General features: G+C 69.3%; 42 protein-coding genes, 3 tRNA genes and 1 pseudogene (1 of these 46 cut by a window edge). 20 read left to right on the top strand and 26 right to left on the bottom strand.

Annotated features, from left to right (window positions below; translation table 11 throughout):
- Nucleotides 1-55 precede the first annotated feature (55 nt).
- From VB059_RS04905 to VB059_RS04895, 3 genes are read left to right on the top strand one after another with little or no spacing between them, the layout of a single operon-like run.
- Nucleotides 56-898, top strand: coding sequence for a sugar ABC transporter permease (locus VB059_RS04905; RefSeq protein ID WP_323420903.1), 843 nt, complete (start codon nt 56-58; stop codon nt 896-898).
- Nucleotides 895-1,728, top strand: a complete 834-nt coding sequence (locus VB059_RS04900; RefSeq protein WP_323420902.1) for a carbohydrate ABC transporter permease — start codon at nt 895-897, stop codon at nt 1,726-1,728. The genes VB059_RS04905 and VB059_RS04900 overlap by 4 nt, the downstream gene beginning before the upstream one ends.
- Nucleotides 1,729-1,768: 40 nt before the next feature.
- A complete protein-coding gene (locus tag VB059_RS04895) occupies nt 1,769-2,899 on the top strand; it encodes a LacI family DNA-binding transcriptional regulator (protein ID WP_323420901.1) in 1,131 nt (376 codons plus the stop codon).
- Between the two features lie 3 nt (nt 2,900-2,902).
- Here the strand turns inward: VB059_RS04895 and VB059_RS04890 are convergent, their stop codons facing one another.
- From VB059_RS04890 to VB059_RS04875, 4 genes are all read right to left on the bottom strand, one after another.
- Nucleotides 2,903-3,523 (bottom strand): DUF1707 domain-containing protein, encoded by a 621-nt coding sequence (locus tag VB059_RS04890; protein ID WP_323420900.1) that lies wholly within the window; start codon nt 3,521-3,523, stop codon nt 2,903-2,905.
- A gap of 162 nt (nt 3,524-3,685) precedes the next feature.
- Nucleotides 3,686-5,596 (bottom strand): DUF2207 domain-containing protein, encoded by a 1,911-nt coding sequence (locus tag VB059_RS04885; RefSeq protein ID WP_323420899.1) that lies wholly within the window; start codon nt 5,594-5,596, stop codon nt 3,686-3,688.
- Nucleotides 5,593-6,072: an SsrA-binding protein SmpB gene (gene smpB, locus VB059_RS04880; RefSeq protein WP_323420898.1), complete on the bottom strand. Its 480-nt coding sequence runs from the start codon at nt 6,070-6,072 to the stop codon at nt 5,593-5,595. The genes VB059_RS04885 and smpB overlap by 4 nt, the downstream gene beginning before the upstream one ends.
- Before the next feature lie 112 nt (nt 6,073-6,184).
- Nucleotides 6,185-7,129, bottom strand: coding sequence for a M23 family metallopeptidase (locus tag VB059_RS04875; protein ID WP_323420897.1), 945 nt, complete (start codon nt 7,127-7,129; stop codon nt 6,185-6,187).
- Here VB059_RS04875 and VB059_RS04870 point away from each other — a divergent pair.
- Nucleotides 7,122-7,559 (top strand): hypothetical protein, encoded by a 438-nt coding sequence (locus VB059_RS04870; protein WP_323420896.1) that lies wholly within the window; start codon nt 7,122-7,124, stop codon nt 7,557-7,559. The two genes, VB059_RS04875 and VB059_RS04870, sit on opposite strands and share 8 nt — an antisense overlap.
- Before the next feature lie 46 nt (nt 7,560-7,605).
- Here the strand turns inward: VB059_RS04870 and ftsX are convergent, their stop codons facing one another.
- From ftsX to prfB, 3 genes are all read right to left on the bottom strand, one after another.
- A complete protein-coding gene (gene ftsX, locus VB059_RS04865) occupies nt 7,606-8,514 on the bottom strand; it encodes a permease-like cell division protein FtsX (protein ID WP_323420895.1) in 909 nt (302 codons plus the stop codon).
- 11 nt (nt 8,515-8,525) lie between these two features.
- On the bottom strand, nt 8,526-9,215 hold the full coding sequence (gene ftsE, locus VB059_RS04860; RefSeq protein WP_323420894.1) for a cell division ATP-binding protein FtsE: 690 nt from the start codon (nt 9,213-9,215) through the stop codon (nt 8,526-8,528).
- Between the two features lie 254 nt (nt 9,216-9,469).
- The gene (gene prfB, locus VB059_RS04855) at nt 9,470-10,585 is read right to left on the bottom strand and encodes a peptide chain release factor 2 (protein WP_323420893.1); all 1,116 of its coding nucleotides are present in this window, start codon (nt 10,583-10,585) and stop codon (nt 9,470-9,472) included.
- A 69-nt stretch (nt 10,586-10,654) separates the two neighbouring features.
- Between prfB and VB059_RS04850 the strand changes: the two genes are divergently transcribed.
- Nucleotides 10,655-11,371, top strand: coding sequence for a Type 1 glutamine amidotransferase-like domain-containing protein (locus tag VB059_RS04850; protein ID WP_323420892.1), 717 nt, complete (start codon nt 10,655-10,657; stop codon nt 11,369-11,371).
- A 155-nt stretch (nt 11,372-11,526) separates the two neighbouring features.
- Here VB059_RS04850 and VB059_RS04845 read toward each other — a convergent pair whose 3' ends face one another.
- A complete protein-coding gene (locus VB059_RS04845; protein WP_323420891.1) occupies nt 11,527-12,588 on the bottom strand; it encodes an alcohol dehydrogenase catalytic domain-containing protein in 1,062 nt (353 codons plus the stop codon).
- 293 nt (nt 12,589-12,881) lie between these two features.
- On the opposite strand from VB059_RS04845, the gene VB059_RS04840 reads away from it, so the two are divergent.
- The gene (locus VB059_RS04840; protein WP_323420890.1) at nt 12,882-15,221 is read left to right on the top strand and encodes an MEDS domain-containing protein; all 2,340 of its coding nucleotides are present in this window, start codon (nt 12,882-12,884) and stop codon (nt 15,219-15,221) included.
- Between the two features lie 307 nt (nt 15,222-15,528).
- Here VB059_RS04840 and VB059_RS04835 read toward each other — a convergent pair whose 3' ends face one another.
- The 4 genes from VB059_RS04835 to VB059_RS04820 form a co-directional block, all read right to left on the bottom strand.
- Nucleotides 15,529-15,855, bottom strand: a complete 327-nt coding sequence (locus VB059_RS04835) for a hypothetical protein (protein WP_323420889.1) — start codon at nt 15,853-15,855, stop codon at nt 15,529-15,531.
- Nucleotides 15,856-16,137: 282 nt separating this feature from the next.
- A tRNA-Val gene (locus VB059_RS04830) sits at nt 16,138-16,213 on the bottom strand.
- A 16-nt stretch (nt 16,214-16,229) separates the two neighbouring features.
- Nucleotides 16,230-16,703, bottom strand: a complete 474-nt coding sequence (locus VB059_RS04825; RefSeq protein ID WP_323420888.1) for a redoxin domain-containing protein — start codon at nt 16,701-16,703, stop codon at nt 16,230-16,232.
- Nucleotides 16,703-17,164, bottom strand: a complete 462-nt coding sequence (locus VB059_RS04820) for a DUF3052 domain-containing protein (protein WP_416339497.1) — start codon at nt 17,162-17,164, stop codon at nt 16,703-16,705. The genes VB059_RS04825 and VB059_RS04820 overlap by 1 nt, the downstream gene beginning before the upstream one ends.
- Before the next feature lie 172 nt (nt 17,165-17,336).
- On the opposite strand from VB059_RS04820, the gene aceE reads away from it, so the two are divergent.
- The 6 genes from aceE (at nt 17,337) to VB059_RS04790 (ending at nt 25,027) form a co-directional block, all read left to right on the top strand.
- Entirely contained in the window at nt 17,337-20,096 is a 2,760-nt protein-coding gene (aceE, locus tag VB059_RS04815) for a pyruvate dehydrogenase (acetyl-transferring), homodimeric type (RefSeq protein WP_323420886.1), read from the top strand.
- A 2-nt stretch (nt 20,097-20,098) separates the two neighbouring features.
- Nucleotides 20,099-21,295 (top strand): PucR family transcriptional regulator, encoded by a 1,197-nt coding sequence (locus tag VB059_RS04810; protein WP_323420885.1) that lies wholly within the window; start codon nt 20,099-20,101, stop codon nt 21,293-21,295.
- 126 nt (nt 21,296-21,421) lie between these two features.
- Nucleotides 21,422-22,384 (top strand): ACP S-malonyltransferase, encoded by a 963-nt coding sequence (locus tag VB059_RS04805; RefSeq protein WP_323420884.1) that lies wholly within the window; start codon nt 21,422-21,424, stop codon nt 22,382-22,384.
- Nucleotides 22,381-23,388, top strand: a complete 1,008-nt coding sequence (locus VB059_RS04800) for a beta-ketoacyl-ACP synthase III (RefSeq protein ID WP_323420883.1) — start codon at nt 22,381-22,383, stop codon at nt 23,386-23,388. The genes VB059_RS04805 and VB059_RS04800 overlap by 4 nt, the downstream gene beginning before the upstream one ends.
- Before the next feature lie 44 nt (nt 23,389-23,432).
- Nucleotides 23,433-23,678, top strand: coding sequence for an acyl carrier protein (locus VB059_RS04795; RefSeq protein ID WP_153572913.1), 246 nt, complete (start codon nt 23,433-23,435; stop codon nt 23,676-23,678).
- An 89-nt stretch (nt 23,679-23,767) separates the two neighbouring features.
- Nucleotides 23,768-25,027, top strand: coding sequence for a beta-ketoacyl-[acyl-carrier-protein] synthase family protein (locus VB059_RS04790; protein WP_323420882.1), 1,260 nt, complete (start codon nt 23,768-23,770; stop codon nt 25,025-25,027).
- 118 nt (nt 25,028-25,145) lie between these two features.
- Here the strand turns inward: VB059_RS04790 and VB059_RS04785 are convergent, their stop codons facing one another.
- The 6 genes from VB059_RS04785 to VB059_RS04760 form a co-directional block, all read right to left on the bottom strand.
- Nucleotides 25,146-25,628 carry a DUF3145 domain-containing protein gene (locus tag VB059_RS04785; protein ID WP_323420881.1) on the bottom strand — a complete coding sequence of 161 codons (483 nt, stop codon included), beginning with the start codon at nt 25,626-25,628 and terminating at the stop codon, nt 25,146-25,148.
- 110 nt (nt 25,629-25,738) lie between these two features.
- A complete protein-coding gene (locus VB059_RS04780; protein WP_323420880.1) occupies nt 25,739-26,440 on the bottom strand; it encodes a YggS family pyridoxal phosphate-dependent enzyme in 702 nt (233 codons plus the stop codon).
- 14 nt (nt 26,441-26,454) lie between these two features.
- Nucleotides 26,455-27,411, bottom strand: coding sequence for a VWA domain-containing protein (locus VB059_RS04775; RefSeq protein WP_323420879.1), 957 nt, complete (start codon nt 27,409-27,411; stop codon nt 26,455-26,457).
- Nucleotides 27,408-28,391, bottom strand: coding sequence for a VWA domain-containing protein (locus tag VB059_RS04770; protein ID WP_323420878.1), 984 nt, complete (start codon nt 28,389-28,391; stop codon nt 27,408-27,410). Before VB059_RS04770 ends, VB059_RS04775 begins: the two co-directional genes overlap by 4 nt.
- Nucleotides 28,388-29,404 (bottom strand): DUF58 domain-containing protein, encoded by a 1,017-nt coding sequence (locus VB059_RS04765; RefSeq protein WP_323420877.1) that lies wholly within the window; start codon nt 29,402-29,404, stop codon nt 28,388-28,390. The genes VB059_RS04770 and VB059_RS04765 overlap by 4 nt, the downstream gene beginning before the upstream one ends.
- Nucleotides 29,397-30,422 carry a MoxR family ATPase gene (locus VB059_RS04760; protein ID WP_323420909.1) on the bottom strand — a complete coding sequence of 342 codons (1,026 nt, stop codon included), beginning with the start codon at nt 30,420-30,422 and terminating at the stop codon, nt 29,397-29,399. The genes VB059_RS04765 and VB059_RS04760 overlap by 8 nt, the downstream gene beginning before the upstream one ends.
- A 248-nt stretch (nt 30,423-30,670) precedes the next feature.
- Between VB059_RS04760 and VB059_RS04755 the strand changes: the two genes are divergently transcribed.
- From VB059_RS04755 to VB059_RS04740, 4 genes are all read left to right on the top strand, one after another.
- A complete protein-coding gene (locus VB059_RS04755) occupies nt 30,671-31,558 on the top strand; it encodes a hypothetical protein (RefSeq protein ID WP_323420876.1) in 888 nt (295 codons plus the stop codon).
- Complete coding sequence (locus VB059_RS04750) at nt 31,555-32,385, top strand: HAD family hydrolase (RefSeq protein WP_323420875.1); 831 nt, start codon at nt 31,555-31,557, stop codon at nt 32,383-32,385. Before VB059_RS04755 ends, VB059_RS04750 begins: the two co-directional genes overlap by 4 nt.
- 105 nt (nt 32,386-32,490) lie before the next feature.
- On the top strand, nt 32,491-32,979 hold the full coding sequence (locus tag VB059_RS04745) for an acyl-CoA thioesterase (protein ID WP_323420874.1): 489 nt from the start codon (nt 32,491-32,493) through the stop codon (nt 32,977-32,979).
- Nucleotides 32,980-33,039: 60 nt separating this feature from the next.
- Nucleotides 33,040-34,239, top strand: coding sequence for a TIGR04053 family radical SAM/SPASM domain-containing protein (locus VB059_RS04740; RefSeq protein WP_323420873.1), 1,200 nt, complete (start codon nt 33,040-33,042; stop codon nt 34,237-34,239).
- A 132-nt stretch (nt 34,240-34,371) separates the two neighbouring features.
- Here VB059_RS04740 and VB059_RS04735 read toward each other — a convergent pair whose 3' ends face one another.
- Both VB059_RS04735 and VB059_RS04730 read right to left on the bottom strand, forming a co-directional pair.
- A complete protein-coding gene (locus VB059_RS04735) occupies nt 34,372-35,004 on the bottom strand; it encodes a hypothetical protein (RefSeq protein WP_323420872.1) in 633 nt (210 codons plus the stop codon).
- A 262-nt stretch (nt 35,005-35,266) separates the two neighbouring features.
- Entirely contained in the window at nt 35,267-35,644 is a 378-nt protein-coding gene (locus tag VB059_RS04730) for a hypothetical protein (RefSeq protein ID WP_323420871.1), read from the bottom strand.
- 269 nt (nt 35,645-35,913) lie between these two features.
- On the opposite strand from VB059_RS04730, the gene VB059_RS04725 reads away from it, so the two are divergent.
- The gene (locus VB059_RS04725; RefSeq protein ID WP_323420870.1) at nt 35,914-37,302 is read left to right on the top strand and encodes an IS1380 family transposase; all 1,389 of its coding nucleotides are present in this window, start codon (nt 35,914-35,916) and stop codon (nt 37,300-37,302) included.
- A 243-nt stretch (nt 37,303-37,545) separates the two neighbouring features.
- On the opposite strand, the pseudogene VB059_RS04720 reads toward VB059_RS04725, so the two are convergent.
- From VB059_RS04720 to otsB, 4 genes and pseudogenes are all read right to left on the bottom strand, one after another.
- Nucleotides 37,546-38,107, bottom strand: a pseudogene (locus VB059_RS04720) (transposase); the annotation flags it as partial.
- Between the two features lie 248 nt (nt 38,108-38,355).
- Entirely contained in the window at nt 38,356-38,637 is a 282-nt protein-coding gene (locus tag VB059_RS04715) for a hypothetical protein (RefSeq protein WP_323420869.1), read from the bottom strand.
- 776 nt (nt 38,638-39,413) lie between these two features.
- Nucleotides 39,414-39,490 (bottom strand) — tRNA-Ile (locus VB059_RS04710).
- Between the two features lie 12 nt (nt 39,491-39,502).
- Nucleotides 39,503-40,327 (bottom strand): trehalose-phosphatase, encoded by an 825-nt coding sequence (gene otsB, locus VB059_RS04705; RefSeq protein ID WP_323420868.1) that lies wholly within the window; start codon nt 40,325-40,327, stop codon nt 39,503-39,505.
- Nucleotides 40,328-40,382: 55 nt separating this feature from the next.
- Here otsB and VB059_RS04700 point away from each other — a divergent pair, with 55 nt between their 5' ends.
- From VB059_RS04700 to VB059_RS04690, 3 genes are all read left to right on the top strand, one after another.
- Nucleotides 40,383-41,828, top strand: a complete 1,446-nt coding sequence (locus tag VB059_RS04700; protein ID WP_323420867.1) for a trehalose-6-phosphate synthase — start codon at nt 40,383-40,385, stop codon at nt 41,826-41,828.
- Nucleotides 41,825-42,409 carry a hypothetical protein gene (locus tag VB059_RS04695; protein WP_323420866.1) on the top strand — a complete coding sequence of 195 codons (585 nt, stop codon included), beginning with the start codon at nt 41,825-41,827 and terminating at the stop codon, nt 42,407-42,409. Before VB059_RS04700 ends, VB059_RS04695 begins: the two co-directional genes overlap by 4 nt.
- Nucleotides 42,410-42,570: 161 nt before the next feature.
- Nucleotides 42,571-42,646: transfer RNA gene (locus VB059_RS04690), tRNA-Asn, on the top strand.
- Between the two features lie 150 nt (nt 42,647-42,796).
- Here the strand turns inward: VB059_RS04690 and VB059_RS04685 are convergent.
- Entirely contained in the window at nt 42,797-43,534 is a 738-nt protein-coding gene (locus VB059_RS04685) for a sigma-70 family RNA polymerase sigma factor (RefSeq protein WP_323420865.1), read from the bottom strand.
- Nucleotides 43,535-43,644: 110 nt separating this feature from the next.
- Nucleotides 43,645-44,088, bottom strand: partial view of a DNA primase gene (gene dnaG, locus VB059_RS04680; protein WP_323420864.1) — the final stretch only. It continues 1,557 nt past the right edge of the window; 444 of the gene's 2,001 nt are visible here — the last part of the coding sequence; the start codon falls outside the window, past its right edge; the stop codon is at nt 43,645-43,647.

The raw sequence follows: 44,088 nt of genomic DNA, 5'->3' as shown, positions 1-44,088 counted from the left end.
CCCCCCCCCCCCCCCCCCCCCCCCCCCCACCGCCGGCTAGCGGAGGAAAATCTCCATGAAAAAGTCTCTGCGCCGTTGGGGGTGGCTGTTCACCGGACCGACGCTCGCCGCCTTCATGATCGGCTTCGTCATCCCCTTCGTCATGGGCGTCTACCTGTCCTTCACGAGGTTCACCACGGTCACCCGGGCCACCTGGGTCGGCCTCGACAACTTCCGTCGGGTCTTCGACGACAGCACCTTCCTGCATTCGCTGTGGTACACGTCCGCCTTCACGGTGGTCACCACGGTGATCGTCAACGTGGCCGCCTTCGCGGTCGCGTACATGCTGGTGAAGGGCTTCCGCGGCACCAACTTCTTCCGATCCGTCTTCTTCATGCCCAACCTCATCGGCGGCATCGTGCTCGGCTACATCTGGCTGCTGCTGCTCAACGGTGTGCTGGGCATGTGGGCCCGGTCGATCACCTTCTCCGAGGTGTACGGCTTCTGGGGCATGGTCGTCCTGCTGTGCTGGCAGCAGATCGGCTACATGATGGTGATCTACATCGCCGGCCTGCAGTCCATCCCCACCGATGTCCTCGAGGCGGCGCAGGTGGACGGCGCCAAGAACCGTACGATCCTGTGGCAGATCACCATCCCGCTGGTGATGCCCTCCATCACGGTGTGCACCTTCCTCACCCTCACCAACGGGTTCAAGATGTTCGACCAGAACCTGGCGCTCACCAACGGCGCACCCTCGCGGCTGTCGGAGTTGCTCGCCCTCAACATCTACAACACGTTCTACGGGCGGCCCGGATTCGAGGGCGTCGGCCAGGCCAAGGCCGTCATCTTCCTGCTCATCGTCGCCACCATCACCCTGCTGCAGAACTGGTACACACGCCGACGGGAGGCCAAGGCATGAACGACACACGTCGTCCGTGGATCTGGACCGGGTTCTTCGCCCTGCTGTCGCTGGCCTGGGTCTACCCCATCGTGCTGGTGCTGATCAACTCCTTCAAGGGGAAGGTCTTCATCTCCAGCAATCCGTTCGTCCTGCCGACCAAGGAGACGTTCGTCGGCTGGGAGAATTACGTACGCGGCGTCGAGGCGACCAACTTCTTCGCCTCGTTCGGCTGGTCGCTGGTCATCACCATCGGATCGGCGTCGCTGATCCTGCTGTGCACCTCGATGTGCGCCTGGTGGATCGTCCGGATGGACAACACCTTCGCCCGGGCGCTCTACTCCTCGTTCCTGTTCAACCTCGTCGTCCCCTTCCAGATGGTGATGTTCACGCTCTCGTGGTTCACCGACCTGCTGCACCTCGGTAACCCGTTCGGCCTGTGGCTGGTCTATCTGGGGTTCGGCGCCGGCCTGGCGGTCTTCATCTTCACCGGGTTCGTGAAGGCGATCCCGACCGAACTGGAAGAAGCCGCGGTGGTCGACGGATGCGGGCCGGTGCAGACCTTCTTCCGGGTGATCCTGCCGGTGATGAAGCCTGCGGTGATCACCGTCGGGATCCTCGAGGTGATGTGGCTGTGGAACGACTACCTGCTGCCCTACCTCACCCTCGACCTGAAGCGGTACAAGACCATCCCGATCGCCGTCCAGTATCTGAGGGGCGGATACGGTTCCGTGGACATGGGAGCCATGATGGGTGTGCTGGTACTGGCGATGATTCCGATCGTCGTGTTCTACCTGGCCGCGCAGCGCCACATCATCCGTGGCGTGGTCGCCGGAGCGGTCAAGGGCTGACCGACGGCCACACCGGGCGGAGGAGCGAGGAGGAGCGACGATGGCAGGCATCACCATCAAGGAGCTGGCTGAGCTCTGCGGCGTCGCCGTGAGCACCGTGTCGCGGGCGATGAACGACCGTTCGGATGTCAACCCGGACACCCGGACACGGATCCTCGCCGCGGCCGAGGAGTACGGCTACGTGCCGAACACCAGCGCTCGCAGCCTCAAGGTCTCCTCCACCCGGGCGATCGCGGTGATCATCCAGGGCGAGACCAGCCCGTTGCTGGTCCAGGTGCTCGGCCTGCTGGAGAGCACCCTCGGTGTGCAGGGCTATGACGTGATGCTCTCCCACGTCTCGGACCGGGCCGCCCATGCCGGCACGGTGGAGCGGATCGTCACCGAGCGCAAGTTCGGTGGGGTGATCCTGCTGGGCCGCTACGGCGACCAGGCCGACGGGAACGCCGCCGAGTTGAGCCGTGACCTGGCTCATATCGAGGTGCCCCTGGTCTTCTGCACCACGGCCGACTTCTCCGGCTCCCCGTCCCTGCACTCCTCGGTGTCGGTGGACGACTACTCCGGCAGCTACGAGCTCACTCGCCGCCTGCTCGCCCTGGGCCACCGCAGGATCGCCTTCGTCGGCGGCGGCAGCGTGGACAACCGCCAGCACCCGTGGGCGTTGCGCTACTCGGGCTACCGCAGCGCGTTGGAGGAGGCCGGGCTGGAGGTCGATCCGGCGCTGCAGATCGATTCGGTGGCGCCGCAGGCGCTGTACACCATGGCCAACGGCTACCGCTCGACCCAGGAGTGGCTCGCGGCCGGCGCGTTCGACGCCACCGCGATCATGGGCATGTGCGACGCGGTGGCGATCGGTGCCGGCCGGGCCCTGCACGAGGCGGGCATCCGGGTGCCCACCGACTGCTCGCTGACCGGCTTCGACGGCCTCGACATCGCCCAGTACGCCATCCCCAGCCTGACGACCGTACGCCAGCCGCTGGAGGAGATCGCCCGGGCCACGGCCCGGGTCCTGCTCAGTGCCATCGCCCAGCCCGGCCACGCCACCGAACAGCTGTGGATCCGCGGTGAACTCGTCGACGCGGAATCAACTGCTTCCCCCGGGATGTCGACCACGACCCCGGAGTCGACATCGACCACTCCCCCGGGGCCGTCATCCGCTCGCTCGCGGTCCTGAGCATCAGCGTCCGAGCGCCCGCGGCTGGGGCTTGGACAGGATGCGCACCGGGATGAGCTTGAGCACCGGGTTCTCCCAGGCCTCCCCTGCCGCGGCCTTGGCGCCGCCGACGATGGTGAGCAGGAACCAGGCGAGCGCCGAGATGCCTGCGATGATCCCCAGCGGGTTCCAGATCTCGGAGAGGATGCCGCCGGCGATCATCCCGCCGGTGCTGATCAGGGTGAAGTCGAAAGCGGCAGCGGCCTGCCGCTTGGCCTCCGAGCCGACCGGCGCCACCATGTAGCCGATCAGCGGGCCGAAGATCCAGGTGACCAGCGCCGAGAAATGGCTGAAGGCGGCGATCCCCCGTCCGGCGCCGTCGCGCACCTGCGGGCTCACCAACGGTGCGTACGCCGGATGCGTCCCCAATGCCTGTGAGGTGGACGTGGGCTGGACCAGCCCGTAGAAGGCGAGGTTGAGGTCCTTGCGGGTACGGGCCGCGAAGACCTGATCGAGCCGTTGGTCGAGCTCGACCTCGGTCAGTCGGCCGTCGGCGTAGGCACGTTGCAGCCAGTCGACCGCGCGGTCCCGCTGCTCGTCGGAGACGAGGAGGTTGAGGCTGGGGTGTTCGTACGCCGGGGTCATGTCTCCACGATGCCACCTCGGCCCAACGGCCCCCAATGGGGTGCAGCCCTGAAAAACTCCCTGACGAGGGGCTCAGGGACGCTGCCCGGGCCGCTCACCAAACGCCGTCCGGGCTGCTCACCGGCTGCCGCCCGGCCTGTTCACCGGACGCCAACGGACCGCTCACCAGGAGCCGCCACCACCGCCACCGCCGCCACCACCGACGAATCCGCCACCGCCACCGAAGGCGGATCCGCCGCTGCCGAAGCCGGTGTCCCCGCTGGAGACCGGGGGCAGCGGGGCGACGGTCGAGGCGACCGCGTCGGAGAATCCGATCCAGGAGAAGTTCGGCAGATAGAACTGGCCCACGTACCAGACCGGATGGACCTCGGGCAGCCGGCCGGCGGCCACCATGTCCTGACAGATCCGGGCCCAGCGGTAGGCGAGGTCGAAGCTGATCGCCCACGGCAAGTAGCGCGAGAAGATGTCCTCGCCCTCCTCGAACCGGATCTGGTCGGCCTCGGCCGTCGCCAGGTACTCCCGGAACCCCTCGACCTGGTCGGTGACCGCCCGGCCCTGCGGGGTCCGTTGCCCGCGGCGCAGCCGGTTGCGGACCACCATCGCCGCGATCACCACCGGCAGCACCGGCAGCAGGAAGAGCAGCCGGCCCACACCGCCGGCCGAGCCGACGAACGCACCGACCACGGCGAGGATCAGCCAGCCCCGGCCGAAGCCGCTGACGTGTACCCCGCCACCGCGGACCCCCGGCAGGTGGGCGAACCAGCCCCGACCGGCCACCTCGCGGCGGACGTCGGCGACCATCCGGTCGTGGGCGGCGGTCATCCCGCCGGGTGCTCCGAGGTCCACTGTGGCCCCCGGGCCCTGGCCGCCGAACAGCGACTGCAGCAGCACCGTCTCGTGCGGTGCGCCGGCCCGACGCGGGTCCACCAGGGTGATCCGGTAGCCGAGACGGTCGTCGCCGGACACTGTCAGGGCCCCACGGACGGCGAGGTCGATCAGGGTGGCGGCGGTCTCCCGGGTCTCGAGCCTGCCGTCGAGCAGGTAGCCCGCCTCGGCCACGGTGATGGCCGGCGGGGCGAACGCCACCGGCACCTTCAGATCCCGCGGGGAGGCCCCGATCCGGCCCTCCACGCCGGACGGGGGCAGCACCCCCGGGGGCAGGTCGAGGAAGCGCAGGTCGCGGCGGGAACGTACGACCCGGGCGCCGACCAGGGCGGAAAGAGCCGTCACGAGCACCGTGGCCCCGCCGACCGTCGCCGCCACGCGCCGCTGCTGGACGGTGGCGCTGGGCACCAGGTGCGGCTTGTTGTCGCTGACCAGTCCGGAACGGATCTGTGCCGAGACGGTCATCCCCTGGCCGGGGGCGAGGGTGTGCTGACCGGCGTGCACCACCCCGGAGTCGAGGCTCAGGCTGTCGCAGGGGGTGTTGCTCTGCGAGCCGCCGGCGTAGCAGGCCCTGTCGGTGGCGCCGCCGGGCACGGTGATGCTCACCGTGACGTCGTTGAGCGTGGTGTTCGTCCAGCCGGTGCCCACGGCGTCCCAGTAGAACTCGTCGTAGCCCTGCTGGCTGCGCATCCCACCGGTGATGGTGTAGCTCAGCTGGTACGTCGCGGTGGCGGAGGTGACCGCCTGGTTCGGGTCACCGACCCGGATCAGCAGATCCTCGCGGCGAGGGTCCGACGGCGAGCTCACGGTGGAGGTGCTGAACTGCGCCGGCGCGTCCGGACTGCTGACCCGGATGTCGCTGTAGGTGTAGGCGATGTCGTGGGCGGTGTCGTTCTTCTCGGGCTCACGGGTGACGAGCTGGCGCTGGATGCCGTGGCGCCCCGAGGAGCTGCCGAAGCGGTAGACCAGGCGCTCGGTGACCGCCACCGTCCCGTTGTCGTGGACCACGTAGTCGAGGGCGTACGAATCGATGCTGTCGCCGGCGGCTGCGCGGGCGGGCGTGCCGAGGAGGAATGGGGCGACGACGACCAGGACGGCGATCACGGCCGCCAGAGCGGACAGCAGACGGCCACGGCGTGGGACCGACAGCCGGCGGCCGCAGCGTCGGTCGATCGTGGGGGCGATCATCGCCGACGCCCCTTCTGGCGGGCCGCGAGGGCGCGGTCGGTCTCGCGGCGGGCGTCGCGCTCGGCCAGCGCCTGGCGCTTGTCGTACTCCCGCTTGCCGGTGGCGACGCCGATCTCCACCTTGGCGTAGCCGTCCTTGAAGTAGATCTTCAGCGGGACCAGGGTGGTGCCCGCCGCGCCGAGGTCACGCTCCAGACGGCCGATCTCCTTGCGGTTGAGCAACAGCTTGCGGGTGCGCCGGGCGGAGTGGTTGGTCCACGTCCCATGGCTGTACTCGGGGATCATCGCCTGACGCAGCCAGACCTCGCCGTCGTCGACGGTCGCGAAGGAGTCGACCAACGAGGCGTGCCCCTCGCGCAGCGACTTGACCTCGGTGCCCTGCAGGACGATCCCGGCCTCGTACGTCTCGTGGATCGTGTAGTCGTGGCGCGCCTTCTTGTTCTGCGCCACAAGTTTCGTCCCCGTCTCCTTCACCATGGGCCCATCATCCCAGAAGCGACAAGCGGTGCCCCGCATGGACGGGGCACCGCCGGTCGTGCCGTGCTGTATCTGGGAGGTCCCGGAGGACCCTCGTCAGGGGAGGAGGGGGTCAGAGGGCCGTCGCCGGGTTCACCATCGTGCCGTTGCGCCACACCATGAAGTGCAGGTGGCAGCCGGTGGCGTACCCGGTGCTGCCGACATAGCCGATCACCTGGCCCTGGTTGACCCACTGACCGACCGAGACGGCGTAGCTGGACAGGTGGTTGTACGACGTGACGGTGCGGGTCCCGTTGAGCGAGCCGTGGTCCAGGAAGAGCCGGTTGCCGTAGCCGGCGTTGTAGTACCGCTGGGTCACCCGACCGGAAGCGGCGGCGCGGATCGGGGTGCCGCAGCCGGCGCCGAAGTCGGTGCCGTCGTGCAGCTTGTAGACCCCGGTGATGGGGTGCACCCGCATGCCGTACGACGAGGTGATCGGGGCACCGGGGATCGGCGAGGCGAGGCCGGCGGACGACACCTTGTTGCTCGAGGTGGCGCCCGACGAGCCGGTCTTGCTGCCGGCGCTCGCGTTGCTGCCCGAGCCACCGCTGCCGGTGGAGGCGGCGGCCCGGGCGGCAGCGGCTTCGCGGGCCTTGCGATCGGCCTCGGCCTGGGCCGCGGCGGCCTTGCGGGCCGCTTCGTCCCGGGCGGCGATATCGGCATTGACCTTGTCGCGCTCCGAGGAGAGTCCCTGGTAGGCCTGGGTGTCCTTCGCGACCTCGGTCTGGGCCGCGGTCTGGGCGGACTGGTTCGCCGCCACTGCGGCGGCCAGCTTCGCCTGCTGGTCGCTCTGGGCGGCCTGGAGAGTGTTCAGCGAGACCACCACCTGGGCGGCGGCGGCCCGGTCGGCGGCGACCTTGGCGGTGGCGGCGGCCTGGGTGGCCTTCGCCTGCTCCAGCCGGGCCTGCAGCTCGTTCAGCCGGTCCAGCTGGGCGGCGTTGGTCTCCATCATCGTGGTGGACAGCTGGATCCGGGTCTGCAGTCCGCTCGCGGAGCCCTGCTGGACCAGGATGGCCACGCCCATCAGATTGTGCTGCTGCTGGACCTGCTGGCGGGCGATCTCGCCGGATCGTCGAGCGCTGCGCGGCGATGGCCTGCTGGCCGGCCTCGACCGCGGCGGTCGCATCGTCCAGCGCCGCCTGGGACTTCCGGAGCTCCTCGGCCAGCCGGGCGTCCTCCGCCTTGGCGGCGGTCACCTTGTCCTGGGTGGCCCGCAGTGCGGCCTGGGCCGAGGCGAGGTCGGTCTGCGACGACTTCAGGGTGGCCAGGGCGTCCTCGAGGGCCTTGCTGGACTCCCCCAGGGCGTCGTTCGCGTCAGCCAGCTGACCGGTCAGCTGTTGTTTGCGGTCGTCGAGCTGATCGGCGGAGGCCGGGATCGCGCACCCCAGTCCCAGGGCGACGACCATGCCGGCGGACGCGAAACGGAGGCCCCATCCCCGGGCATGTGAAGGCGTGGTCACTGTCAGTCCCCTGTCCTCGGCGCGCGGCGCCCCATCACACGCGCAGATACTTGGTGGTTGCCATCAATGTCGGAATAATAGAGAGCAGAATCGCCACAATGGCAAGCCCCGAGACCGCGATCACCGTTTCCTGCCAGCCGATCCAGGGCAAAGTCTGTATCGAGACTTCAGCTTTTCGGATGATCAGGGAATAGACGCCGGTGACGAGTGTCACTCCCGCCAGGAGTGCTCCTGCGATGCCGGCGATGAGCGTCTCCAGCACGAACGGCAGCGTGATGTAGGAGTTCGACGCACCGACCAGGCGCATGATGCCGATCTCCCGGCGGCGGGCGAAAACAGCGAGTCTGATGGTGTTGCTGATCTGCAGTCCGGCGGCCAGCAGCAGCAGCGCACTGGTGCCCAGTGCCAGCCATTGAGCGGTCCGCAACCATTGGAACAACGGATCGAATATCTCCCGCAGATCCTGCACATTCTGGACGCCGGGCATCGCGGAGACCGCTGTCACCACCGTACGGTACTGCTCGGGATCGACCAGTTTGACGCGGAAGGATTCCTGCATCTGATCGACGGTGAGGGAGTCCTTGAGCGGGCTGTTGCGATAACTGGCGATGAAGTCGTCGTACGCCTGCTGCTTGGTTTCGTGGAAGACCTCCTTGACCTCCGGGTCGGAGCGGAGCGTCTGCTCGATCGTGGCCACCTGCGCGGGGGTGACGTCCTGGCCGGATGTGCAGTTGCTGCCGCTGGTGTCCTTGGTGCAGAGGAAGATCGAGATCTCGACCTTGTCGTACCAACGGCCCTTCATCAGCTGGATCTGCTGGGCGGCGAGCAGACTGCCACCGAACAGGGTCAACGACACCCACATGGTGACGATGATCGCGACCATCATCGAGGCGTTGTGGCGGACACCGGAGAAGGTCTCGGACAGGGTGTGGCGGAATCGCATGCTGGTCCTCCTCAGGCCTGGTACCCGTAGGTGCCCTTGCCCTGGTCGCGGACCAGGTCGCCGTCATCGAGCTCGATCACACGTTTGCGCATCTGGTCGACGATGGTCGAGTCGTGGGTGGCCATCACGACAGTGGCGCCGAGCCGGTTGATCCGGTCGAGGACCTTCATGATGCCGACGCTGGTAGTGGGGTCGAGGTTGCCGGTCGGCTCGTCGGCGATCAGGATCTTCGGCTTGTTCACCACCGCGCGGGCGATGGCGACCCGCTGCTGCTCGCCGCCGGACAGCTCGTCAGTCAGCCGCTCCCCCTTGTCGGCGAGGCCGACCATCTCCAGTGCCTCCGGCACCAGGGTGCGGATGTCGCGCCGGGAATAGCCGGTCACCTGCAGGGCGAAGGCGACGTTCTCCTGGACCGTCTTGCCCGGCAGCAGCCGGAAGTCCTGGAAGACCGTGCCGATCCGGCGGCGCAGCTTCGGCACCCGCCAGGAGGGCAGGGCGGAGGTGTCCCGCCCATCGACGTAGACCGCACCGCGGGTCGGTCGCAGCTCGCGCAGGACCAATCGGACGAAGGTCGATTTCCCGGAGCCGGACCGGCCGACCAGGAAGACGAACTCGCCCGCGTCGATGTCGAGGGTGATGTTCCTCAGGGCCGCGCGCGCCTGACCCGGGTACTTCTTGCTGACGTTGTCAAAACGAATCATGGGAGGCGGGCCGGGCTGGGAGACAGGGGGAAGGGTGGCCCGCGGCCGAGCCTAACCCCGCATGACGCGCCTCCCCCGCAACCGTCCACGCCCGGCGCGTCACGCCCGCGCCCCCACCGGTCGGCCGACCCGGCTGGCGATTGCCCGGACGCTCACCTGCTCAGGTGATGACTTCCCCGGGTGGACAGCTTCCCAGGTGGACACCACTCGGGCGATCGGCAGCTCGGGCGATCGGTCGCCCGTGGTTCCGCGGCTCAGGCGGTCAGCTGCTCCTGCTGCTTGCGCCAGCGGATCCCGGCGTCGATGAAGCCGTCGATGTCGCCGTCGAACACGGCATCGGGGTTGCCCACCTCGTGGTCGGTCCGCAGGTCCTTGACCATCTGGTAGGGGTGCAGGACGTACGAGCGCATCTGCGAGCCCCAGGAATTGCCGCCGTCGCCCTTCAGGGCGTTCATCTCGGCCTCGCGGTCCTTGCGGGCCTTCTCCAGCAGGCGGGCCTGCAGCACGCGCAGGGCGGCCGCCTTGTTCTGGATCTGCGACTTCTCGTTCTGGCAGGAGACCACCAGGCCGGTCGGCAGGTGGGTGATCCGGACGGCGGAGTCGGTGGTGTTGACCGACTGTCCGCCGGGGCCGGAGGAACGGAAGACGTCGACCCGGATGTCCTGCTCGGGGATGTCGATGTGGTCGGTCTCCTCCACCACCGGCAGCACCTCGACCCCGGCGAAGGACGTCTGCCGACGACCCTGGTTGTCGAACGGTGAGATGCGCACCAGCCGGTGGGTGCCCTGCTCGACCGAGAGGGTGCCGTACGCGTACGGGGCGCGGACCTGGAAGGTGGCGGACTTGATCCCCGCCTCCTCGGCGTAGGAGATGTCGTAGACCTCGGTCGGGTAGCCGTGCCGCTCGCACCAGCGCAGATACATCCGCATCAGCATCTCGGCGAAGTCCGCGGCGTCGACACCACCGGCCTCGGAGCGGATCGTCACGACGGCGTCGCGCTCGTCGTACTCACCGGACAGCAGCGTGCGCACCTCGAGCGCGTCGAGGGTCTCGCGCAGCGCCCCGGCCTCCTTGTGCGCGTCCTCGAGCACCGAGTCGTCGTTCTCCTCGACGGCCAGCTCGACCATCACCTGGAGGTCCTCGAGTCGCTGGCGCAGGTCGGTGAGCCGCTTCACCTCGGCCTGGAGTGCCGACAGGCGAGACGTCACCCGCTGCGCGTTGTCCTGGTCGTCCCACAGGTCGGGGGCCGACACCTGCTCCTCCAGCTGGGTGATCTCGACCTGCATGGCCGCCGGATCGGACACCGCTTCGATCTGCCCGAGGGCGTGCTCGAGGTCGGCGATGGTCTCGTTGATGTCTTCGGCTGCCACGAAGGTGAAGTGTATAACGGCGGCACGTCCGGCGCCCCCGGCGAGCCGCGTACATGAGAAGCTGACCCCATGACGACTCACATCGTGACCATGGGGGGCGGGGGCTTCTCCACGTCGCCCACTGGTGCAGCAACGAAGCTGGACAAGTACGTGGTGGACCTGGCGGGCAAGCCGAACCCGGTGGTCGGCTTCCTCCCCACCGCATCGGCCGACGACCCCCGCTACATCAACCGATTCCTGACCGCCTACGGCGCCCTCGGCATCCGGCCCCTGGTGGCCACGTTGTGGCACGACGCGGCCCGCTCGGTGGCGCGCCTCGACGAGGCCGACGTCATCGTGGTGGGCGGTGGCCTGACGGTGAACCTGATCGCGCTCTGGGACGCGCACGGGGTGTCCACCCGGCTGCGGCGGATCATCGAGTCGGGTCGCGACGTCGTCATCGCCGGCTACGCCGCCGGTGGTGGAGCCTTCTTCGAGGGCTGCACCACGGATTCCTTCGGCCCGATCATGGCCTGGAAGGGCGGACTCGGCGTGCTGCCCGGCTCGTTCTGCTCGCACTACCACTCCGAGGACGAGCGGGCGCCGATCTTCGCCGAGGCGATCGGTGAGGGGTCGCTGCCCAGCGGCTACGGCGTCGACGACGGTGCGGCGATCCACTGGGTCGACGGCAAGCCGAAGGCGTTCCTCGCCGAGGACACCGAGGCCAAGGTCTACCGCGTGGAGGGCACCGAGGAGCCCACCTCCTCCGGCGTCTACATCAACGCCGAGCGGATGCGCGTGCTCTGACCTGATCTCCCCGACGCGATCCGGCCGGTGGTCGGAAGGCACAGATGCCTCCCGACCACCGGCCGTTGCATCCCCGATGCTTCAGGATCTCGATCCCGAGCGGCATCGATCCTGAGGAGCGTCGGTGCTGCCGGGGTATCGATGTCCCTGCGGACTCAGGGCCTGATCACCATCTTGTTGAAGCCGTCCTCACGGGCGGCGAACGCCTTCGCCGCGGTCGGGACCTCGTCGAGTGTGACCCGGTGCGAGACCACCGAGCGCGGGGCGATCACGCCGGTGGTGATCAGCCGGCCGGCCTCCCACATCGCGGTGGCGGCATTGGCGAAGCCGTTGAGCCGCAGCTGGAGGTTCTTGAAGTAGAGATCGAACAGGGAGACGCCGAAATCCTGCTCGAGGTGCACGCCGCCCCCGCAGATCACACCCCCGGGACGGGTGATGGCAACGGCCTGGTTGAAGGCGGCGCCTCGGCCGGCGAACTCGATCACCTTGTCGACACCACGTCCCTCGGTGGCCTCCGCCACGATCGCGGCCACGTCGTCGTGTTCCACGTCGACCGGCTGCGCACCGAGCCGCCGCGCGGTGGCCAGGCGATCGGGGACCCGGTCCAGGGCGAGGATCGTACGACCGGTCCGGCTGCGGGCCAGCTGTAACGCCAGTTGGCCGGTCGGGCCGGCCCCGATCACCGCGACGGTGTCGGTCGGCCTGATGTCGGCCGAATCGACGGCGATCATCGCCCCGGGCAGGTTGCAGGACAGGAACAGCGCCGACTCGTCGTCGATCCCCTCCGGCACGTGCTCGAGGTGGCCGTCAGCCAGCGGCACGCGGACGTACTCGGCATGGCTGCCACCGAGATCACCGAAGGCGACACCGAAGCCGTAGATCGCCTTCCCCGAGGTCTCGCAGTGCGCCGTCTGGCCCATCCGGCAGGTTGCGCACCGGCCACAACTGACCGAGTACGGGAAGGTGACCCGGTCCCCGACGCGGAACCTCCCGACGTTCGACCCCACCTCCACGACCTCGGCGCAGATCTCGTGTCCCAGCGTGGTGCGGCCGGGGGCCACCATGTGGTCGACCTCACCGTTGAACAGGTAGAGGTCCGACCCGCACATCGAGGTGGTGATCGTCCTGACGATCACGTCGTTCGGGTCACAGATGGTCGGATCGGCCACGTCCTCCACCCGGACGTCCCCGGCCCCGTGGTACACAACTGCCCGCATCTGCTGCTCCTCATCCTTCGGTGTCACTGCTTCGGGTTCTCACTGCTTCGAGTCGTCATGTCTCGGCTCGTCATGTCTCGGCTCGTCATGCCTTGAGTCGTCACAGCATCCATGGCCACCCGGGCACAGCACCATGCCCCGTCAGGGCGAAATTGACCGACCGGCTGACCCCGCGAAGGCCAGTGACCTACCGTGGCGAGGTGTGATTTTCGTCACGACATCGATGAGCGACGCCGCCGGCCCCCGGGACAACCCTCCGGGTCCGGACGCCGTCCGGTCCCGAGAGGAGTGCCATGGCCGACCGAGAGCTGGGGCGTACGGGCCCCGACATCGTCCCGGGTGACCACGTCTGCGGTTTCTACTACGGCGAGCAGGAGCGGGATGCCCTGCTGCAGTCCTACCTGCGAACCGGACTCGGTGGGGGTGACAAATGCCTGGCCGTGCTGGATGCGACCTCACCGGCACAGGTCGCGACCCTGATCGGCGACGATGTCGATGTCGAGGCCTGCCTGCGCTCACGGCAGCTGGAGATCTGGGGGTGCGCCGACACGTACCTACGGACCGGAGAGTTCTCAGCGGCGTCGATGATCGACTTCTGGGAGCAGTCCTGCCGCACCATCACCGACGCCGGCACGTACGGCTCCACCAGGCTGGTCGGGGAGATGTCCTGGCTGGATCGGGTCGCGCCACCCCGCGAGGCGGTGGTGGCGTACGAGACGTGGGCCGATGGGTTCGCGGCGCAGCACTCCCATTCGATCCTGTGCCTCTACGACCTGAGCAGGGTCGGTGTCGGCCTGATGGTGGATCTGCTCAGGACCCATCCGCGGATCGCCCTCAACGGGATGGTGATGGAGAACCCCCATTTCCTCACCGGGGACGAGTTCGCCGCCCGGGAGGTGACCACGAAGACGTCGGATGCCCGAAGACCGGATCCGGAGCTCCGGGACCAGCTCTCGGAGCTGCGCGGACTGCTGGCCCTGTCCATGGTGATGACCGCACGACAGCGCGAGGACGAGATCGTCTCCCTCGCGATGACTGCGGCTCCGCTGCTGGGCCGGTGCCGACTCGAGGGTGTGTACGTCGATGAGGACAGCGGTCCCCCGGGCCACGGCCTGCCGGTCGGGATCCGCCGGCAGCTGCCCGGCGGTGACCGCGGAGCGCCCCTCTCGCCCGTCCCGCCGCCCCGCACCGCGGGGACGATGGCCTTGCCACTGCACGGGGCCGAGGGCGTGATCGGCCACATGGTGATCACCGCGGACGAGGAGCCGTCGGCGGCCGAGCTGCTGATGGCCCGGACGCTGGCCCAGCAGACCGGTGCGGCGCTGGCGAATGCCCGCCTGCACCGGCGACGGCAGGCGGCGACCGATGACCTGCGTGCCACCGTCGCACAGCTCGCCCGTACCGTGGGTGAGCTGGAGCACCGCAACGCCATCCACGACCGGTTCACCCGGGTCGCGACCGGAGACGAAGGCCAGCAGGGGATCGTCGAGGCGCTGTCCGACCTGACCGGACTCGCCGCCGCCGTCGAGGATCGCCACGGCAACCTCGTCGCCTGGGCCGGCGGCGAGCAGCCGCCTTCCGATGCCCTGACCTCGGCCGCCGAGCGGGCCGACCTCTTCGGCCGGGCCCCGACGAAGGCCCGTCCCATCCGCGTCGACGGCCGACTTCTCGCGGTGGCCCGTCCGCGCGCCGATGTGCTCGGCGTCCTGGTGCTGCTCGATCCCGACCGTACGGCGGGCGAGCCGGAGATCATGGCGTTGGAACACGGCGCCACCGTCCTGGCGATGGAACTGGCCCGGCAGCGCTCGGTGGCCGACACTGAGCTGCGGCTGGGCAGGGACGTCGTGGCCGACCTGGTCGGTGGCGACCCCGAGGCCGGGTCGGCGCGGGCGCGAGCCCTGGGCTATGACCTCGACCGCCCTCACCGCGTGGTGATCATCGAGCAGCCGGGCCCCTCCGATGCCGATGAGCTGCTGACGGCGGTCCGCGAGGCCGCCCGCAGCCTCGGTGCCTCCCTGACGCCCGGCGCTTCCCTGATGTACCTGCCCCGAGCGGGGACCGTTGTGCTGTTGGTCGCCGGCTCCGTCCGCGGTGGTGGCGACCGTTGGTCCGACTTCCGAGCGGCGGTGCAGCGCGAGCTCGGCTCCCGGTGCCTGATCGGTGTCGGCTCGGTGTGCCGGCGCCCGGCGGATTTCGCCCGCTCCCACCACCAGGCTGAGCTGTGCACGCGGATGGTGAGGACCACCGGCGGTTCTGACGGCATCGCCGTCTACGAGGATCTCGGCATCTACCAACTGCTGTCGGAGGTCACCGACGCCGACGCGGTGCCGCGGTTCATCCGACAATGGCTCGGCGCACTCCTCGACTACGACACCCATCACCGTGCCTCGCTGGTGCTGACCCTGAGCCAGTTCCTGGAGACCGGGGGCAGCTACGATTCGGCCGCCACCGCCATGTCCATCGGCCGCAGCACACTGCGGTACCGACTGCAGCGCATCCGACAGGTGTCCGGGCATGACCTGGCCGATCCCGACACCCGCTTCAATCTGCAGCTGGCCACCCGGGCCTGGCAGACGCTACGGCTGAACGCCGCCGGGCCACGGCAGACAGCTACGAAGACCGTGTCGCCCTAGCTCGGTCGCCCCGGGCAGGCCGAGGCCGTCCAGGAAAGTGGCCACGTCAGCGAGTTCCGCTGCGGCGGTTGGATGTCCCAACCCGGGGACGGCCAGTCGCGCTGTTCACATATTCGCGTCCTGGAACGGCGGGCCCAGAAGCTGGAGCCGGGCCGGGCTATCACCGCGCGGACGGCTGCGACGGACAGGAGGTACACCCTGCTGGACGACACGTGGCGCGGCGGCGTCGCCGACGGTGAGACGGAGGAGGACGCGATCCGGCGGCTCGCACCCGTCCTCGAGGCCCTGTTTTCGCAGGCGGTCGCGATCAGGGCTGCTGGGGGCTCTGCTGGTGCCGCTCCGCGATGACGGCGGCGATGGCCGCCCTGATCCGGGCGGTCAGCGAGTGGACGTCGTCCTCGGGGCGCAGCCAGACCTTCCGGCTCGGGCCGTCGTCGTACCAGGCTTCGACGTAGAGCCGAGGGTCCCAGTAGTCTGCCATCCGCATCAGCATCACTTGGCAGTCCGGGTCGGCGGGGCGGCCGGCCCGGGCGATCGCCTCCCACGCGAGGTCGCGCGGGTGGTTCCTCAGGTCACGGGGGCCGAAGGGCGGATCGCCGGGCCCGCCGTAGGGCCGCGGCACGTCGTCGGTCATGGGGTGCTCCTGTCGGCGGGGGTCACGCCCGCGCTCTGCCGAGGGCGCACCGGGGCGCACCGGGGCGCACCGAGCGGAGCGGATGATTGCCTCCCGCGTGATTGCGTGGATCGGCCAGGCGCACAAGGCACACCTCCCCCAACACGGATTACTACCATTAATTATCAGATCACTACCAATTCCACGTTCCTTCAGCTATGCCAAAAGGACCTCTCCCGTAAGGAAAGGACCTCTGACAAGGGAAAACGTAGGGTTCGAGAGACTCGGAACTCTCAGGTCTTCTGGTGGGCGCAACCGGACTCGAACCGATGACATCCTGCTTGTAAGGCAGGCGCTCTACCAACTGAGCTATGCGCCCTCACGGCAGACGTCGACTATACCGGGAAGTGGACGTGCACCGCCCCGAGGTGTTCGCCGATGTCACGGGTGGCGGGCAGGTCGACGACCTTCGACCAGACCAGGGCACCGTCGGGCCCGATCAGGTACGAGTGGCGCCGGTCGCAGCCGAGCTTGTCGTCGAAAGCCCCGTACGCCCGGCCGATCGCGCCGTGCGGCCAGTGGTCGCTGACCAGGGTGAAGCCCAGGTTCAGCCGCCGGTCCACCTCGCGCAGCACGAAGGTCGTGTCGGTGGCCACGGCGACGATCCGGCAATCGGCAGCGTCGAACAGGTACGCCATGTCGCGCAGGTGCTCCAGTTCGTCGCGGCAGACGGAGCTGAACGAGAAGGCGTAGAAGAACACCAGCACGGGGCTGCCGCGCCAATCACTGAGGTCGAAGTCGCGGCCGTGCTGGTCGTGGCCGTGGAAGTCCGGGACCGTCCGTCCGACGACGGGGACCTGCTGGTGCATCAGCGCCGGCTGCCCCGCGGCCGGACAAGCTTGTTCGCACTCCAGTCACCCGAGACGCTCGTGGTGGTGGAGGTCTGCGCCAGCCCGGAGGTGATCGCCGCCTCGGCGATGTCGGCGGGATCCACGTGTCCCTCACGCCCGACCTTCGGCGTCAGCAACCAGATGACACCGTCGGTCTTGAGGTCCGTGAGCGCATCGACGAGTCCGTCGGCGATGTCGCCGTCGTTCTCCCGCCACCACAACAACACGACATCGACCGCCTCGACGGCGTCCTCCACGAGTTCGCCGTCGACGGCGTCCTCGATCGCGATGCGCAACGTGTCGTCCACGTCCTCATCCCAGCCCAGCTCCTGGACGAGCTGGCCGGCGGCAAGGCCCAAACGGCCTGCGGCGTCGCTGGCCACGGAGGTATCCCCTTTCGATGGTTCGGCAACGGCACACCAAGTGTGTGAACACCACATTGCCAGACCCCAGGCCCGACGTCACGTCCGGCCCCCGGTGAGCAACGCTCCTGACGATCGACCCCTCGGGGCCGATGATGGACCATTAGGCTGGTAAGGCCCGCGAAAGGTACTTACTCTTTGCCTCATCACACAATGACGACCCAGGTCGGCACGAACGATAGGACGATGCATGGCCAACCGCGGTGACCGCCCCGCCCCCAGCGCGCAGGGCCTCCCGAGCCAGCTGCCGGACGTGGACCCCGAAGAGACCGAGGAATGGATCTCCTCTTTCGACGGGCTCCTCGAGGAGAAGGGCCCCCACCGGGCCCGCTACATCATGCTCGAGCTCCTGGCCCGGGCACGCCAGCGTCAGGTCGGACTGCCCTCCCTGCGCTCCACGGACTACATCAACACGATCAGCACGGCCGATGAGCCGCTCTTCCCGGGCGATGAGGAGACCGAGCGGGAGATCCGCCGGGCACTGCGCTGGAACGCTGCGGTGATGGTGTCGAAGGCGAATCGCAAGGGCCTCGAGGTCGGCGGCCACATCGCCACCTACCAGAGCGCCGCGAGCCTGTACGAGGTGGGCTTCAACCACTTCTTCCGCGGCAAGGACCACCCCGGTGGCGGCGACCAGATCTACTTCCAGGGCCATGCCTCCCCCGGCATGTACTCCCGGGCGTTCCTCGAGGGCCGGCTCGACGAGCACGACCTGGACGGATTCCGCCAGGAGGTCTCCCGCGGGCCGCACCAGGGGCTGTCCTCGTACCCCCACCCGCGGTTGATGCCGCAGTTCTGGGAGTTCCCGACGGTGTCGATGGGCATCGGCCCGCTGAACGCCATCTACCAGGCCCGGTTCAACCGCTACCTGCACAACCGTGGCATCAAGGACACCTCCCAGCAGCACGTCTGGGCCTTCCTCGGCGACGGCGAGATGGGCGAGCCCGAGTCGCTCGGCGCGATCGGCCGAGCCGCCCGTGAGGAACTCGACAACCTCACCTTCGTCATCAACTGCAACCTGCAGCAGCTCGACGGGCCGGTCGACGGCAACGGCAAGGTCATCCAGGATCTGGAGTCCTTCTTCCGCGGCGCCGGCTGGAACGTCATCAAGGTCCTCTGGTCGCGTGACTGGGACCCGCTGCTGGCCGCCGACCACGACGGGTCGCTGCTGCACAAGATGAACAGCACCCCCGACGGCCAGTTCCAGACCTACTCGATCGCGGACGGCTCCTACATCCGCGAGAAGTTCTTCGACAGCCCCGTCCTCAAGCGGATGGTCGAGGGGCTCTCCGACCGGCAGCTGCAGCGCCTGGGGCGTGGTGGCCACGACTATCGCAAGGTCTACGCGGCCTACAAGGCGGCCACCGAGCACGTCGGTCAACCGACCGTGATCCTCGCGCAGACGGTCAAGGGCTGGACGATCGATGCCCTCGAGGCGAAGAACGCCACCCACCAGATGAAGAAGCTCACCTCGGCCGACCTCAAGGCGTTCCGCGACCGGCTGCACCTGCCGATCCCGGACTCCGCCCTCGAGGACGCCTACCACCCGCCGTACTTCAAGCCGGCCGAGGACTCCCCGGCGATGCAGTACATGCGCGAGCGCCGTGCCGCCCTCGGCGGGGCCGTCCCGGAGCGCCGGGTCCGCCCCCGTGCCCTCAAGCTGCCCGGCGACGCCGTCTACAAGGAGCTGATGGCGCCGGGCAACCCGAAGGCCAAGGTCGCCACCACCCAGGCCTTCGTCCGGCTGCTACGCGACCTGATGCGCGATCCGGAGATCGGCCAGCGGATCGTGCCGATCGCCCCCGACGAGTTCCGGACCTTCGGCATGGACTCGATGTTCCCGACGGCCAAGCTGTACGACCCGAAGGGCCAGACCTACGAGTCCGTCGACCGCAAGCTGCTGCTGGCCTGGAAGTCCTCGACGCAGGGCCAGCTGCTGCACGAGGGCATCTCGGAGGCCGGCGGGCTGGCCTCGTTCACCGCGGCGGGCAGCGCGTACGCCACCCACGGCGAGCCGATGATCCCGGTGTTCATCTTCTACTCGATGTTCGGCTTCCAGCGGGTCGGCGACTTCATCTGGGCCGCCAGCGACCAGATGTCACGCGGCTTCCTGCTCGGCGCCACCGCGGGACGGACCACGCTGACCGGCGAGGGTCTGCAGCACGCCGACGGCCACTCCCCGCTGCTCGCGTCGACGAACCCGGCCGTGGTGCACTACGACCCGGCGTTCGCGTTCGAGATCGCGCTCATCGTCAAGGACGGCCTGCGCCGGATGTACGGCCACGACGATCCTGAGCACCCGCAGGGCGAGAACGTCATCTACTACCTGACCGTGTACAACGAGCCGGTGCGCCAGCCCGGCCCGGAGGCGGGTCTGGACGTCGAGGGCGTGCTCAAGGGCCTGCACCTGTTCCGCCCGGCCGAGGACCACGGGTACGCCCGGGTCCGACTGCTGGCCTCGGGTGTCGGCGTGCCGTGGGCCCTGGAGGCGCAGCAGATCCTCGCCGACGAGTGGCAGGTCGACGCCGACGTCTGGTCGGTGACCTCGTGGAACGAGCTCAACCGCGAGGCGCTCGACTGCGCCAAGTGGAACCTCGGCCACCCCGCCGCCGAGCACCGACTGCCGTACGTCACCCGCAAGCTGGCCGAGACCACCGGACCGGTGGTGGCGGTGAGCGACTACATGCGGGCGGTCCAGGAGCAGATCCGGCCGTACGTGCCGGGTCCGTTCACCTCACTGGGTGCCGACGGCTACGGCTTCGCCGACACCCGGGCGGCGGCACGGCGCTTCTTCCAGATCGACGCCCCGTCGATCGTGGTCGCGGCGCTCGAGTCGCTCGAGGCCCAGGGCGCCTACCGGGCCGGTGCGGCCGCGGAGGCGTTCGCGAAGTACCGGATCGATGACCCGACCGCGGTCGCGCATGTCGCCCAGGAAGGCGCCGGCGCCTGACCATGGCCCTGACCTGGATCCAGCTCCCCTCGACCCGTTCGCGTGCCTCGATCGCCCGGCGCCTGCGCCAGGTGGCGGCGAAGATGACCACCGCCGCCATCGCGGAGGTCGACACGCGCTACGAGTGGTTCGGACGTCTCAGTCCGGAGCACCGGGCCTCGGTGACCCTGGTCGCCCGCGCGGGCGTCGACGGGTTCATCAACTGGTTCGGCGAGGGGGGCTCGGACCGGCAGGTGCAGATCTTCGACCGGGCGCCCCGGGACCTGTCCCGGCACGTGTCGCTGAAGCAGACGGTCGACCTGACCCGCAGCATCATCGACACCGTCGACGCCCAGGTCGATGAGCTGATGCCGCGGGCCGACCGGCCCTATCTGCACGCCGCGCTGAACGAGTACAGCCGGGACGTCGCCTTCGCCGCCGCCGAGGTCTATGCGGCGGCGGCGGAGGTGCGCGGCGCCTGGGACATCCGCCAGGAGGCGACCGTCGTCGACGCGATCATGCGCGGCGAGGTCGACGACTCGGTGATGTCGCGGGTCGCGACCCTGGGCTGGCGGTCCACCGCCGGCGCGCTGGTGATGGTCGGCTCCGCCCCCGGCCCCGAGGCCGAGGGCAAGATCGAGGACACCCGGCGGATGGCCCGCAGCCGCAAGCTGGACTGCCTCGCGGCGGTGCACAGCGACCGGCTGGTGGTCGTCCTGGGTGGCGATCCGCTGGCGACCGATGCCGACCCGCTGCCCGTCGTCGCCCCACTGGCGGAGCGCTTCGGCGAGGGCCCGGTGGTGGTCGGCCCGCGGGTCGACCACCTGACCCAGGCCAGTGGCAGCGCCCGGGCCGCCCTGTCGGGCCTGCGGGCGGCGCCCGGGTGGCCGGCCGCACCCCGTCCGGTGCATGCCGACGACCTGCTGCCGGAGCGGGCGCTGTCCGGCGACGGGCACGCCCGGCGCGCCCTGGCCCGCGACGTCTACGGCCCACTGGTCGACTCCGGTGGCGGGCTGCTGGAGACGCTGACCTGCTTCCTCGACGAGGGGCTGTCGATCGAGGCCTCCGCCCGAGCCCTGTTCGTGCACGCCAACACGGTGCGCTACCGGCTCAAGCGGATCCACGAGGTGACCGGCTACTCCCCCACCGACCCGCGCGACTCGTACACCCTGCGCCTGGCCCTCACCCTCGGGCGGTTGCTGGCCGACCACAACGGCTGAGACCCGCCCCGACGCCCCGGCGCGCCTTCGCCGGGGCGTGGGTTGTGGGGTTCCGACAAACTTGGGACGTCCGATTTCGTCCGGGGCCCTGCCGCATCCGGGGCGTCGAGGCGGGAGAGTGGGAGGGTGCTCGCAGTCGTCGCGCCGGGACAAGGCGCTCAGAAACCAGGATTTCTCACCCCGTGGCTGGCTGACCCCGCCTTCGCCGATCGACTGAACTGGCTTTCGGCGGTCTCCGGTCTCGACCTCGAGCACTACGGGACCGGGGCCGACGAGGACACCATCCGGGACACCGCCGTCGCCCAGCCGCTGCTCGTCGCCGCCGGCCTGGCCACCGCGGCCGCCCTCTTCGACTCCGCCGAGGCCTTCCGCGAGGTGGGTGTGGTCGCCGGGCACTCGGTCGGTGAGATCACCGCCGCCGCCCTGGTCGGCGTGCTGTCCGCCGAGCAGGCCCTGGTCTTCGTCCGCGAGCGCGGCAAGGGCATGGCGGAGGCCTCCGCCGTACGTCCCACCTCGATGACCGCCGTCATCGGCGGTAAGGAGGACGAGGTCCTCGCCGCGATCGAGGCCGCCGGGCTGACCGCGGCCAACCACAACGGTGCGGGCCAGATCGTCGCCGCCGGCACCGTCGAGGAGCTGGCGGCCCTGCAGGCCGATGCCCCGGCCCGCACCCGGATCATCCCGCTGAGCGTCGCGGGCGCCTTCCACACCGTGCACATGGCTCCGGCGACCGCCCGACTGCAGCGGCTGGCCCGCGGCATCACGACGCACGAGCCGAGCACCCGGCTGGTACAGAACCGCGACGGGCTCGTCGTCGGGTCCGGTGCCGAGATGCTCCAGCGGCTGGTCGGTCAGGTGGAGGCCCCGGTCCGCTGGGACCTGTGCATGGCGACCATGCGCGACCTCGGCGTCACCGGCCTGCTCGAGCTGACCCCCGCGGGGACCCTGACCGGCATCGCCAAGCGCAATCTCAAGGGCGTCGAGATCTTCGCCCTGAACACCCCCGACGAGCTGCCCGCCGCCCGGGAGTTCGTCACCCGGCACACCCAGTCCACCGACCAGACCGAGGACCCGGAGGTCACCCGATGAGCTTCTCCCCCCGCCACCCGATCAAGGCTTCCGAAGGTTCGCCGTACTCCCGGATCTACGGGATGTCCGGCTACACCCCTTCGCGGATCGTCACCAACGAGGAGGTCTGCACCTGGATCGAGTCCTCCGACGAGTGGATCCGCACCCGGTCGGGGATCTCGACCCGGCACTGGGCCACCGGTGAGGAGACCGTCGAGTACATGTCGGTCGAGGCCGCCAAGCTCGCGATCGAGCGCTCCGGGGTCCCGGTCGAGGAGATCGGCGCGATCGTCGTCTCCACCGTCGGCTGGTTCACCCAGACCCCGAGCCTGGCCTGCGTGATCGCCGGTGACCTGGGCAGCAAGGCGGCGGCGTACGACATCTCGGCCGCCTGCGCGGGCTTCTCATACGCGATCGCCCAGGGCGACGCCCTGGTGCGATCCGGTGCGGCGAAGTACGTGCTGGCGATCGGCGTGGAGCGGCTGTCCGACCTGACCGACAAGAGCGACCGTTCGACCGCCTTCATCTTCGGTGACGGCGCCGGCGCCGCAGTGATCGGCCCCTCCGACGAGCCGGGCATCGGCCCGGTGGTGTGGGGCTCCGACGCCGAGCAGGGCCACCTGATCCAGCAGGTGCCGCACTGGCCCCAGGCCGTCGACGAGGGCAAGCGGCCGGTCCTGGTGATGGACGGCAACCCGGTCTTCAAGTGGGCCGCGTTCACCGTCTGCCACTACGCCGAGCAGGCGCTGGCCGCCGCCGGGCTGGCCCCCGAGGAGCTGGACGTCTTCGTCCCGCACCAGGCGAACGACCGGATCACCCAGGCGATGGTCCGCACCCTGAAGCTGCCCGAGTCGGTGCTGGTGTCGCACAACATCGCCAACACCGGCAACGCGTCGGCCGCCTCCATCCCGATGGCCATCGAGGCCCTGTACCAGGACGGTCGGGTCCACTCGGGCGAGACCTGCCTGATCATCGGCTTCGGCGCCGGACTGGTCTACTCCGGCCAGGTCATCGTCCTGCCCTGATACCTTCCAACCTGACCAAACTCACCCACCACAAGGAGAAAAGTATGGCTACCACCGAAGAGATCACCGCTGCCATGGGCGAGATCGTGAACGAGGTCGCGGGTATCCCGGTCGAGGACGTCCAGCTCGACAAGTCGTTCACCGACGACCTGGACATCGACTCGCTGTCGATGGTCGAGATCATCTACGCCGCCGAGGAGAAGTTCGGCGTCTCGATCCCCGACGAGGAGTCGAAGAACCTCAAGACCGTCGGCGACGCCGTCGCCTACATCGAGCGCGCGTCCAACTGACACCGGCTCCGGTCGTGGGGCCGGCACCGGCCGGGGGCCGGCCCCACACCAGCAGAACACTTCCCGCGATCGCTAGGAGACCCTGAACCATGTCCTCCACCGTTGTCGTCACCGGGTTCGGTGCCACGACCCCCCTGGGCGGTGACGCCGCCACCACGTGGGCCAATGTCGTCAAGGGCACCCCGGGTGTCCACGCACTGCCGTACGACTGGGCACAGGACCTGCCGACCCGGATCGCCGCGGAGGCCGCCGTCGACCCCACGACGCTGATCGATCGCGTCGAGGCCCGCAAGATGGACCGGTCCACCCAGCTCGGCATCGTCGCCGCCCTCGAGGCCTGGCAGCACGCCGGCTTCGGGCTGGACGACGAGAACCCCGTCGACCCCACCCGGCTGGCCGTATCGGTCGGCACCGGGATCGGCGGCCTGCACACCCTGATCGGGCAGTGGGACGTGCAGAAGGAGAAGGGCCACCGCCGGGTGAGCCCGTTCACCATCCCCAAGCTGATGGCGAACGCCCCGGCCGCAACGGTCGGTCTGCGACTGCGGGCCCGCGCGGGCATCCACACCCCGGTCTCCGCCTGCGCCTCCGGCAACGAGGCGATCGCCCAGGGCCTCGACATCATCCGCCTCGGCCGTGCCGATGTGGTCGTCGTCGGTGGCGCCGAGGGCGTCATCCATCCGCTGCCGGTGGCCGCCTTCGGCCAGATGCAGGCGCTCTCACGTCGCAACGACGAGCCGGAGAAGGCCTCCCGCCCGTGGGACAAGCACCGCGACGGCTTCGTCCTCGGTGAGGGGGCCGCCATGCTCGTGCTCGAGTCGCTGGAGCATGCGATCGCCCGCGGCGCCACCATCTACGCCACCCTCGCCGGCGCCGGTGTCACCTCCGACGCGTACGACATGGTCGCCCCCGACCCGGACGGCGTCGGCCAGTCCGAGGCGGTCCGGTTGGCCGTCCTGGACGGTGGGCTGCAGCCCGGCGACGTCAAGCACGTCAACGCGCACGCCACCTCCACCCCGGCCGGTGACCTCACCGAGGTCCGCTCGGTGCGCTCGGCCCTGGGCGATGCCACCGACGACGTCATCTTCACCGGGACGAAGTCGCAGACCGGTCACCTCCTGGGTGCCGCCGGCGCGATGGAGTCGATCTTCACCGTGCTGGCGTTGAAGAACCGCATCGTCCCGCCGACGATCAACCTCGAGGACCCCGAGGACTCCCTCGACATCGACATCGCCACGACGGCCCGCGAGCTGCCGCAGGGCGACATCGCCGCGATCAACAACTCGTTCGGCTTCGGTGGGCACAACGTCGCCCTGGCGTTCACCACCGGCAACATCACCGAGGGCTGACCGCCGGGCGCTCGCCGACACGTCAGGACCCCATCACCCGGGACTCTCCGGGCGATGGGGTCCTGTGCCGTCAACCTCGCGCGTGCCCGGATACCAGGGCTCAGACGGCGCGGTGCAGTCAGACGGCGCGGTGCAGCCAGCGCACCGGTGCACCCTCCCCGGCCCAGCGGAAGACCTCCAGCTCGCTGTCCCAGGGCTCGCCCAGCAGGTCGAGCATCGCCGCCTGTGGGTCGTCCTGGCTCATCGCCCAGCGGATCCGCTCCTCAGGCACCACGATGTCGCCGTTGTGGCCGACCTGGCCGCGGAACATCCCCAGCCGTGGAGTCCACATCCAACGCTGACCGTCGCTGATGGCTGTCGGCTCCTCGGTCAGCTCGAAACGCAGATGGTCCCAGCCGCGCAGCGCTGAGGTCACCTTCGCCCCGAGTCCCACCGGCCCGATCCATGAGTGCTCACAGCGCTGTAGACCCGGCTCGGCGGGTTGCGGCTGCCAGTCCAGGTGCACGGGCATGCCGAACGCCCCGCCGACGGCCCATTCGAGATGCGGGCGCAGCGCCGACGGTGCGGAGTGGACGTACAGGACGCCCCTGGTGTTCGTCATGTTCGTTCCTCCCTGGTACGAGATACGCCTTCCCCAGCAACCTCGCGTCCACGTCGGAACAGTCCCCATTCTTGCCGACCGGGGGTCAGGACGCCAGTCGGCCGAGCGAGCTACCGGGGCGGGCGCTCGCCGAAGATCGCCCGACCGACCCGTACGCAGGTGGCGCCATGGGCGATGGCGAGCTCGAAGTCCCCCGACATCCCCATCGACAGCTCGTCGTAGCTGCCCGCCGCCCGGTCGTCCTGGCGCAACCGCTCCCGCAGCGTCCGCATCCGCTCGAAGCAGGCGCCGACCCGGGCCGGGTCGGCCGACCGCACCGCGACGGTCATCAGGCCGCGGACCCGCAGCGAGTCGTACGCCCGCAGTTCGGCCGCCAGGGCAGCGGCCTCGTCCGGGGCGACACCGGACTTCTGCGGCTCCCCCGACGAGTTCACCTCGAGCAGCACATCCAGGCCCCGCCCCTCCGCCTGCAGCCGGCGGTCGAGCTCGCGGGCCAGCCGGACCGAGTCGAGGGCCTGGAACTCGACCGCGAACCGAGCGACGTCCTTCGCCTTGTTCGTCTGCAGGTGCCCGATGATCGCCCATTCGACGCCGGGCCAGTCCAGGCTGCCCTGCCACTTGGCGACGGCCTCCTGGACCCGGTTCTCCCCCAGTCGCCGGTAGCCGGCGTCGTACGCCATGCGGATGGTCTCCAGGCCGTGGGTCTTGGTGACCGGCAGCAGTCGTACCTCCCCGGGGTCACGGCCCGCGTCGCGGCAGGCCGCGTCGATCCTGCTGCGGACCTCCGCCAGGTTGGTACGTACGTCTGCCATGGGAGGCACCCTACTCAGGGCCAGCGCGCGGCCAGGGACACCACTCCGAGGCTGGCCAGCAGGGCGAACGCCACGGCGACGCCCACGTACCGGTTGGACACGTCCACCGGCACCGACTCCTTGCCGACCGACGAGCCGATGTCACGGTAGACGTCCTTGAGCTGCCCGGCGGTCTGGGCCCGGTAGGCCTTGCCGCCGGAGATCCGGGCGACGTTGGCCAGCTCGTTGTAGTCGACCGGGACGGGCTGGCGGCTGCCCTCGATCATGATCGACCCGCCGAGGGTGCCGTACGCGATGGTGTAGATCGGCACCGACTGGCTGCGGGCCTGTGCGGCGGCCTGCGCGGCCGGGCGCCCGATGGTGGTGAAGCCGTCGGAGAGCAGCACGATGCGGGCCGGCGGCGGGTCGTTCGGATGGTCGGGGTCGGGCGGCACCTGGTCCAGGGCCGCCAGCGAGGCGTAGATGCCGTCGCCGATCGCGGTGGACGGCTGCAGACGCAGGCTGTCGATGGCGGAGCTCACCACACCGCGGTCCTGGGTCGGCGGGACCACGATCGTCGCCGTCCCGGCGAACGAGACCAGGGCGACGTTGAACTTGGGCGGCAGCGACCGGGTGAACTCCTTCGCCGCGTCCTTGGCCGCCTCCAGCCGGCTCGGCGCCACGTCGTCGGCCTGCATCGACAGCGAGACGTCGATCGCCACCACGATCGTGGCCCGTTCCCGCGGGACCAGCACGTCCTGCTTGGGCCGGGCGAACGCGACGGTGAGGGCGACCAGGCTGAGCGCGGAGAGGATCACGGCCAGGTGGACCTGCCAGCCCCGCTCGACCCGCAGCGAGGCCAGCAGAGGATCGTGCCGACCCCGGCCGCCGGCAGCCGACCGGGAGACGAGGAGATGGATGCCGAGCAGCACCGGGACGAGCAGCAACAGCCACAGCCGGCCCGGCGAGAGGAACTGGATCAGCGGGATCATCGCCGGCGCGCCCCCAGGGTGATGGCCGCCAGGGTCGCGAGGACGGCGGCGATGATGGCGTAGCCGGCGAAGGTCGAGCTGACGTCGGTCGACTTCTTCTCCACCCCGACCTCGGAGCGGATGTCCCGGTAGACGCGTTCGAGCCGGCGGGTGTTGTCGGCGGTGAAGGTCTGCCCGCCGGTGATCCGCGACACCTCGGCCAGCGTCGCCGGATCGGGCGGGACGGTCTCCCGCTTCCCCTCGACGTCGACGTAGCCGTTCTCGGTGCCGAAGGCGATGGTGTGCACCGGCACCTTCGCGTCGGCGGCCCGCTGGGCCCCCTGGACAGCGCTCGTCCCGGCGGTGTTGTCACCGTCGGAGAGCAGCACGATGGCACCGGGCGCCGGCCGGTCGGGATGTGCCGGGTCGCGCGGCGCCTGCTCGAGGGCCCGCAGGCCGGCCAGGATCGCGTCCCCGATCGCGGTCGAGTCCTGCGGCTTGAGACCGGCCAGGGCCCGGGTGACGGCGGCATGGTCCAGGGTCGGCGGCACGACGACGGCCGGGGCCCCCGACAGCGTGACGAGGGAGACGTTGTACGTCGGCGGGATCTCCTCGACGAAGGAGGTGGCGGCCCGGACGGCTGCCGCGAGCCGGGTGGGGGCCACGTCGGTGGCCTCCATCGACAGCGACACGTCCATCACCAGCACGACGGTGGCCCGTTCGCGCGGCACGTCGGCCAGTGTGGTGGGCCGGGCCCAACCGGTCACCGCGGCCCCGAGCGCCAGCAGCGACAGGGCCACGGCGAGGTGACGCCGCCACTGCGAGCGCCGCCCGCCGACCAGGTCGAGCAGCGCGGTGGTGGTGATCCGGACGCCCCGCCGGCCCGGTCGCCGCGACGCCCAGACGTACAGGCCGACGATCACCGGGATGACCAGCAGGAACAGCAGCCGCCACGGGTCGCCGAAGGTGAGGTTGCGCCAGAAGTCGACGAAGCCGCTCATCGCGACACCCCGCGGGGCGGGCGGTGCAGCAGGGCGGCCGTCCGCCGGTACCCGAGGACGAACCGGGCGATCTCGGCGACCCAGTCCCCGTCGGTACGCAGCACGATGTGCCCCACGCCGCAGCGGCGCAGCGCCAGCCGGGTCCGTTCCCGCTGGCGGGCGGCGGCCACGTCCATCGCCCGGCGGAGCCGTACGTCACCGGTGTTGACGTAGCGCTCGAAGGGGGTCTCCGGCGAGCGGACGAGGATGTCGCCGAGATCGGGGAACTCGATCTCGCGGCGGTCGATCACCTCGACGGCGATCACCTGGTTGCGCACCGACAGCCGCCGTAGCGCCCGCTCCCACTCCGGCGCCACCTCGGGGTCGAGCTCGACGTCACCGGGGGTGAGGAAGTCCGACACGACGATCCGCAGCCCGCGCCGCCGCTGGGCCCGGCCCAGGGCGTCGATCGCCGCGGAGAGCGGCAGACCGGGATCGGTGTCGTCCGGGACGATCGGCTCCTCCAGCAGGGAGCGCAGCAACCCGTAGAGGGCGGTCCGCCCCGAACGGGCCGGGACGAGGCGTACCCCGGCGGGGCGCATCACCATCCCGCCGAACCGGTCCCCCATCCGCTGGGACAGGAACCCGAAGGTGGCCAGTGCCGCGATCCCCAGGTCCCGCTTGGTGACGCCGGCGGTGCCCCAGTTCATCGACGGGGTCATGTCGAGCAGCGACCAGACCTCCAGCTCGCGGTCGGCGATGGTGTCGCGGACGTGGGTTACCCGGGTGCGGGCGGTGACCGGCCAGTCGATCTTGCGGACGTCGTCCTCCCCCGGCAGGTACGGCCGGGCGTCGTTGGGGTCGCTGCCCGGCCCGGGCAGCACGCCCAGGTGGTCGCCCTGCAGGAAGCCCTCGAGCCGGCGGACGACCGTCAGCTCCAGCCGACGCAGGGCCGCCTCCGGCGCCAGCCGGTCGAGCGGCAGCGTCGGTCGGTCCGGGGGCCGGACCAGTGAGGAGGCGGGGCCGTCAACCATGGAACTCCGGTTGCGGGTACGGTGCCGGCGCCGCGACGGGCGGGGCCGGCTGGGTCGTCGGGGCCGGCTGGGCGGGCTGGTTCCACACCGGAGTCGGGGCCGGCACCATCGCCACGACGCGGTCGATCACCTCGACCGGGTCGATGTTGTCGGCGACGGCGTCGAACCCCAGCTGGAGACGATGGGACATCACGTCGCGGGCGATGGCCTGCACGTCGGCGGGCAGCACGTAGTCGCGACCGTTGATCAGGGCGAGGGCGCGGGACGCGCCCACCAGGCCGAGGGTGGCACGCGGCGAACAGCCGATGGCGATCACGTCGGCCAGATCCGGCATCCCGAAGTCGGCCGGCGCCCGGGTCGCCAGCACCAGCCGGACGATGTACTCGGCGACCAGCTGGTGCACGAAGACGTGGTTGGTCCGCTCCTGCAGCGCGAGCACGGAGGCGTTGTCCAGCACCGGCTCGGCCACCGGGACGTCGACACTCATCCGGCGCAGGATCTCGAACTCCTCGTCCCCGTGCGGGTACGGGACGTCCACCTTGAGCAGGAACCGGTCCCGCTGCGCCTCGGGCAGCGGGTAGACGCCCTCGGACTCGATCGGGTTCTGGGTGGCGATGACGATGTACGGGGAGGGGGCCGGGTACGTCGTGCCGCCGATGGACACCTGCCGCTCGGCCATCACCTCGAGCATCGCCGACTGCACCTTGGCCGGGGCCCGGTTGATCTCGTCGGCGAGCAGGAAGTTCACGAAGATCGGCCCCAGCTCGACGTCGAAGCCCTCCTGGGACTGCTTGTAGATGCGGGTGCCGACGATGTCGGAGGGCACCAGGTCGGGGGTGAACTGCACCCGGGCGAAATCACCGCCCACGACGGTGGCGAAGGTCCGTACGGCCAGGGTCTTGGCCGTGCCGGGCACCCCCTCCAGGAGACAGTGTCCGCGGGCGAGCAGGGCGACCATCAGCCGCTCCACCATGTGCTCCTGGCCGACGATGACCCGACGCACCTGCGTCAGGGCCATGTCGATCAGTCGGGCCGCCTCCTGGTTGTCCACCTCTGCCCCTCCCGTCCTGCGATCCGGACCATCCTCGCAGACCGCACGTCCATCATCGGCCACCACTCAAACGACCCCTCGGCTCCAGGGCGTGCCCTCAGCGTGACGATCCTGATTCTGATTTGGACCGAACGCCCCCTCGGCTCCAGGGCGTGCCCCCTTCGGCCTCGACCACGCCGCTCTTGGCCTTGGTGGGGTGTGGTGAGATGGGAGCGATGACTGCAGCCGCCGACCCCGAGCCGATCGCCCGGCCCCTCCGGCCCGAGGACCCGCCCCGGGTCGACGGGTTCTGGCTGGACGCCCGGTTGGTGGCGGGGCCCGCCGGGGTGGCGTACGCCGCCCGTTCCGCCGACGCACCGGGCGTACCGACCGTCGACACACCGGCCATCGACACACCGGCCGTCGAGGAGCGCGGCACCGGGCCCCTCGCGGAGCCCGACGCCGTGCTGGTGCTGCTGTCCCGCGGCGCGGCCGCCGATCGGGTGGCCCGGGACCGGTTCACCGGGCGCGTCGACCGGCTGCACGTCGACCTCGTCCTCGCCCGGGGCGGGTGGGGACAGGACACCGGCCGGCTGAGCTCTCGCCACCGGGCGATGCAGACCCCGGTCGCGAACGCCGAGCCCGACGCGCCATGGGTCGCCCTGACGGCCGACCAGCTCCCCCTCGCGACCTCGATCCTGGCCGACGTGGCCCTCGTCCTGCCATCGACCGGCCCGCCGCCCGCCGGCCCGGACTACCGCCTGCCCTGGGCCGATGACACCGCGCCGGGGCGTACGTCGGTGTGGCCGCTGCCCTGGCCCGGGCGGTTCGACCGCGCCGGGTGGCTGTCACTGTTCGTCTCCTGGCTGCTGATGATCCTGGTCGCCGCCGTCGCGGTGCTGGTGGCGATCCTGCTGTTCCGCCACGAACCGCCGCAGACGCCTCCGCCACCCCAGCCACAGTCGGCGTCGCCGTCCCCCTCCTCAGCGTCCCCGACCCCCACTCCGTCGCCGTCCCCCCGGTCGGCCTCACCGTCGCCGTCATCGGCGTCCCCGTCGCCGGTCTCGCCCTCACCGTCGCCGACGGCGAGCGGATCGGGCATCCCCGAAAGGTCCAGACTGTGATCCCCCGGCTCATCGCGACCGACCTCGACGGCACCTTCCTGCACCCGCGCGGCGAGGTCTCGGCGCTCAACGCCCGCGCCGTCCGGACAGCCCTCGACGAGGGCGTCCACGTCGTGTTCGCGACCGGCCGCCCGCCGACCTGGATGCAGCCGATCGTCGACCTGCAGCTGCCGAGTGCCCCGGTGATCGGCTGCAACGGGGCGATCCGCTACGACGCGGCGACCGGTGAGATCACCGAGCTGGTCGACATCGCCCCCGAGCTGATCTCGGCGCTGGGTACCCATGTCCGTGAGGTGCTGCCGGGGGCGACGCTGGGGCTGCAGTGGGCCGACTCGTTCGGCTACGAGCCGGGCTACCTGGACTCCCCGCCCGATGCGCCGGGCTATCGGTGTGCCCCGTTGGAGGACCTCCTGCTCGCCGGGGGCCCGGTGCTGAAGGTGCTGGTGCAGAGCTACCGCACGCCGCTGGATGACCTGCTCACCGCACTGCGTGAGGTCGCCGCCGACGAGCTGAGCCTGACCTGGTCCACCGCCGGGGTGGCGGCCGGCGACCGAGTGCTGGTGGAGGTCGGCGCCCGCGGCGTGGACAAGGCCGCGATGCTGGCCCGCTACTGCGCTTCCCTGGGGATCGGCGCCGAGGAGGTGGCGGCGTTCGGTGACATGCCGAACGACCTGGCGATGCTCAGCTGGGCCGGCCGGGCGTACGTGATGCCGCCGCGCCATCCGTTGCTCGCCGAGGTCGGCCGGGCGGTCGCGCACCCGTGCGCCGACGACGGGGTGGGCCGGACGATCCTGCAGTGGTTCCCGGGGTCCGGCCGCGACGCCTGACCCGGCCGCACAGCCTGACCCGGCGTGGGCTGACACGGCGTGGCGCCCTGCAGGGGGATGGTCCACCGGAGGTGAGCCGGTCGGCGCGTCCCTAGACTGTGGGTCATGGACGAGCCGCGGATGCGTTATCACTCCCGACTGTGGGTGCGACCCGAGAATCTGAATGCGAACGGGACGCTCTTCGGGGGGCATCTGCTCTCCTGGATCGACGAGCAGGTGGCGCTCTACTCGATCGTCCAGCTGGGCAATGAGCGCGTCGTGACCAAGTACATGTCCGAGATCAACTTCGTGTCGTCGGCGTGGCAGGGCGACATCATCGAGCTGGGGATCTTCCCGGTGAAGTTCGGGCGGACCTCCCTGACGCTGCGCTGCAACGTCCGCAACATGGTGACGCGCGAATCGATCATCACCGTCGACAAGATCGTGATGGTTTCCCTGGACGACCAGGGCCGGCCACTGGAGCACGGTTACTCCGACATCACCTACGCCCGGGACCGGATCCCGCACCGAATGAAGCCCATCCCCCGGCCCGAGCCGCACGTGCCGGAGCGGATCTCCGCCGCGCACGAACCGCTGCACGACCTGGACGGCTGACACCCGCGCCGGCCCGGACGGCATCGACGGTCGACGACGTACTACCTGTACCGTAGTCGTATGTCGATGCACACGGCCGCACATCCGGGCGTCGTCCGGACGCTCCACCACGATGCCGGGGAGCGACCCCACGTCCTGGTCTGGGAGGTGACCCGGGCCTGCCAGCTCGCCTGTCGGCACTGCCGGGCGGACGCCTTCCCCCGACCCGATCCTCGCCAGTTGACGACGGCCGAGGGCAAGGCGTTGCTGGACGATTTCGCCGCCTACGGGACGCCGCGACCGATCGTCATCCTGTCGGGTGGCGACGCGTTCGAACGCCCCGATCTCGAGGAACTCATCGCGTACGGCACCTCCATCGGCCTGCCGATCGCCCTGTCCCCCTCGGTCACGCCGTTGCTGACCGACGAGCGGCTGGCTTCGGTCCGCCGGGCCGGGGTCAAGGCCTTCTCGCTGTCCCTGGACGGCGCGACCGCGGCGACCCACGACGCGTTCCGCGGCATCGACGGCACCTTCGACGCGACGGTCGAGGCGGCGAAGCTGGTGGTCAGGCACGGCTTCCGGTTCCAGGTGAACACGACGATCTGCCGCAACAACCTGCACGAACTGCCCGAGATCGTCCGGACCGTGATGGACATGGGGGCGCACCTGTGGTACCTGCTCTTCCTGGTGCCGATGGGGCGGGGCTCCGACCTCGAGGGTCTCTCCCCCGCGGAGATGGAGGACGTCATGCACTGGCTGCACGACATCTCCGACCGGATCGCGATCAAGACCACCGAGGGGCAGACCTATCGGCGGGTCGCCATCCAGCGTGACGACGCGCTCGAGGCGGGCCTACCGCTCCCGGCGACCGGCCCGCTGCACGCGCGGCTGATGGAGCGCACCGTCGAACTGCTCGGCGCCGGCGGTGACCGCCGACCGCCCCGCCCCGCCATCGGGGTGAACTCCGGCAACGGCTTCGCCTTCATCGACCACATCGGTGACGTGTACCCGAGCGGCTTCCTCCCGTTCGACTGCGGCAACGTACGCGACCGGCCGTTCCACAAGATCTATGCCGAGGCGCCGATGATGCAGGCGCTGCGCAGGCCGTCGGAATACGCCGGCAAGTGCGGGGTGTGCGAGTTCAACTGGATCTGCGGCGGCTCGCGGGCGCGTGCCTACGCGATGCTGGGTGACCCGCTCGCCTCCGACCCGACCTGCGCGTACGCCCCGGCCGCCTGGACCGGCGAAGCTGACGCCGGGACCGCCGCCGGGCAGGAGTAGCCCCTCTGCCTCGGTGCTGCCCCGGTGGCGCACCGTCTCAGGAGATGCGCCGCCGGGGGCGTACGCGAGCTCCCCGCTCGGAGCCGACGAGCGAACCTGAGCGCCCCCGGGACCTGGAGATCCTGGCCGTGATCAGTTGATGCCGGCACGCCGGGTCAGGGACCGTATCAGGGCAATCAGTCCCACTGCGCCGGTGACCACTGCCGCCACTGTGCCCGCGGTCAGGTTGACGACCTGGCCGATCGGGTCGAACCCGGGCTGGACGATCAGCCCTCGGTAGGTGTCCAGGGCGAGGTAGGCGACCAGGCCCGGCACCACGATGGTGCCGAAGAAGCCGACGAGGCCGCCCGATCGGGTGGCGACGAGGATCGTAGACAGCACCACCGCCGTGATGAGGCTGAGGATGATGTAGTAGGCGGTCCAGATGGTGAAGTTGAGCAGGTCGAACTGACGAGGCAGCCCCGGAAGCGCCGTGTCGTAAGAGCCGCCTACGAGATCGCCGATCTCGTAGGCGAGGATGGCGGGGATCAGGAAGGCCAGGCCGCGGCGAACGGACATCCGGAAATTCCGGCCGGTCAGACAGGCTGCATATGCTGCGAGCAGCCAGCACCAAGCGGACCCCAAGACTTTCGATACATATTCTTGGCCCGGGCCGAAACCATGGTTGATCGCCGAGGTGAGCGCTCCGAAGACGATCCCTGTGACCGCAAGGGCCACTGGAACTGCAATCGCCCGCAGATCGGATCCGTTCTGTCTCTGCTGCATTCTCCAACTTCCTCTGAAATGAGTGGGCCACTCATAGGAGCACCCCATTCGGTTGACCCATATCTGATGATCGGTGCATCGGAAAGCCTGGCGAAAAAAAGAACGCCACCGCTGGACGGTCGCTTCGACCAGTACAACCCGACAGGAGGCTGTCACTCGCGCCGCAACCTCGCCAGGAATCCGTCGCACCCTCCGGAAGCCACACCCAACGATCCACAGATTCGCCACATCAAGGCCGAATTAATCACCAGCACATCAATCATCAGCCAATTTTATTCGGAAATATCTCCTTAAACTTCGCAACCGCTTCACTTTCACCGTCCACCAGATGTTCAAAGTATCCACGGTCCTTCTTCAGGATACGCAGTAGTTCCACTTTGCATGAAACAGTTCCGGAGAAGCCTGGAACATGCCTGCTCGTCGCCCAACCGTCCCTCCTTTGATCTACAGTTCGAAAGAGTTTCCCAGGCCACTCCATCGGAAAATTTGGGAACATGTCATCAATAATACAGAAAGATGTCCTGCCGAATATCGACTTTGATTCTATGATGACTTCATATTTCCTTTCTTTACCCAATGCCTTTATGGGAACATTTGTTCCTCTTGTTTCGATGTAATCTTCTACAGGCTGCACCAGCATGTATCTCCTACTTGAAATCAATCTGACATGCGGTCATCGGGCGAGTTCAACCGGTCGGTGCAACACGGGGTTGTTGAAGTGAGCGTAGCTGCTCGTTGAACACCTCGGCCGGGGCTTTCCAGCCGAGGGTCTTGCGGGGTCTGTTGTTAGCCCGGATCATTCATGGGACGGTGGGTCCGCCGACTGGTAGATGCAGAGGAGTGCCTGTCCACTAGGGGAAACTTGGGTTTGCGACGACTCAAGATCTCCCAGCGGAAGGCACTCCGTAGGTGAAGGGTACTGGATGGTCCACCGGCCTGACGGTCTCCGGCGATGGTGTGGGCGTGGTGGCCCATGCGGGCAGCATCGCGCTACGGCTGTTGACGGACCGGACCGGTCTGACCCGGGCCCTGTCGATGGCGATGGCGAGGCGGTCGTTCCTGCCCGTTCATGACCGGGGCCGAGTGCTGGCCGATGTGGCGGTGATGCTGGCCGATGGCGGGGAGGCGATCGCTGACATCGATGTACTGCGTCACCAGTCCGGGGTGCTGGGGCCGGTGGCCTCACCGGCGACGGTGTGGCGGGCACTGGACGAGATCACCGCGGGCCGGCGCAAGAAGATCCAGGCCGCTCGGGCCAGGGTCCGTCGCCAGGTGTGGTCCCAGCTCGAGAGGGTGCCGGCGAGCCGGGTAGCGGGAGCCGACCTGGGCGAGGTGGTGGTGTTGGACGTGGATGCGACCGTCGTGATCGCTCACAGCGAGAAGGAGCAGGCGGCGCCGACGTTCAAGCGGACGTTCGGGTTCCATCCGATCGGTGTCTGGTGCGACAACACCACCGAGTTCCTCGCCGCCAAGCTGCGTCCCGGCAACGCCGGCTCGAACACTGCCGTCGACCACATCGAGGTGCTGACCGAGGCGATCGCTCAGGTCCCCGCCGCCCGTCGCAAGCGACTGCTGGTGCGATCCGACGGGGCCGGCGCCTCCCACGCCCTGCTGGACTGGCTCACCGCCCAGGGACAGGTCCGCGGCCGTCAGCTGGAGTACTCGGTCGGGTTCGCACTCACCGGTCAGGTCCAGGACGCCATCACCCTGCTGCCTGACCAGGCGTGGTCGTCGGCGCTGGATGCCGACGGGGCCATCCGGGAGGGCGGGGACGTGGCCGAGCTGACCGGACTGTTGGATCTGTCGGGGTGGCCGGACCGGATGCGGGTGATCGTGCGCCGCGAGCGCCCGCACCCGGGGGCGCAGCTGTCGTTGTTCGAGACCCATGACGGGTGGCGCTACCAGGCGTTCGTCACCAACACCGGTAGCGGTCAGCTCGCGTTCCTGGAGGCGCGTCACCGCGCCCATGCCCGGGTCGAGGACCGGATCCGTCATGCCAAGGACTCCGGCCTGGGGCGCTTCCCGTCCAGGGAGTTCGGTATCAACCAGGCCTGGCTGGTACTGGTCCAGATCGCTGCGGACCTGATCGCCTGGACCCGCCTGCTTGCTCTCACCGGCGAGGCCGCCGCGCTGGCCGGCTGCGAGCCGAAAGCGTTGCGCTACCGGCTGCTGCACGTCCCGGCCCGACTCACTCACGGCGCCCGACGACGCCACCTACGGATCCCGGAAACCTGGCCATGGGCCGGCGCTGTCGTGGCCGTGTTCGCGAAGATCAGCGCGATCCCACAATCTGCCTGACCACGAGCAACCACGACACGAGGACCCCGGAGAACCGCAGCCCGGCAGCGCCAGCCGGCCCTTCACCATGCCCCCACACCACACCGACCACCGGCGGGGACGACGACATCGCATGACCTCGCCTCACCGACACTCATGAAAGACCGGGGTTAGTGCCAGGGCGACGGCTTCGAGGTCGTCGGCGGACCACCGGGACAGGTCGGTGCCTTGGGGAAGTACTGGCGCAGTAGGCCGTTGATGTTTTCGGTCGCGCCCCCACAGTGCCATCCGAAGTGGGATCATGACCAGGCCGACGTGTTTGCTGGTGTGGGCGTGCCAGGCCACGATGCGTTGGGAGTACACGTCGAGGATGAACGCGACATACACCCAGCCCGCCCACGTGCGGACGTAGGTGAAGTCGGTCACCCCGGTGTGATCCGGGCGCGGCGCAGTGAAGTCCCGATTCAGCAGATCCCCGGCACGGATCCCATCTTTGGCCGGATGGCCGTGCGGATCGCCTTGGCGCGGGGGATCCCGGACACGTCCCAGGGCCCGCATCGCCCGGTCCACCGCGCCACGGGACGCGTCGGCGATCGTAGTGCGGCGGATCAACGCAGTCATCTTCTTACGCCCGTACAAGCCCTCCGGGGTCATCCTCCGCATCGATCTCGGCCTGCACAACCCACCGCCGCAACAACTCCGCCCCCACGCCCTCCTGACAGGCGACGGCCGCGATCACCTTCGCCATCGACGGATACTCCGCCCGATGCTCCAGCACCAGCCTCACAGCCCGCTCACGCACCTCAGGATCAATCTTCTTCGGCAGAACGCCATCCTTCCAACTCGAAAGGAAGCGGCATCAAACCCGGGACGGTTCAGGTGCTGGTGACCTGCCCGTACGCCGGATTCGCATACTGCGTCGTGCTCGTGACGTTGCCCGCCTGAGCGTCGTAGCCGGTCGCACTGGTGGTCAGGCCGTAGCCGGGCCTGATGTACTGCGCAACATCAGCCGTCTCCGTCCCCCGGCAGGCGTCATATAAAGAGTGAAATCCGCATCAGCGCGCCGCGGCGGTGTCAAGTACATGCATGTAAAGCCAAATGGATCAACCGTGCCAGATCCTCGAATTCATAGGCCTCATATTTCACATCAAAGCTATCTGTGAAAATGGAGGCCAGTATATCGGATATATCCATTGTGGAAACTCTGCCTGCGACGCTTCGGCGGAGCACTTCATCGACAAGCAGGCGAGCCTCACCATCATACTCGTCGCGGGGGTACTCCGGACAAGTCTCACCCAATATCCCATTGTAAAGGATTTCAGACACCATCTTTACGCAGCCGCCTACAGTCTCCACCGCTTCTTCACCTTCCTTACATAGGTGATTATCTTATTTTGACTATTTATTGCAAAAGTTGTATGCCGCGTGGAACGTACGTATGACCACCTTCGCTTATCGTCAACCCTCAAGCCCTCATATCTCCCAAAACGTCGAGCAATTAAGGCATGCACCCTCGAACCGCCCCTTTCAGAAACCTTTTCCAGAGCGTTTTTAGTGAATCTCCTGTTTACAGCGCGGCTGAGACTGCCTCCGACCCTTCCAATTCCAGATCGGGTCAAGGCGCCACTGACTGCCCCACCAGTCATAGCCCGAAGCATCCCGCTCGAAGTAACTTTGCCCCGCACGCTCACGGCATAGACAGCTCCACCAAGAGCCGCCCCAAATAATGCACCAGCGACGACTGCACAATCGATCCCCATGGTTGCTCCACAAACTGCGCCAACCGCAACACCCACCAGGATCCCTTGCCAGTTGTCTTTGACGAAGTTCTTGGTGGCGTTCCAGACACTGCCCCAGCCGAAATTCCCGTCGAGGTCAAGACATTGACGGGGTCGTTGGTGACTGCTAGGTGTACAGACCAGACAAGTTCAGTGTGACGCCACGAGCTGATCTGTCTGATCTGTGACATGAAGGGAGTGTCTCCCGAGGTTGGCTGGAACAGACTGGAACTGCTCAAGGTATCTGCTCACCAAGAAAGCCCCCTCCTGCTTCCAGCGCTAACGCAGCACTGACCTCCGAGGGCCCCGGGCCGCCGCAGCGACGAGGTGCAGCGACCTGTCCTGACCGGACGATGGTGCGCCAGGTGGGGCTTGAACCCACGACCGACGGATTATGAGTCCGCTGCTCTGACCGGCTGAGCTACTGGCACGTCCCCACGATTCTAGGGGGTCGAGGACGGCGTCCCGGCGGCCTCCAGCCGATCGGCCAGCGCGGTCAGCCACTCGGCCATCCCGTCGGTCCCGGCCAGGATGATGTCCGCGCGCTGCGCGAGCGGACTGTCCTCGCCGGGCATCCGGGGGAAGACCAGCACCGGCGTGCAGCCCCGGTCCCGGAGCGCGGCCACGGCGTCGTACGCGGCGATGTCGCCCAGGTCGTCGCCCGCATAGACGAAGATCGCGGGATCGAGCCGGGCCGCCAGGGCCCGCACCGCATCCCCCTTGTCGAAGCCGCCCGCCCGGATCTCCAGCACGTTCTTGCCCGGCTCCAACTGCAGCCCGTACTCCGCGGCGAGTGCCTGCACCGGGCCGGCCAGGTCCGCGAAGGCCCCCTCCGGGTCGGCCAGCCGCCGGGTGTGCACCGCGACCGCCCGTCCCTTGTCCTCGAGCCAGGCGTCGGGGTGGCCGGCACGGGCCAGCAGGGCCGGCAGGGCCGCCTTCACCGACACGATCGCGGCGGGCACCGGCGGCGCGACGACCTCACCGCTGGCCGCCGCCCACACCTCGATGCCGTACTGGCCCATCACGACCAGGTGCTCCAGGCCCGCACCGGCGGCCAGCCCGCCCAGTTCGATCGCCTTGGCCACGGGCCGGCCGGTGACCACCGCAACCTGCAGCAGATGCGGCGCGATCCGCCGCAGTGCGGCGATCGAGGCCGGATGGGCGTACGCCCGGTCGGGGTCGGGAACGATCGGCGAGAGCGTGCCGTCGAAGTCGAGAGCGAGGACCGTACGGTCCGGGGCAGCGAGCACCGCGTCCAGCTTGTCCATGGGCCCCACTGTGGCACGGGATAGATTGGGGGCACAGACGGGAGGTTGATCGCACATGTCAGAAGAAGCACCGCAGTACGATCAGGCCGATTTCGTCGTCGTCGCGAACCGGCTCCCGGTCGACCGGACGACCGACGCTGACGGCACCACATCATGGCGTACATCACCCGGCGGTCTGGTCACCGCCATGGAGCCGGTCATGCAGGAGCGGCACGGCGCCTGGGTCGGCTGGGTCGGCGCGCCCGACGAGACGCTCGACCCGTTCGACTACGACAGCTACCACCTCGTCCCGGTGCCGCTCAGCGCCGCGGAGATCGAGGACTACTACGAGGGCTTCTCCAACGGCACCCTGTGGCCGCTGTACCACGACGTGGTGGCCAAGCCGGAGTACCACCGGGAGTGGTGGGACGCGTACCACGCCGTCAACGAGCGGTTCGCCGAGGCAGCGGCGCAGGTGGCCGCGCCGGGGGCCACCGTCTGGGTGCAGGACTACCAGCTCCAGTTGGTGCCGCAGATGCTCCGCCGGCGCCGACCGGACCTGCGGATCGGGTTCTTCCTGCACATCCCGTTCCCCCCGGTCGAGCTGTTCCAGCAGCTGCCCTGGCGCCGGCAGATCATCGAGGGTCTGCTCGGGGCCGACATCATCGGGTTCCAGACCCCCGGCGGGGCGCAGAACTTCACCCGGATCTGCCGGCACCGGATGAAGATGGAGACCCACCGCGAGGTCGTCACCCTGCCCAGCGGACGCTCCACCCGGGCGAAGGCGTATCCGATCTCCATCGACGCCAAGGGGTTCGAGGCCCTCGCCCGCTCCCGGCCGGTGCAGGACCGGGCCCGCGAGCTGCGTCACGAGCTGGGCGACCCGGAGGTGCTCTTCCTCGGCGTCGACCGGCTGGACTACACCAAGGGCATCTACCACCGGCTGCGGGCCTACGGCGAGCTGCTCGCCGAGGGCGTCATCGATCCGCGCAAGGCCGCCTTCCTGCAGGTGGCCACCCCGTCGCGGGAGCGGGTCGAGGAGTACAAGCGGCTGCGCGACGAGGTCAACATGCTCGTCGGGCGGATCAACGGCGACCTGGGCGACCTGCGCCGCCCGGCGATCACCTACCTGCACACCTCCGTCCCCCGGACCGAGATGGCCGCCATGTACACGACCGCGGACGTGTGCGTGGTGACCCCGCTGCGGGACGGGATGAACCTGGTCTGCAAGGAGTACGTGGCCTGCCGCAGCGGCACCGACGGGGCGCTGGTGCTCAGCGAGTTCGCCGGCGCGGCGGGTGAGCTGCGGCAGGCGTACATGATCAACCCGTACGACATCAACAGCATGAAACACGGGATGACCCTGGCGATGAACGACACCGTCCAGAACAAGCGCCGACGGATGCGCGCCCTGCGCCGGCAGGTCTTCACCCACGACATCGAGGCCTGGGCCGCGTCGTTCCTCGACGATCTGGCCGCGGTGCCGGCCCCGCAGACGACCTCGACGGACCCCCAGGCATGAAGTGGCGACGCGAGACGCTCCCCGCACAGGTGCGTCGGGCCGCCGCCGAAGCGCTGGTGGCCTCCGCCGGAGTGTCGGAGCAGAGCGGCCCGCTGGGTCCGGACGGCACGGTCAGCCCGGTGGGCCCGGACGGCACGCGGATGCTGGCCTGGGGACGGCGCGGTGAGCACTATGCGCTCGGCTTCCCCGGCCACCTCGTGTACGACGACGGCACCGGCTGGCAGGTGCTGGCCTGGCACCGCATCGTCCGCGGCGGCTGGGACAAGGACGAGCGCCGCCTGACCTGGATCGACTACGACGGTGGTCGGGGCGCGCTGCCCCTCGAGGAGCCGGGCAGCCTGCCCGAGCTGTTCAGGGAACGGGTCGAGGCCAGCATCATGGTCCGCCGCCAGGTGCCGGTGCCCGGTACGAAGAACGGCGTGATCGTCGTGGGACGCCGCGTCCTCGGCACCGGCGGGGCCGTGCTCGAGTGGCATGCCTCACTCAACAAGGGCACCCGCTGGTCCGACCCCGGTGCGCGGGAGGCCGCGGAAGCCGCGCTCGCCGAGCTGAAGGCCGACTATGACCCGTACGGTGGGTGAACGCCGTGGGGGGACGACTGAGCACCTCGCCGGTCACCGGGTGCATCGTCGATGAACGACCCGTACGCGGGTAACGACCCTGCGGCGGACGGCCTCGATTTGGTGCCTCGGGCATCCGATGCTAATGTTCTTTCTCGGCGCCAGCGCCTGCAGGTGCCTGATCCTCCGTAGCTCAATTGGCAGAGCATTCGACTGTTAATCGAAGGGTTACTGGTTCGAGTCCAGTCGGGGGAGCCACGAAAACACGCTCTGACAAGGGTGAACACCCTGTCGGGGCGTTCTTCGTTTCCAGCGCGCGCAACCTACGCGCAGCGTCGGGAACGACGAACAGGAGCGGATCAGCACCGGCCACCGAGCCCGACCCGCCCACGCCACCGAGCCGGGCGGTCAGCGCCCCGCCAGGCAGACCTCGCGCAGGTGGGCCAGGGCCGCCTCCTCGGTGGCCCGGACCCGTTTCACCGGCAGCCCCAGCGCGGCCGCAGTGGCGACCTGGGTCCTGGCGGCGTCATCGACCAGGCCGTACCGGTGGGCCAGCACGGCCTGCTGCTCGCGGCTGAGCCCCCGCCAGCCCTGGACCAGCTCCTCGCGGCCGGGACCGTCGTCGGGGTCGGTCGTGTCGTCGCGCCACCAGGTCGCCTCCAGCTCCTCGTCCCCATGGATGGACGCGGTGCTCACCACCTGCTCGCCTGCGGCCGCGGCCGCCCGCAGACGCCGGACCGGGATCCGGATGCCGCCCCGTTCGAGCCGACGGGCCTCGGCGATGCGGTGCCGGACGTACGGCACGGCCCAGGTCGAGAACCGCGTCCCCCTGGCCCAGTCGAAGGTCTCGAGCGCCTCCGCCAGACCGAGACATCCCTCCTGGACCAGGTCGTCCCGCTCCGCGACCGAGGGGCCGGCGTCACGGCGGACGAGGTGCACCACCAGTCCGATGTTGGCGGCCAGGAAGCGGGCGCGGGCCCGAGTGCCCAGGTCGACCACGGCCCGGAGCTCGTCCGGCCCGGCCTGCAGGCACGGCCCGCCGGCGTCGAGCAGATGGCGGGCGATCACCCCGGCCTCGATCGCGCGGGCCAGGTCGCGTTCCTCGTCGGCGGAGAGTCGTGGTTCGTCGGTGCGCAGGTAGCTCATGGCCCCAGCCTCCGGCCGTGCCCGGCGTGTCGTCCCCGCTCGACCGTCGGCTGTGGACGGATCGGGCCGGGCCCATTCCCCCTGTGGACGGATCAGTCCGGCAGGACCACTCAGTCCGGCACGGCCACCGATCGCGCCTGCAGGTCCTTGCGGGCCGTCTCCCAGGCCAGCAGGTCGGTGAACATCTGCCGGTGCTCCTCGGCGTGCTCGAGCGGGTTGGTGCGCTGCATCCGGCCCTTGAGGGTGGCGATCGCCTCGTTCACCCGCTGCAGCTGCAGCCGGGCCGCGTACGCGTCGGCATAGAGAGGATCCGGATCACGCAACAGCGGCTCGACCGACAGGGCGATCAGCACCTGCTCGGCGTTGGCGTCGTCGCAGCCCTCCCGGATCAGCTGCATCCAGGTGGTCGTGTCGAAGCCCTCCGGCAGCACCCCGGCCGGCTCCCCGTACATCGCGAACACCAGGCGCGCGGTCTGGGCGATCCGCCGATAGGCCGGGTGCACGAAATCGTCCGACTCCAGCCCGCCCCAGTCGACGCTGAACGTCCACGGCAC

The sequence above is a fragment of the Raineyella sp. genome (assembly GCF_034933565.1).
Taxonomy (GTDB): Bacteria; Actinomycetota; Actinomycetes; order Propionibacteriales; family Propionibacteriaceae; genus Raineyella.
The sequence above is the reverse complement of the archived record's forward strand: the minus strand, read 5'-3'. Positions and strand labels throughout refer to the sequence as shown.

What these genes read in the sequence shown, in the direction of transcription:
- VB059_RS04845 (WP_323420891.1), bottom strand. Translation starts at nt 12,588, where the DNA reads ATGCGGGCAGTTGTGTACCACGGGGCCGGGGACGTCCGGGTGGAGGAC.
- VB059_RS04835 (WP_323420889.1), bottom strand. Translation starts at nt 15,855, where the DNA reads ATGACCGACGACGTGCCGCGGCCCTACGGCGGGCCCGGCGATCCGCCC.
- VB059_RS04755 (WP_323420876.1), top strand. Translation starts at nt 30,671, where the DNA reads ATGACTGCAGCCGCCGACCCCGAGCCGATCGCCCGGCCCCTCCGGCCC.
- VB059_RS04730 (WP_323420871.1), bottom strand. Translation starts at nt 35,644, where the DNA reads ATGCTGGTGCAGCCTGTAGAAGATTACATCGAAACAAGAGGAACAAAT.
- ftsE (WP_323420894.1), bottom strand. Translation starts at nt 9,215, where the DNA reads ATGATTCGTTTTGACAACGTCAGCAAGAAGTACCCGGGTCAGGCGCGC.
- VB059_RS04840 (WP_323420890.1), top strand. Translation starts at nt 12,882, where the DNA reads ATGGCCGACCGAGAGCTGGGGCGTACGGGCCCCGACATCGTCCCGGGT.
- VB059_RS04850 (WP_323420892.1), top strand. Translation starts at nt 10,655, where the DNA reads ATGACGACTCACATCGTGACCATGGGGGGCGGGGGCTTCTCCACGTCG.
- VB059_RS04905 (WP_323420903.1), top strand. Translation starts at nt 56, where the DNA reads ATGAAAAAGTCTCTGCGCCGTTGGGGGTGGCTGTTCACCGGACCGACG.
- VB059_RS04885 (WP_323420899.1), bottom strand. Translation starts at nt 5,596, where the DNA reads ATGATCGCCCCCACGATCGACCGACGCTGCGGCCGCCGGCTGTCGGTC.
- VB059_RS04735 (WP_323420872.1), bottom strand. Translation starts at nt 35,004, where the DNA reads ATGCAGCAGAGACAGAACGGATCCGATCTGCGGGCGATTGCAGTTCCA.
- VB059_RS04685 (WP_323420865.1), bottom strand. Translation starts at nt 43,534, where the DNA reads ATGAGCTACCTGCGCACCGACGAACCACGACTCTCCGCCGACGAGGAA.
- VB059_RS04745 (WP_323420874.1), top strand. Translation starts at nt 32,491, where the DNA reads ATGGACGAGCCGCGGATGCGTTATCACTCCCGACTGTGGGTGCGACCC.
- VB059_RS04695 (WP_323420866.1), top strand. Translation starts at nt 41,825, where the DNA reads ATGAAGTGGCGACGCGAGACGCTCCCCGCACAGGTGCGTCGGGCCGCC.
- VB059_RS04770 (WP_323420878.1), bottom strand. Translation starts at nt 28,391, where the DNA reads ATGAGCGGCTTCGTCGACTTCTGGCGCAACCTCACCTTCGGCGACCCG.
- VB059_RS04800 (WP_323420883.1), top strand. Translation starts at nt 22,381, where the DNA reads ATGAGCTTCTCCCCCCGCCACCCGATCAAGGCTTCCGAAGGTTCGCCG.
- VB059_RS04760 (WP_323420909.1), bottom strand. Translation starts at nt 30,422, where the DNA reads ATGGCCCTGACGCAGGTGCGTCGGGTCATCGTCGGCCAGGAGCACATG.
- aceE (WP_323420886.1), top strand. Translation starts at nt 17,337, where the DNA reads ATGGCCAACCGCGGTGACCGCCCCGCCCCCAGCGCGCAGGGCCTCCCG.
- VB059_RS04820 (WP_416339497.1), bottom strand. Translation starts at nt 17,164, where the DNA reads ATGTGGTGTTCACACACTTGGTGTGCCGTTGCCGAACCATCGAAAGGG.
- VB059_RS04895 (WP_323420901.1), top strand. Translation starts at nt 1,769, where the DNA reads ATGGCAGGCATCACCATCAAGGAGCTGGCTGAGCTCTGCGGCGTCGCC.
- VB059_RS04890 (WP_323420900.1), bottom strand. Translation starts at nt 3,523, where the DNA reads ATGACCCCGGCGTACGAACACCCCAGCCTCAACCTCCTCGTCTCCGAC.
- VB059_RS04780 (WP_323420880.1), bottom strand. Translation starts at nt 26,440, where the DNA reads ATGGCAGACGTACGTACCAACCTGGCGGAGGTCCGCAGCAGGATCGAC.
- VB059_RS04825 (WP_323420888.1), bottom strand. Translation starts at nt 16,703, where the DNA reads ATGCACCAGCAGGTCCCCGTCGTCGGACGGACGGTCCCGGACTTCCAC.
- VB059_RS04700 (WP_323420867.1), top strand. Translation starts at nt 40,383, where the DNA reads ATGTCAGAAGAAGCACCGCAGTACGATCAGGCCGATTTCGTCGTCGTC.
- VB059_RS04795 (WP_153572913.1), top strand. Translation starts at nt 23,433, where the DNA reads ATGGCTACCACCGAAGAGATCACCGCTGCCATGGGCGAGATCGTGAAC.
- ftsX (WP_323420895.1), bottom strand. Translation starts at nt 8,514, where the DNA reads ATGCGATTCCGCCACACCCTGTCCGAGACCTTCTCCGGTGTCCGCCAC.
- VB059_RS04870 (WP_323420896.1), top strand. Translation starts at nt 7,122, where the DNA reads ATGGCCACGCCCATCAGATTGTGCTGCTGCTGGACCTGCTGGCGGGCG.
- VB059_RS04765 (WP_323420877.1), bottom strand. Translation starts at nt 29,404, where the DNA reads ATGGTTGACGGCCCCGCCTCCTCACTGGTCCGGCCCCCGGACCGACCG.
- otsB (WP_323420868.1), bottom strand. Translation starts at nt 40,327, where the DNA reads ATGGACAAGCTGGACGCGGTGCTCGCTGCCCCGGACCGTACGGTCCTC.
- VB059_RS04900 (WP_323420902.1), top strand. Translation starts at nt 895, where the DNA reads ATGAACGACACACGTCGTCCGTGGATCTGGACCGGGTTCTTCGCCCTG.
- VB059_RS04775 (WP_323420879.1), bottom strand. Translation starts at nt 27,411, where the DNA reads ATGATCCCGCTGATCCAGTTCCTCTCGCCGGGCCGGCTGTGGCTGTTG.
- VB059_RS04810 (WP_323420885.1), top strand. Translation starts at nt 20,099, where the DNA reads ATGGCCCTGACCTGGATCCAGCTCCCCTCGACCCGTTCGCGTGCCTCG.
- VB059_RS04790 (WP_323420882.1), top strand. Translation starts at nt 23,768, where the DNA reads ATGTCCTCCACCGTTGTCGTCACCGGGTTCGGTGCCACGACCCCCCTG.
- VB059_RS04740 (WP_323420873.1), top strand. Translation starts at nt 33,040, where the DNA reads ATGTCGATGCACACGGCCGCACATCCGGGCGTCGTCCGGACGCTCCAC.
- smpB (WP_323420898.1), bottom strand. Translation starts at nt 6,072, where the DNA reads ATGGTGAAGGAGACGGGGACGAAACTTGTGGCGCAGAACAAGAAGGCG.
- VB059_RS04785 (WP_323420881.1), bottom strand. Translation starts at nt 25,628, where the DNA reads ATGACGAACACCAGGGGCGTCCTGTACGTCCACTCCGCACCGTCGGCG.